Origin of the sequence: Flavobacterium pectinovorum, assembly GCF_900142715.1 — a bacterium.
In the GTDB taxonomy this organism is placed as follows: domain Bacteria; phylum Bacteroidota; class Bacteroidia; order Flavobacteriales; family Flavobacteriaceae; genus Flavobacterium; species Flavobacterium pectinovorum.
Genome location: NZ_FRBX01000004.1, coordinates 576714 through 634384, shown reverse-complemented (window position 1 = coordinate 634384; position 57671 = coordinate 576714). Strand labels below are relative to the sequence as shown.

Here is a 57671-nt window from a genome sequence, read left to right as displayed (position 1 = left end):
CCTTTTTCCTGAAATTTTTGAAATTTTTCCTGCTCAATTCTATAATCATCTGTCAGGATTTCTGAAACATATTCTTTAAAACTTTCTCGAAGCAATGATAATTGCGAAAGGTTTTTTAAGGGATTTCTATCTATTTTTAATGATTGCAGGACGTAACTTCTGTTGGCAGTCAGTATTTCGAAAAAAGTAAAGTAAAAACTCAACATTTTGTTTTTCATATCATACTCCTGGTAATCTGCATTTTTATGAAGCAAATCAACTGTATTGACAAAAAAGAGCCTGAAAATTTCTTTTTCTAAACCTTCCAATGTTCCAAAAAAAGCATAAAATTCTGTTTCTTCAAAATCATTTTCTTTTGCAAAATGGTATACAGATTTTGGCTTTTGCCCTTTCTCTAAAATCTCATTCATGTATAGCGAAACGATATCTTCTTTGTTGATTATCTTCTTTTTAGTATCCATTTTAATTAATTTAGAATTCGCCTTAAAGGTAAGCAATGTTTAATTATCTTTACTAATCGCTAAACAAGATGCACTGTTAAATATATTATAAATCATGTCCAAAAATGTCTTACTTACCGGCGGATCAGGGTTCATTGGCAAATACTTAACCGAAGTATTAATTGCTAATGGTTTTTCGGTTTCTGTACTAAGCCGCAGTGATCGAAAAAATACTCCTTTAATCACTTATTACAAATGGGATTTAGAAAATGATTTTATAGAGGAAGAAGCCGTCCTTAAGGCAGATTATATTATTCATTTAGCAGGTGAAGGAATTGTTGAAAAACGATGGACAGAAAAACGCAAAAAAGCAATTCTGGAAAGTCGGACAAAACCAATCAAACTAATTTTTAATATTTTAAAGAAGAAAAACAAATCACTGGATGCATTTATTTCGGCTTCGGCTATTGGAATTTACGGCGCATATACCAGCAAACAAATTTGTACCGAAGACCAGCCTCCGGCAAATGACTTTTTAGGGATAACCTGCCAAAAATGGGAAGATGCTGTTGATGAAATTAATTCATTAGGAATTAGAACCGTAAAAGTAAGGACTGGAATTGTTTTTGGAAAAAATGAGGGCTTTCTTAAAAAGATTAATCCATCATTCAAAGCAGGTTTTGGCACTATTTTAGGTTCCGGAAAACAGTATTTGCCCTGGATTCATATTGAAGATCTGTGCCAGATTTATTTAAAAGCTGTCATTGATCCGGAAATGCACGGTGCATATAACGCTGCGATTACAGACAATACTACCAATGGCTCATTTTCTAAAATTCTGGCTAGCCTGTACGGATATAAAATCTGGCTCCCAAAAGTACCTGCTTTTTTAATTCGCTTTGCTTTGGGCGAAATGAGTGTTGCTGTTTTGGAAGGACAAAGAGTTTCTTCTGAAAAAATACAACAAACGGGTTTTGAGTTTCAATTTACTGATATCGAAACTGCACTTTCTCATAGTTTGTCATGATTTTTTATTTTAAAGTTAAAAGAGCCAATTCCTCGTTTCTAATAACTCCGGTCAAACCTGTATTTGCAGTCGATGAGATTTTTGAACCGATTTTCATCGGGATTGAAATATCAAAATCAGATACCAAAATTGGAAAATCAGAATGAATTTGTATTCCTTCATTAACTTTTTTCAACAAGGCTTTTACTTCAATTTCTCGTGATTTTCCGTGTACGGTTAATTTTCCTTTTATCAAATATTCCTTTTCGGCGTCATCAATATCTTTAATATCAAATTTTGCAATTTTTCCTTTAAAAACGGCTTTAGGATAACGATGGCTCTCTAAATAGTTTTCATTAAAATGTTCTTGCATTAAATCTAATTTAAATCGAAAATCTCTGATTATAACTGTACAAATAAATGTACTGGTTTTAGGCTCTAAAACTATCACAGCCGATCTATTTACTGCTTTTATTTCTTCAAAAAGAGGAATGGATGCCTCAAAATTTACTGTGGCTGTATTGGTTGTAAATTTTTCCTGAGCATACAAAGAAAATGCAGTAAAAAGCAAAATAAGTAAAGTAGTTCTTTTCATAATCGTCAGCAATTAAACAATTATGTCACTCCATTTTTTAAATTAAAATAGACAACTGAAAAAATCAGTTTTGAAAAATCGAATGGCAGTTATTCCGTTAAATATAGCAACTTATATATACACTTAAAGTTACGTAATTTTCCGGAGCTTAGTCGCTGGTATTATGCTAAATATTTGTGAAATGTTTTTGCTCTTCAAATGCAGAATGAGGCAGAAATATTGGTGATGAAGTATTGTCTCTACGGGACACTTTGAAGTGGATATGTGTGTTTCAAAGTATCCCGTAGGAACTATATGATAATTAATTTGTGAATTAAATTCCTATCCTTCAACTTCGGTACAAATTTCAATTAAAAAACCATCAAGATCTCTCACATACGCTACAACTTGACCCCACGGTTTTTGTGTTGGTTCTTTTACCAATATTGCACCAAACGAAGTTGCTTTTTGTACAAGTTCGGGCACATCATCGGTTATAAAACCTATTTCTATTGCAAAAGGTTTGTTTTCTAAACTGCTTTCAATAAAACCATCTTCTAAATTTTGTGCTGCCAGTTTTTTTGATGCAAATGAAAGCGTAGTTTCGCCAGTAATCAATTCACCATAATCATTATCAGGTGTAATAAATTTTCTTGAAAAACCAAAAACGTTTTCATAAAACACAATCGACTTTTCTACATCTTCTACATATAATATTGTATATCCAAATTTGACCATTTCTCTTCTTTTTAATAATAGATTTCAATTTACAAAAATCATTTTAAATAGAATTATCCTATTTCTAACAAAACATTGTATTTATCTAAACTTGCCAAATCTTCTATAGAATTTACATTCGTAATTTTTGCATGATCTTCTAATTCTTTTTTAGCTTCTATTTGTTTGATGCATTTTCTAAATCTGCGTACTTCATCCAAACTAGATAAAATAAGCCCTGGAACCTGCACACTTTTGCCTTCTTTATCTTTTGCTACCATTGTAAAATAAGACGAAAGACAATGTTTTACGGCACCAGTCTGAATATTTTCAGCTTCAACACGTATGCCTACAATCATGGAACTGCGTCCTACGTAATTTACGGAAGCCTTCATTGTAACTAATTCTCCTACTTCGATAGGCTTTAAAAAATTCACTGTATCAACTGAAGCCGTAACACAATAATTACCGCAAAATTTTGATGCCGAAGCAAAGGCAATCTGATCTAATAATTGAAGAATATATCCTCCATGAATTTTACCACTGAAATTGGTATGCGATGGTAACATTAATTCGGAAATACTAATTTTTGATGATGAAACGGGCTTAAAATCTGTAGTCATGTTTTTATTCTGTTTGGTTAGGTTTTAATTTAGGGATTGACTTTCGTCTGTATTTGCGGCTCTTGTAATAATATTTTCCGGAAGCGATTTTTTGGCCTTCGCTCCCATTTTCTTTAATCTTTCTACACTCGAAATTAGATTACCTTTTCCATCAACGAGTTTGTTCATTGCATTCTCATATTCGGTTTTGGTATCTTTTATTTTGTTTCCAATTTTTACTAAATCGGTTACAAAACCTTCAAATTTATCATACAATGCACCGGCCTGTCTTGCAATTTCAAAAGCATTTTCCTGCTGTTTCTGATTGCTCCACATACTATCAATGGTGCGTAAAGTGGCCAATAATGTGGTTGGCGTTACAATTACAATATTGCGATCAAAAGCTCTGTTGTATAACGTAGAATCTTCGTTTAAAGCAATCGCAAAAGCGGGCTCTATTGGTATAAAAAGCAATACAAAATCCGGGCTTTCAATTTGATATAAATCATGGTAATTTTTACTCCCAAGCTGTTCTACGTGTCTTTTAATCGAAAGCACGTGTTCTCTTAAAAAATCACTTTTAAGAATCTCAGACTCTTCGTTGATCCATTTTTCATAGGCTACCAAAGAAACTTTCGAATCGACAATCATTTTCTTTCCGTCTGGTAAATTAATTACAACATCCGGCAAAACACGCGTTCCTTCTGTATTGGTAAAACTTTGCTGTACTTCGTATTCTCTTCCTTTTTCCAGTCCGGATTTTTCCAAAACACGTTCCAGAACCAATTCGCCCCAATTTCCCTGCATTTTACTATCGCCTTTTAATGCTTTTGTTAAGTTTAAGGTTTCTTTACTCATTTGAGCATTCATTTCACTTAAACCTAAAATTTGCTGACGTAAAGCTGCATGATAGTCAATACTTTCTTTGTGTGTCTGATCTACTTTTTGCTCAAAAACATGAATTTTATCCTGTAAAGGCAACAAGATACTTTTCATATTTTCATTGTTTTGTTCTGTAAATTTTGCCGATTTTTCTTCGAGAATTTTATTCGCCAAATTTTCAAATTCTTTGGTGAATTTTTCCTGAAGCTCTGTTATTTCTGCTTTTTGTTCTTTATGCCTTTCCCATAAATTTTCAAAATCTACTTCTTTCTTTGAAAGCTGTATGGCGAGACTATCCTTTTCGGTTCTGATATTTTCTTTTTCCAGATTATTTTGCTGCAAAAGTCTTTCAAAATTTTTTCTGTCATTTTCAAATTGCTCTTTCTGCAATTGATACTGATTTACATTGGCATTTAATCTTTCTTCCAAGCTAACTTTTTCAGATTGAAATTTAGCCGAAAACAATATTCTTCCAAAGTAAATACCTAGTAGCAATGCGATTATAAAAACCAATAAAAATGGAAGGAAGTCGAACATAACTAAGTTGTTTTTTAAGTAAAAGTACGCAATAATACGTAGTCCCGAATTTTAAAATTTAAATTTCACGAATTATTATCAATTCAAAATTAAACAAACATTCTGAACCATTTTTCAAAAAAATACGCTCAAAAAAAACCGTTCTACGCAACCTTTTTAAAAGATGATTATCTATTAAATATAACCTATTAAAAAAATATCATGAAAAAAATAATGCTTGGCTTATTTATAGCTTTTGGAATTAGTGCCTGCTCCCTTAACAACGATGATTTTAATACAGATTGCGGACCTGATGTAAATGTGCCTTTTACAGGATTTCCTCTTTTATGTAATTATAGTGTAAAAAATATGCCTAATAACCCTCAGGCTATTTATATAGATACTCAGGAAAGTATGGATAAGGCATTTACAAAGCATGAAAACACTTGTGCTGTTGCCAGTGATCCTAATATTGATTTTACAAAAACCCATTTAGTTGGGGTTTATGCCGGAGCAAAACCAACAAGCGGATATGAAATTAAAGTCACTTCTATGTATGAAAATAGCTGTCAAATGATTATCACCTTTTATGAAAAAAGCCCACAGGCAGGTGAACAAATTACACAAACACCAACTTATCCTTCAGACTTTATTTTAATTCCTGCAACTAAAAAACCACTTGTTTTTATCAAAACTTCAGAGTCTCCTGATAATATTATTATTGGAAACATTGGCAGTATTCGTAATTTCTATCAATTAAATGATTTTAACATTCTTAAATTTCAGGATGTTGCTTACGGAAGTTATAGTTTTGAGCAATACAAATATACCAGCACAATAAAAAGAGGCGAATATACTTTGTTCTTAAAAAATGTTCCAGCTGAAATTTTAAATATTAAAGGTCAGACCAAAACGTACGGTGCTCCGGATACTGCAGATCAGGGCGGCGTTTATTTTCAAATGCGTCAGGCAGGAACTGTTACTAAAATTTTCATTGATACTTATGATACTGCAGATCAAAGCGACGCTATAAAACTTTTCAAAAAAGCCATTCAGGATAAAATTACAAGTTTAAAATAATCCGATTATGAAAAGAATTTTATTGTTTTTTATTGCCTTTTGTCTTTTTTCAAGCTTTTGTGCTACAGAAAAGACAATAAATTCCAATGCGATAGTAAATACCTGGATTTGGGAAAAATCTATTGGAGGAACCAATAATCCTTACACGGCTACACCAAAAACAAGTGGATTTACTAAAAAAGTAGTTTTTACTTCTGATGGAAGGGTGATCACGTATAAAAATGATGTAGAGATTAGAAACAGCAGCTATGAAATTGGAAAAGGCCTTGGTGCAGCAGATAATCTGGAACATGACCTTATTTCGTTTGAAGGTAAAACTTATGTAATCGAAAAGCTTGATAATCAAAACCTAACCATTTTAAGCAATAACTCAGACGCTACCCGGACTATTTTTAAAAGATAGTTAAATGAGTTAAAAAAAGCTAATTTTGCCAAAACAAATCTAACCACTTTTTGAAAGACGATTTAGAAAAATATATTCGCCAATGCATGCAAAATGAACGAGAGGGACAACTGAAAATTTATCAGTTGTTCTCTCCGGTTTTATATGGCATTTGCTTAAAATATATGAAAAACGAAGATGATGCAAAGGATGTTTTTCAGGAAGCATTTATTGTTGTTTTTCAAAAAATAAATCAGTTTAAGTTTGAAGGAAGTTTTGAAGGCTGGATGAAGCGAATTTTTATAAACAAACTCATTGAGGCTTTAAATAAAAAGAAAAAAGAAAGTTTCTTTTTGGATGTTTTTGATCCTGATACCGATTTTATTGAAGAACAGGAACTGGATATCCCGCCAATAGAACAAGAAAAACTGTTAGAATATATTCGGGATTTACCAGATCAATACAGGACGGTTTTTAACTTGTATGTTTTTGAAAAAATGAAACATAAGGAAATAGCCGAATTACTAAAGATCTCAGAAGGAACATCAAAATCAAATTTAAACAGGGCCAAGCGCATTTTGCAAAAGAGAATTTTGAGCATAAAAAATTTTAAGACAGCATGAAAAAGCAAAATATAGAAGATATTTTTTCATCAATGGAAAACTTTTCAAGTGTTCCGCCTCCTGAATTATGGAGTCAGATTGAAGAAAAACTAGACAAACCAAAAAAGAAAAAAAGAGCGATTCTTTGGTGGTCTGCTGCCGCATGCTTGTTATTGGGTTTAATGCTTCCAACTGTTTTACATTTTAGTTCTGATGCAGGAATTAAAACTATTGATAATAGCTCTAAAAATAATAATGTTGTTCTGGACGAGAAAAATACAGACTTAAATGATTCAAAAACAAGAAGCATTGAAGAAAACAATATTCAGAAAGATACAATTATCAACGAAATAAAAAGTGCAGAAAACGCTGTTGCGCTGGGAAACTCATCTGAAAAAGAAACAAAAAACATATCCGATCCTTCTAAAATCAATCAAAATCAAAAAACGACAGTCAGTTCTATAAACACCAAAAACAAAAGCAATAAAGAAGGTGTTTTAAATGGAAAATCAAATTTAGAAGTAAATAAACCAAATCAGGCAGTAGCCGAAAAATCATTTGCCCCAAATAATGAGAATGGCTTTAATACCGCTTCTAAGGCTGAAACATTAAATTCTGAAAAAAGAAATTCAAATCAGGCTGTAGCTGGAAAATCTCTTGTTCCGAATAATGAAAATACATTTAATTCGCCTTCTAAATTTCAAATACCAAATACTGAAAAAGTAAAAGCAAATCAGGCTGTAGCCGAAAAATCAGTCGTTCCTAATAAAATAAACACCTTTAATTCTGGTTCTAAAAATCAGTTTTCTAATATTGAAAATGCAAAAGTAAATCAGGCTGTAGCCGAAAAATCAGTTGTTCCGAATAAAACAAATTCGTTTAATTCTGGTTCTAAAAATCAGTTTTCAAATATTGAAAATGCAAAAATAAATCAGGCTGTAGCCGAAAAATCAGCTGTTACTAATAAAACAAACACCTTTAATTCTGGTTCTAAAAATCAGTTTTCAAATATTGAAAATGCAAAAACAAATCAGGCTGTAGCCGAAAAATCAGCTGTTACTAATAAAACAAACACCTTTAATTCTGGTTCTAAAAATCAGTTTTCAAATATTGAAAATGCAAAAGCAAATCAGGCTGTAGCTGAAAAATCAGTTGTTCCGAATAAAACAAATTCCATTAATTCTGGTTCTGAAAACCAAACACCTTCTTCTATTTTCGAAGATAAACTGAATTTAAAAAACGAGAACAATCTGGCTTCAAATCCTTTTAATTCAGCATTAAATAAAGATCAAAAAACAAATACGGCTGCAAAAGGATTTAAAAACGAAATCATAACAAACGAAAGAGCTATTGCTGATAATCAAAAAAGCACTTCAAAATTTGGTGATGCATTAAGTAAACAAGATTCTGTTCAATTGGCTGAACTTCAAAATTTAGAAAAAGGTATTGTTACCGTAACTCCCGAAACTAAAAAAGAAAAAGAAGACAAAGCTATTGCTAAAAATGAAAAATGGGCTGTGGAAGTTTTTGCCGGAGTTGCCAATTCTGAGAATTATAAAAATGACAAAACTTTAGGCAACGTCAACGATTCTAAGCAAAGTAACAGTTACGGTGTAAAAACGAAATATAAAATCAATAAAAAGTGGGCTGTAAGTTCTGGCGTAAAATTCAATGAATTGGGTCAGAGCATTGCCAATGTTTCTTATATGAGAACTACAAATGCTTTTTTGACTTCAAGTGATTATTTCAACCAAAATGCAACGGTAGCTACTTCTCATATTACAAATAATGCCAATTATATATTTGTGCCTACTAATACAATAATGGCTTTAAAAAGTGATAATTTAGAAACGGGAAAACTGGATCAGAATTTAAGATATCTTGAGGTACCATTGGAGGTTTCGTATTCTATTTTTAATAAAAACAAAACCAATATTAGTTTGAATACCGGTGGTTTTGTAGGTAAATTAATTTCAAACGATATGGCTTTAAATGGCAGTTCTATTGGTGAAAATGTAAACGCAAACGATTATGTATATGGCTCACTATTAAGCACTACTGTACAATATCGCATTTATAAAAAAACAAATGTTTTTGTTGAGCCTGCAATGAATTATTATATAAATCCTTTAAGCGAACAGTCTTTCAACCAATTTCAATGGGGGTTAAATTTTGGTTTGAATGTTTCATTTTAAACTTGTTTTTGTTGTACTTTTCAAGAAAAATAACAACAAATCAGCATTCTTAAAATGGCAATCAAAAATAACTGGATTAACACAAAACTATTCCCTAACGATTTAATTATTGCCAAAGAATTGGTTTATGATTATTGCAATTTTGAATGCACTGAACCTCAACCAGAAGCAGAAAGTCAGGATTATAATGCATACGATTTTCAAATTGAAGGCCGTACTATTAAATTTAGAACGGCAAAAATTACGCCTACAAAAACAGGGCAGTTTGTAACTTTATGGAAACGAAATACAACCGGAATTATTGAGCCTTTTGATTTTTCTGATGCAATTGATTTTGTGATTGTAAGTGTTAGAAAAAATGATTTATCAGGTCAATTTATTTTCCCGAAATCAATTTTGTTACAAAAGGGAATTTTTTCGACTGCTGCAAAGGAAGGAATACGTGCCACGAGAGTTTATCCGCCCTGGGATGAAACTTCGAGCAAACAAGCTCAAAAAACGCAAAAATGGCAATTGGATTATTTCTGTGAAATATCCCCGAAAACAGATTTCGATAAAATCAAAAAATTACTGCTTTTATAAAATACAAAAAAGGCTGTCTGAGATTCAGACAGCCTTTTTTTAATACCGGTTATTGTGATTATTTCTTTATAATCTTATCTTTAAAAACAACTTTATTGTTTTCACTTAAGGTGTAAACATAAATTCCAGATCGTAAATTACTTACCTGAACTGCGGCAATATTACTATCCTGCGAACCTTTTATTTCAATCGGACCTCCAACTAAACGTCCTGAGATATCATAAAGCTTTAATTTTAAGTTTCTCTCGTCTGTTGTTTTTACTACAATATTTACAACATCAGTTGCAGGATTTGGATATGCTTGCGCAAAACCTTTTTTAGCATCAAAATCAATTGTTGATAAAACATCCTCTTTCAATTCAAAACGCGCAATTACAGGTCCGTGATCTGAAGTGGTGTTGGTATAGTCCTGAATATCACTTCGCGGATCATACACAGCAATTGATTTATCAATATATTCATCTGATAATTCATTAGAAATAACAATATGATCTAAAAATCCTCCGGAACTTAAAAAACTAGAAGCGCCTGCTTTGCTGATTTCTAAAGTTAAGGCGTCGAAATTAACTTTATCATTTACAAATGCTTCATAAGAAGAAGGATTTGGAGTAATAACTGATGCTTTTACGTCATCATTAAAATCGCCTAAAAGAATCAAATTAGCATCTGGATAATGCGTAACTAGGCTATCTCTTAATAATTCTGCATCATATTTACGCATGTTGTATCTCAAAATATCACTTCCGCTGTTTGCACGGGCGTGAATATCGATAAGATTTATTTCTTTCTTGATTCCGCCAATATTCGTTTCTATAGTTACCAAATAAGGCAAACGTCCTGAAGAAAAGAAACTGGCACTTGGATTTGCCGGCGGATCTTTTACCGCTACAGGATAATTAGGCAGTGTTTTTGTTCCGGCTTGTATTTCATCATACAACTCCTGAAACATAACACGAGTCTTTTTTACGGTAGTGGTTTGTGTATTATAAAGAACCACTAACTTTTGAGGTGGAAAATATGGACTAGGTGTTGTTTCAAACGAATACGACCATGTTGGCGAAATTGTTTTGTCGAATGTTTTTCCGTTGATATTTATTTTTGCAATCAACTTATCAATAGAAGGATCATCAGAAACTTCCTGAACTACATAAACATCTGCATTTAATTTGTTCATTACTTTGGCAACATTCTCAATTTGTAAATCATCATTCGTTGGACCAAATTCAACATTTTTTTCATCTCTTACATCCGTACCAAAAAATTCAAGGTTATATGTTACAACATCAAAAGTATCTGCTTTTGGTATAGAAGAACCTGTAAACAAACCAATTTGTTTGTTTAAACCTGTACCAGTAACTGTTACAGTTCCTGAAATTGCTAATGCTTTTGAAGAAGGCGTAAATCTCGCATAAATCGTTTTTGTATTTGAAGCATCTGTTGCATTCACTAAAACACTTGATTGAAATGTAACGTTATCCAAAGACAACTGAAAATCTGCAGGAGCTGTCAGTGTTATATCGTCATAACCTTTTGATTTAAAAACAAATGACAAACTTGCAGAAATTGTATTTGGGTTTGCATCGCCAAAATCTAAAACAGGGTTTGAATCTACATAAGCAGCTTCGTTTGTAATTGCAACATCATCTAAAGACCATTCGGCAGCATTATTTGTTCCTCCGGCTGTAGTTTCATAAACCCAGGCAACATAAGTATTCGGAGTTTTATAATCGCTTAAATCTATAAATTGCGACTGTGTGTAAGTTCCGGTTATAGTTGGAAATTTACCCTCAATTTCTGTCCATGTTGCCAATTCCGGATTGCTTATTCCGTCATAATTTGTAGAAACCAATAATTTTAAATTTGGTCCGGCATAAAATTTACGAGAGTAAAAAGACAGTAAAGCATATTGTGTAAAAGTATCTAAATGGAGTTTTGGTGAAATTAGCCAGTCTTTGCTTGGACCATTATCCGAAAAACCATTCATTAAAACAGCTCCTGATCCTGAGTTTACGTTTCTGGCACTATTTGTATATGACCATTTATTTGTTGTTCCAGAAGTATTATATTGTTTCCAGCCGCTATTTGCTAAAACATTTGCATCGTTAAAACCTTGTATATAAGGGTTGATTCCTGTTCCGGATAAAGCAACAATTTTGTTCATTGCGCCCGTTGATTCATGTGTTATTTGTCCCGAAAACAGACCGGTTGCATCTGGTAAAAATTTTACATAAACAGTTTGAGATGCATTCAAAGCAAAATCAGCAGCAGCAAATGTTATAGAAGATGAAAATGTATTATTATCTTTAGAAATAGTAAAATTTGATACGGTCGATGTTACCACAACATCAGCCGTTAGATTTGAAGCCGAAATTTGATAACTAAAACTATCTGAAATATAATTTGGTTCTAAGAATCCTAAATCCAGTGAAGAAACTGTTGCAACTATAGTTGGTGTTGGAACATTCGAAGTTGTAGCATCTACTTTATTTACGGCTGACTGAATATTTCCATAAGGATCTTCAGAAACAGAGAAAACAGAATATGCTGTGCTAAGATTTAAACCCGTAAAAGTTTTTACATATTCCTGAGAGGCATTTGTTATATCTAAAACTCCCGATTGTAAAGCGGCTGTTCCTGTTGCATCCTGACCTGCTTTTGTTTGAGTAATTGTAGGTTCTGAACTTCCTGCCGGCAAGAGAACATAATACGTTTTACCGATTTCATCTATTTTATTGATAAAATCAAAACCTTCTCCTCGAATATTAGATGTTTTTGGATAACCTGCAATAGTAACAGGAGCAACAATATCACTTCTAATATCAATATTATCAATTGCAAAAGAAGGTCTTGAACCACTTCCTGAATATTGTCTGGCAATCCATCTTATTTGAACTATTGATTGATTGTTACAATCAGAAGGTAATGTTACTTTAATTATTTGAGAGTTTTGACCAGATGTGTCATTTGCACCAATTTTTTGAATTGAATTATTCACATATACCGTTGAGGGTAATGTTGTAAAATCAGCCGTTGTTCCTACCCTATATTGCAAAACAAATTCATTAACACGGGTTGTCGGAGGACTTCCTATTCCTGTAGGATTACGAATTACCATAGCATCGTATTTCACTTGTACACCAAAATTATTAACTGTAGAAAAAGCAAAACCTATTGATGAATCCAGAAATGATCCAGCATTCAAAAAACCAATTTTACCATTATAATTATGTACATTTCCACTTGTTGTATTAGCTGAACTATTTGCTGTCAAATCTTTATTTCCTACCAAAGTACCTGAAACAGTAAAATTGGATGGTGTTGGTAAACTTGAAGGAGTGCTCGATGACCAGCCTTGAAAACCTGCAGGGTACAAAGTGGCATCTGCAGCTAATCCCTGAAAATCTTGGGTGTAAGGCAAAGTTTGTGGATCCGGCATCGTCTGCGCGAAAAGATTGATCGAAAAGCAACAAAAAAAACTTAAAAAAGTCATTAAATGACGTAATGAGTAAATGTTTTTCATATGATTAAAAAATAGGGTTTTAGATATCAAATTTAAGTTTTTAAAGTTAAGAGAATATTGCAATAACTTAAACAAATTGTAAGGTTATTTATAAACATAAAGCACCAAAGGTCAAACTATTCATATATTCATTGGGTATTCTGTAAGTAAACAGAACTCATTTCATTTTGCATCATTTTCTAAAACCACTTATTTTTAATAAGAAAATTAGCTTTCAATTTAAATTTTAGTCAATAAAAAAAGCTGCCCGAATTTCAGACAGCTTCCTAATATTATAAAAACTGATTTTTAAATCGCCGTATATCCACCATCGGCAATAATATAACTTCCGGTTGTGAAAGAAGATTTTTCAGAACTTAAAAAAGTAACAAGTTCTGCTATTTCTTCGGCAGTTCCTAAACGGTTCATTGGAGCTTTTGCAGCAATGGCAGTCATCGCCTCTTTATTCAGATTATCTTTCAATAAAGCTGTTTCTATATAACCCGGACCAACAGCGTTGCAGCGAATATTTTTTTGTGCATATTCCGCAGCAATATTTTTAGTTAAACCAACAACTCCATGTTTTGATGCTGTATATGCCGGACTTAATGGCGCCGCAACCTGACCGTGAATAGAAGCAATATTTACTATACTTCCACCACCATTTTTCTCCATTTGTTCTAATTGATAACGACAGGCATAAAATACACCACTTAAATTTAAAGCGATTACTTTATCCCAAGCTTCCGGTTCATATTCTCCGGTTGGTTTTGCAGGTCCGCCCATCCCTGCATTATTACACGCAATATCAAGTCGGCCGTATTTTGAAACCGCTACTTCAACCATGTGCTTATTGTCGATTGCGCTAGACGAATCGCCTTTTACAAAAAAGGCTTCTCCTCCGGCATCTTTTATAACTTTTACGGTTTCTTCCCCGTGCTCAACATTAATATCCGAAACTACTACTTTTGCTCCTTCACGAGCGTAAGATTCTGCAACAGCGCGTCCAATTCCTGAACCACCACCTGATACAAAAGCTACTTTGTTTTCTAAAAGTGACATATTCTTAAAATTTAAATTTATAGCAACAATTTACGAAGATCTTAACCGCTGACCATAACAAAACCAAGGTTTACAATAAGATTAAGACTTTATCACAATCAAATGTTATTTCACATTAAAATCATGTAAATCATCTTTTTTTTTCTTAATGTTAATCTTCACCCAATTTCATATTGCCTCGATCTTCATGGCTTTCCGGATCTGAATTAGGATAACGATTTGGCGTAATATCAGAATTTCGATCTTTGTTTTCGACTGTTTTTTTTGCTTCTTCTTCAGATGAAACTCCACGGTTTGCATTGGCATTATTTGGATCTACATCACCTTTGACTTTTTTGATGTCTTCATTTTCATTTCGCGCTCTTTCTACTACTTGTTTATTTCCGTCCTGATCTGCTACAACTTCTTTTTTCAAATTGGCATCGTCGGCTTTTCCATCGTGCGAAATATTTTTCCCTTTAGATTCGTCTATATTTTTTTGTACTCCATTTATTTTTTTAGAGCCTAAATCATTAGTTCCCATATCATTTTTTTTAAAGTTCTTATATAATATTACGAATTCTAAATTTTAAAACTAAATGGTTTAACATTGCTTTTAGTTTATTCCCGTATTATTTTTAATGAAGATGAAACAAAACTATCTTTGCAAAAAATAAAACATGCATCAACACTTCATTCTTTTTAAGCCTTACGGTTATTTGAGTCAATTTATTTATGAATTGAAAAGAAAGAAAAAACTCTTGGGCGAATTGTATGATTTTCCAGAAGGAACTATGGCAATTGGGCGCTTAGACGAAGATTCTGAAGGATTGCTTTTGCTAACTACTGACGGAAAAGTCAGCGAGCAAATAAGAAGCAAAAAAGTAGATAAAGAATACTATGTACAAGTTGATGGAATAATAACTACTGAAGCGATCGAACAATTGCAAAAAGGCGTTGAAATTGGTTTTGAAGGTGCAAAATACACCACAAAACCTTGCTCTGCATTTATCGTTACCGAAATTCCGGATTTTGGACCAAGAGCAAAAAAAATCAGAGATGAGCGTCACGGGCCAACTTCCTGGGCTTCAATTACTGTAAACGAAGGCAAATTTCGTCAGGTTCGAAAAATGACTGCGGCCGTTGGTTTTCCAACACTTAGATTAGTTCGGGTTAGAATAGGAAATGTATATTTGCAAAACTTAAAAGCCGGAGAAGTTTTAGAAGTTCCAAATTTTAAATTAGATAATGTGTCAATTTGAGAATTAGATAATTCCCAAATAAACGATTAAACAAATTAACAAATAAACGATAATGCTAAACGTTGTTCTTGTCGAACCGGAAATACCAAATAATACGGGAAATATTGGAAGATTATGTGTGGGAACCGAAAGCCGACTGCATTTAATTCACCCTTTTGGTTTTGTTATAAATGATAAAAACCTTAAACGTTCAGGTTTGGATTACTGGGTTCATCTTGATGTAACCGAATATCAAAATATAGAAGAATGGATTGCGCAGATTCCAGATCAATCACGTGTATTCTTAATGAGTTCTCATGCTGAAAAATCGTATTTGGAAACTGAATTTCAAGACGGTGACTGGTTGGTTTTCGGAAAAGAAAGCGTTGGTTTAAGCAAAGAAGTTTTGGCTAGTTTTGAAAATCATTTAACGATTCCGATGTCGAAATTAATACGCAGTTTTAATATTGCTAATTCTGTGGCTTTTGTGGTTGGAGAAGCTAAAAGACAGATTGGATTGAAGAAATAATCTACTTTCCTGCAAGGTTTTCAAAACCTTGTAGGTATTGCGTTTTTTACAACCTTAAATTTATACCTACAAGGTTTTGAAAACCTTGCAGGAAACGAATCAGGTTACAATAAATTTCCCTTTCTCAGCATCAAAAATAATATGCTCATCTTTAAACAAAGTAGCAAAACTTCCGTTGGAAATTAAATTGCAAGGCTGATCCTGAACTACAGTTTCCGGCGTCATAATAATCATTTCATCACTCAATTGAATCGCCAGATCTATATCGTGCGTAGAAAATAAAATACATTTTTGAGTTTCGTGTGTTAGCTTTTTCAATAATTTAAAAAGCGAAACTTTATGCAACAAATCAAGATGTGTTGTAGGTTCGTCAAGAATAATCAACGGAGTATCTTGTGCCAAAGCCCTCGCAATTAAAACCTTTTGCAATTGTCCGTCGCTAATTTCGTAATGCTTTTTTGTAGCTAAATGTTCGATTTGAGTCAACTGCATGGCTTCCTGAACTTTTTCAATATCAGTTGGGGTTAAAGTACCAATCCAATTCGTATAGGGCTGACGTCCTAAAGCAACTAACTCAAAAACAGAAAGATTGCTTGGCGGCAACTTTTCGGTTAAAACAACGCTTAAATTCTGAGCTAATTCTAAAGGATTATAAGTATTGATATTTTTCTCGTTCAAAAAAACATTTCCTGATAACGGTTGTTGAATTCCTGTAATTGTTCGCAATAACGTTGATTTTCCAATTCCGTTTGCACCAATCAAAGAGATTAGTTTTCCTGAGGATAAATTCAAATTTAAATTTTCAGCAATAGTCACAATCGCTTTCTTGGTTTTATAACCAATATTTAGATTTGAAGTTGATAAGATAATACTGCTCATTTTTTAAGATGCTAAGATTCTGAAATACTAATTGCTAAGTTTTTTCACATAGATTAAAATGATCTGCGTAAATCCGTTTAATCCGCGTAATCCGTGTTCCAAATAATTTACTGAAAATTTCTTTTTCGCATTAATAACCAAACTACAACCGGCGCACCAATTATTGAAGTAATTGCATTAATTGGCAAAGTGGTTTCTAATCCGGGTAATTGCGAAGCGATATCGCAGAACAACATAATTATGCCGCCATAAAAAAGCGTGCTCCAATATAAAACGGCGTGATTACTAGTTTGAAAAGTAAGCTTTGCAATATGCGGAACCGCGAGACCTATAAAAGCAATCGGACCAGCAAAAGCTGTTATGCTTCCTGCTAAAATACTAGTTGCAAATATGATGATTAGCTGGGCTTTTTTGTAATTCAAACCCATGCTTTTAGCATAATTTTCACCCAGAAGCAAAGCGTTTAATGGCTTAATACTTCCGGCACTTAAAAGCAAACCAATACCAACACAAACAGCCAAAACAGAAATTGATGTCCAGGAAAGATTTCCCAAACTTCCCAACGACCAAAATGTAAATTTCTGCAATTGTTCTGCCGAACTAAAATAGGTTAAAACACCCACAATTGCACTTGTAAAACTGCCAAACATAAGCCCGACAATTAAAATAGCCATTGTATTTCGCAATCGCTGTGCGACCAATAAAACCAAAAGCAAAACCGAAACACTGCCTAATGTTGAGGCAATAACAAGTCCGTATGGTGACAATAAAATTGCATTTAGAAATGAAGGCAGTAAACCCGCACCCAAAATAACAATCGCAACAGCCAAAATTGCTCCCGAACTCAAACCCAAAACATCTGGTCCGGCTAACGGATTTCTGAATAAGGTTTGCATTAATAAACCGCTTATAGACAATCCTACGCCAACCAAAAAGGCAGTTATGGCTTTTGGCAAACGATAATTAATAATAATATATTCCCAGGTTGATTTACTGGCCTGTCCGCCTGTTAAACTGGTATACACTTCTTTAAACGGAATTGTAATTGATCCTAAACTTATGTCCAGAAAAAACATAAATAACAGCACTAAACCAAGTACAAGAAACAGAATTATATTTCGCTTTGAATTTATCAATGAATCTTAATTTAGTTTAGAGGCAAAGGTAAATTCGTAGCTTGGTAATAAATCAGGGTGAAAAATTTTGATATAATCTTTTAAGACTAAATCTGGTCGGCTTGGTGCCAATTCATAATAAACTGTTCCGCCAGTTGCTCCAAATTTACCTTCAAAAGTATATACGTTTTTAGACGTAAAAGCATCAAATTGTGTGTAATGCGGATTGCTTTTTCCGAACTCTTCCAATGTTTTAAATGAGCCTGAAGCAATCCAGAAATTAGCAGTTTTAGCTTTGTCTAATACTTTTTCAAAAGATAAACCTTCACTTCCGCTTCCTTTTAAATCGGCCCATAAATAATTGGCATGGGCATCATTCATAAATTGTGCAACCCAGCTATTTCCTTTGGCTACATACCAAAGATCTTGATACATAGAACCATACAAAACAGTTGAAGTTGCCGGCTGATCTGCTACTAATTTTTTTGCCTGATTGTAGCTTTCAACAATTTTATCAAACAATTCTTTGGCTTTATCTTCCTTGCCAAACAATGCGCCGTAAAGTTTAACCCATTCTGCTTTTCCAAGTGGAGATTGTTCCATCCAATCTGCCTGAATAAAAACATTTAAACCGCTTTTTTTCAAATTATCCAACATTGGGTTGTTGTTATCTACTCCAAAAGTTATAATCAAATCCGGCGACAATTCTATTAGTTGCTCGATATTCAATTTTTCATTTTGTCCCACATTTTTTACTGAACCTTTATCAATTAAAACTCTTGTTTTTTCTGAAGAAATATAATCGGTATGAGGAAAACCAACTAATTTGTCTTCAACATCAAGCATTTCCAAAAACGGAATATTTGTAGTAGATGTAACAACAACAGATTCTAAAGGCACTTTTATTGTGGTATATTTTTGCAGACTATCCGGGACTTTTGCTTCTTTTTCTTTCAAAATATAAGTGAATTTTGCATTCGCATTTGGCCATGGTTCTATAACCGTAACCACAGAATACCCTTCGTACTTTACAATTGAAAGTCCGGAAGCAAACTCTATGCTATTTTGGGGAATTTCAGTTTTTACAATCTCCGGAGCTTCATTTTTTTTACATCCAACCAGAAGAAAAAATGATAAAACAAAAATAGTTTTTGGAAATAAATGTTTCATATGTAGGTTATATATTTTGAAATTATGGTATCGTTATTGCTTATTGTCATTCAAATTTGAATCACGGCGATTCACAATCGAAATTTTTCAATGAGGACAAAGGTAACGCAATTTATAAATTTTTTATTTACCTTTATTCTTACAAAAACCAAATTTATCTTTACCTACTATTATGAATACCACAAAAACCAAAATTTGCTCGAGTTGCGACTCTGCATTTAGTTGCGGAGATATTTCTGTTGAAAACAAATGTTGGTGTAACGACTACCCTCCTATTTTTAATCTTTCTGATGGAGGAGATTGCCTCTGCCCAGATTGCTTTAAAGAAGCTTGTATTGACAAAATAGACGCTTATATCGAAACTATGACTCCCCAAAAAGCACTACAAAATAAAGCCTTATCTTTACCAAAAACAGAAAAACTAATCGAGGATGTTGATTTTTATATTGAAAACGGCAATTATGTTTTTACAACGTGGTTTCATTTAAAAAGAGGAAATTGCTGTGGTAACAACTGTCGGCATTGCCCCTATTAATTATAAATTATAAATTGTTAGTTGTTAATTATGAAAAACAACATTGTAAAAGATAAAAGTTTTGATTTTGCTATCCGAATTGTCAAATTATACCAATATCTATGTAATGAAAAAAAAGAATTTACACTTTCTAAACAACTCCTAAGATCTGGAACAAGTATTGGTGCCATGATTCGAGAAGCTGAACATGCTGAAAGTAAAAATGATTTCATTCATAAATTTGCGATAGCCCAAAAAGAAGCGAACGAATCTGTTTATTGGTTAGAGCTATTAAAAGCAACAGATTATTTAAATGAAAAAGAATTCGAAAATATTAATAATGATGCAATCGCAATATTAAAATTAATAACCAGCATTCTTAAAACCACAAAAAAACAGATCATTTCTAAAGAGTCTCTTCTTAAAATTAACAACTAACAATTAATAATTAACCATTATAAATGATTTACTTAATTACCGGCGGTGAACGATCAGGAAAAAGCACTTATGCGCAAAATCTGGCTTTGCAGCTTTCCGAATCTCCAATTTATGTAGCAACAGCCAGAAAATGGGATGTTGATTTTCAAAATAGAATTGATCGTCATCAACAAGAACGCGACGAACGCTGGACTAATATTGAAAAAGAGAAATATATTAGTGAAATTGATTTTTCAGGAAAAGTAGCGCTGATTGATTGCGTTACGCTTTGGCTGACGAACTTTTTTGTCGATACTAATTATGATGTAAATTTAAGCCTTGAAGAGGCTAAAAAAGAATTCCTTTCGATTGCCAGTCAGGAAAATACAATATTTATTATTGTAACCAATGAAATTGGAATGGGCGTTCATGCAGAAACTCAAATTGGAAGAAAATTTACAGAACTGCAAGGCTGGATGAATCAGTTTTTGGCATCAAAAGCAGATGAAGTTATTTTGATGGTTTCTGGAATTCCGGTCAGGATTAAGGGGTTATAATTTCTAAAAATAAATTCCAAATTTTTAAAATTCCAAATTCCAAAGCTATAGTTTATCTTTACTTATGTACTAAATTTTCAAATTGTATTAATATTTCCTTTTTTGGAATTTGGATTTTTTTTATTGGAATTTCCCACATATTTGGAATTTAAAAATTGTAATTTTATAAATTATGAGCCATCTAGATGATATATTAAAATCCCGCCGCGATACCCGACATTTTACAACTGATGAAGTGCCTGACGAAGTAATCGAAAAAGCTTTGCAGGCCGGACATTGGGCGCCTTCGGTTGGATTGACGGATGCTACGAGATATTTTATCATTAAATCGGCTGAAGTAAAAAGCGCTATTAAAAAACTATTTTTAGATTATAATAAAAAAGCCGAAGAACTCACCGATAATCCGGAACAAAAAGAGCATTACAGATCGTTAAAACTCGAAGCGATTGAAGAAGCTCCAATCGGGCTTATTATTGCGTATGACAGATCTGTTTTAAATCAGTTTACTATTGGAACTGTTGGCAGTAATGAGGCGGTAAAGTTTAGTTCGGTTTGTGCTGCACAAAATATTTGGCTTTCGCTTACAGAACAAGGTTACGGAATGGGCTGGGTTTCGATCCTGAACTATTATCAGTTTAAAAAAATCCTTGATTTACCTGAAAACATTGAACCTTTGGGCTATTTCTGCATTGGAAAACCGGCAACGAATTACAATAACCAGCCGATGCTGCAGCAGTTGCACTGGAAGCAGAAATCGGAAGCTCCGGATTGCAAAGAAATCAAAAATGTGGTTGAAAGTCGTGTTTTAGATTTTCAATTAAAAACAAAAAAATCTGATACCAAAAATGACTTTGCTAAACTTCTACAGGAAAAAATAGATTCTAAAACCAAACCTGTTGGTTCTTTGGGAACTTTAGAAACTTTGGCTTTTCAGATGGCAACGGTTTTTGAAACCTTAAATCCTAAAATTACAAACCCAAACATTGTGGTTTTTGCCGCAGATCACGGAATCGCAAATCATGGTGTAAGTGCTTATCCGCAAGATGTCACCCGACAAATGGTTGGCAATTTTCTCGAAGGCGGTGCTGCAATCAATATTTTTTGCAATCAAAATAATATTCAGTTATCTATTGTAGATGCTGGCGTAAACTACGATTTTCCAACAAATGCTAATTTAATCAATGCTAAAATTGCAAAAGGAACACAATCGTTTCTGCACGCACCGGCAATGAGTGAAACGGAATTACAATTGTGTTTTGAAAAAGGAAAATCTATTGTTGATGATATTGCAAAAACAAATTCAAATTGCATTGGTTTTGGCGAAATGGGTATTGGCAATACCTCAACAGCTTCAATTTTAATGAGTCTTTTAACTGGTTTTTCTATTGAAGAATGTGTGGGAAAAGGAACTGGAGTTGAAGCTGAAAAATTACTTCAAAAACAAAATATACTTCAAAAAGCAATTGATAATTATTCCGGTCAAGCCGAATTAATGCAGCAATTGGCTTATTTTGGCGGTTTTGAAATCATACAAATGGCAAGTGGAATGTTAACTGCTTTTGAAAATAAAATGATAATTCTGGTTGATGGTTTTATTTGCAGCGTGGCTTTTTTAATCGCTTCGAAAATAAATGCTGATATTCATAAAAATGGTGTTTTCTGCCATTGTTCTGCCGAAAAAGCACATCAAAAATTACTTGATTATTTACATGCAAAACCTATTTTAAATCTAGATTTGCGCCTAGGTGAAGGAACAGGTTGTGCGATTGCTTTTCCTATTTTAAAATCGGCCGAAGCTTTTTTGAATGAAATGGCTAGTTTTGAAAGTGCGGGGGTTAGTAGGAAGTAATCAAGTCTTTCGTTTGTCATTTCGACGAAGGAGAAATCACATCCAGAGAGCGACGCACTGTACGTGAGTTTCTAGTGTGATTTCTCCTTCGTCGAAATGACAAGATTACCTAAAATATATTTTCTTAAAATTAACAACAAATCTCTTAAATGAAAAAAGAACTACATATCTTCTTTACCTGTTTAATGTTTTATACCCGAATTCCCTGCCCCAAAAACATCGATCATAATCCTGAATATTTAAATAAAGCTACTCGTTACTTTCCTTTTATAGGATGGATTGTTGGAAGCATTTCTTTTTTAACTTTCTATCTTTTTTCTTTTTTTCTATCAACAGAAACTGCCGTTATTTTTGCAATTATCACTTCTGTTTTAACAACGGGAGCTTTTCACGAAGATGGTTTTGCAGATGTCTGTGATGGTTTTGGTGGAGGATGGACAAAAGAAAAAATCCTGATCATTATGAAGGACAGTGCTATTGGCGCTTATGGGGCAATTGGTTTAGTTTTACTTTTTTTATTAAAATTCAAATTACTTTCAGAAGGCATTTTGCTTTTTACTACTGATAATGCTCATCTTCTTATTTTCCTTTTGTTTATTTCGGCTCATTCTTTAAGTCGTTTAGCTGCAATTTCGATCATTTTTACGCATAAATATTCGCGTGATGATGCTTCGAGCAAAAGTAAGCCAATCGCAAATAAGCATAGTTGGAAAGAAGTTTTTGGTGCTTTCTTCTTCGGATTAATTCCTTTGTTGGCACTTGCTTTTTTTCAGTATAAAATTTTATTTGCGATAATTCCAGTTTTTCTAACCCGTTATTTTTTGGCTCGTTATTTCCAAAAATGGATTGATGGATATACGGGAGATTGTCTTGGCGCAACGCAACAGGTTTGTGAAGTTATTTACTATTTAAGTATTCTTTTTCTATGGAAATTTATCTAGTTCGCCATACCGAAACTATTTGTGAAAAAGGAGTTTGTTACGGACAATCAGATGTGGCTATTGCTGAGCCTTTTGATTTGGTTTTCGAAAACATCATTTCGCAATTACCTCCTGAAGCCATTATATTTTCAAGTCCGTTGAAAAGATGTTCTATTTTAGCAAAACACATTCAAAAAAGAATAAAAACTATTTCTTATCAGGAAGACAAACGATTGATGGAAATGAATTTTGGCGATTGGGAAATGAAAAACTGGAATGATATTCTGTCCGAGCAACTGAATCCGTGGATGGAGGATTTTGTTAATATTCCGGCTTCAAACGGAGAATCTTTTGTTGAATTACATAACAGAGTTGGTCAGTTTTTGTCACATCAAATTTCAGAAGAAATAAAACAACCCGTAATTATTATTTCGCATGCCGGCGTAATTAGAAGTATTTTATGCCATCATACTTTTTTACCCCTAAAAGATGCTTTTACTAATAAAGTAGATTTTGGACAAGTAATAAAAATAGTACTTTAAAGGTCGTTTTGTTTAGAATTTGATATAAAAAGTGAAACAAATTTGAAAATTCGATGATTTTAACTTTATCTTTGCGCCAAATTAAGGTTGTGTTTATTCAAACACATTAAAAGGGAATCAAGTATAAATCTTGAGCTGTTCCCGCAACTGTAAGCTAAGTTCTAAATGAATGCTTATTGTTATCTACAAACCACTGCTCGCCCCGGCGGGTGGGAAGGTAAACAATAAGACGCAAGCCAGGAGACCTGCCTTTATAACAAATATCGAGCTCTCGGGAAAAAGAGTGTAGAAATTATGACTTTAAAAAAACGTTTTGCATTTTGTTTTCTATTGTTGTGCCAATTTATTTCGGCGCAAAATGATTCTATTACAAAACTTAAGGAAGTTATCGTTTCTGATGTCAATCTAAAAAAATACTCCAGCTCACAATCGGTTCAGGTTTTAAATGATTCTGTTATCAATAAAAATCAGCCTTCCTTAACTTCGCTTTTAAACTATAATACTGTTATTTATTTTAAGGAAAACGGTTTAGGAATGACTTCGGCTCCCTCTTTTAGAGGAACAACAGGAGCGCAAACTGCTGTTATCTGGAACGGTATAAATATAAATTCTCAGTTTTTAGGTCAGGCAGATTTTAATACTATCGGAACAAGAGATTTTAATTCTATAACTGTAAAAGCCGGAGGCGGAAGTGTTCTATACGGAAGCAGTGCCATTGGCGGAAGTATTCACCTTAATAATGATTTACGATTTAAAAAGGAATTCTCAAATCAGGTATTTTTTAGCTTAGGAAGTTATAATACTTTGAGCGCCAATTATCGTACTATCGTTGCATCAGATAAATATAGTCTTCAGATAAGTATTTCCAGAAACAGTTCTGATAATGATTTTAAATATCCGGGCAATACAAATCAGCGAAACACAAATGGCGAATACTACAATACTAGTATGAATACCACTTTTGGTTATAAAATTGATTCGAAAAATACCTTGAAGGTTTATAGCCAGTTTTACGATTCTGAACGCCATTTTTCTTTGACTTCTCCTAATGGTTCCAAAACCAAATATGGTGATTTTAATACCCGAAATTTATTAGAATGGGAAAGTCTTTTTAATCGTTTTACATCAAAATTGAAAGTTGCTCATATTGGAGAATCCTATAAATACTATCCTAGTATTACTTCAGAATTATTCACTTACGGAAAAGTTGAAACTTCTCTTATAAAATATGATTTGGCGTTTGATGTAAATGATAAAATTAAACTAAACTCGATTGTAGATTATAATCGCAATAAAGGATATGGATCGAGTATCGACAATGTAAAAAGAGAAATAGGCTCTGCGAGTATATTACTAAGTCATTCACTAAGTGACAAATGGGATTATAATGCGAGTATTCGTCAGGAAGTAACAGACAATTACGGAAATCCATTTCTTTTTTCGTTTGGAACACGTTATCAGTTTACTGACTTTTACCGCGTAAAAATAAATGCTTCAAAAAACTTCAGAATGCCTACTTATAATGATTTGTTTTGGGAAGGAAGCGGTAATCCTGATTTAAAACCCGAAACTTCTTATCAGGCTGAAATTGGTAATGAATTTTTCACCAAAGATTTTTCAGTATCAGTAACGGCTTATTACAATTCTATTAAAAATTTATTGCGTTGGGTTCCTTCACAAGGCGGCGGAGATATGTGGTCTCCGGAAAATACTGATAAAGTAAGAGCTTATGGTGCTGAAGTAATTTTAGAATGGAAACCAAAAATAGCAAACAATAATTTTACAATTAATGGAACGTACGCCTATACAGTTTCAGAAAGCGAACAATTGATTGCAGGTGAATTAATTTACAAGCAATTGATATATGTTCCTTACCATAAACTGACAGGATCTGTCTCTTACAATTGGAAAAAATTCTCTTCTTATTTTCAGTATTTATATAACGGAGATGCCTATACAACACCTTTTAATAATCCTGCAACTAAAGTTAAAGATTATAACGTTGGGAATGTTGGTGTTGACTATGATTTTGGCAAAAAGAAGAGTTATAAACTTGGATTTCAAGTACTAAATGTTTGGAACGAAAATTACCAACCTGTTACAAGCAGACAAATGCCCGGAAGAAATTATTCTATATACATAAACCTTAATTTTTAAATACCATGAAAAGATTCAATAAACTATTTTTAGCTGTTCTAGTAAGCTCGGCATTTTTTGTGTCATGTAGCAATGATGATGACAATACTCAAGAGGCACGCGGTGATTATGATGGCGGATTATTTATTGTTAACGAAGGTAATTTTGGAACCCCAAACGGTGCTATTTCATATTTATCTGATGATTTACAAATCGAAAACGATGTGTTTTCATTAGCAAACCCGGGAAAAGTAACTGGCGATACTCCTATATGTATTGTTTTTAATGGTGATTTGGCTTATATAGTGGTAAACGCATCAAACAAAATCGAGGTTGTTAACAGATATACTTTTAAAAGTATTACTACTATAACTACAAATCTAAACAATCCGAGATTTATTGCTTTTGCAAACGGAAAAGGATATATCACAAACTGGGGAGATCCGCTAGTTACTACAGATGATTATGTAGCAGTACTTGATCTTGCTACAAATACTATAAGTTCTTCATTAATTTCTGTTGTTGAAGGTCCTGAAAAAATTATTGAAAATGACGGAAAACTATATATAGCACACAAAGGTGGTTATGGCCAAGGAAATTCATTAACAGTAATTAACTCTGCTACTAATGCAGTTGTAACAAACTTTGAAGTTGGAGATGTACCAAGTGCATTGGTAAAAGACAATGGAACTTTATATGTTTTATGCAATGGAAGACCTTCTTATGCCGCACCAGAAACTGCAGGTAAAATTGTAAAAGTTAACCTGAGCAATAATACTATTGCATCAACACTTACTTTCCCAGATGTAACACATCCTGGTTTTATGGATATTAATAACAGTAAAATATATTATACTGTAGACAGTAATGTTTATACAACTTCGACAACTTCTACCACATTACCAACTGCTGAAATATTTAAAGCTGCAAAAGTTAGTACGCTATATGGTTTTGCTGTAAAAAACGATAATATCTACATCGCTGATGCAGGAAATTATCAAGATCCTGGAAATGCTTATATCTATTCTTTAACAGGAACAATTACTAGTGAACTTGGCGTTGGGATATTACCAAACGGTTTTTATTTCAATAACTAATAAAATAGCTGGAAGAATATTTTCAGAGCAATCAATTTACTTTATTTTTTTTATTTTTTTTGGAAAAAAAAGGCTTTCATTTCTGAAAGCCTTTTTTATATCATCGTATTTTAATCTCTTATCTTAATTCCTTTAGAAATTCTTTAGGAGCAGTTTCCAAATACATTTCATTTCTTACTCCGTTTATTTTTTTGGAATCACTAAAATAAGGTAAAACTAATTCTTTATCGTCCTGAATTCTTTTTGCTGTTACACCGGTAATTTTAGATATCGCTGTAGCCAGGAAAGGTTCGTTTGTTTCTCCTAAAACGCCATAACTGGTTACGAATTCCTGTTGTAAATAAGTAGGCGTTAAACCACTTGTATAATCTCCAAAATCTTCTGAATTGGCAATTTTTAAAACCAATGGCTGCATGGCATATTTATGATTTGGATTTACTTTAGTTTTGGTTAAAGTTTCCGAGTCATAAACTGTAAATGAACCAACATTTTTACCAATTGTTGTTTCACCAATCTGAATAACATTAACATAAGGTTTTAATCCATTTATAACCAATTCACTTGCAGATGCCGTATTATCAGTAGTTAAAATATAAACTTTTGAAAGGTTTAAACTGTTTAATGCAGTCCCATCAATATTATTTACAAATCTGTCGTTTAAGGTTTCTAACTCATCCGTACTCATGCTGGCCATTAATTTAATATTGTATTGCCTTTTTGAGAAAATCTTACCATCAAACTGACCTGTAATTAAACTTGCCAAACGTGTTGCGGTACGAACAGAACCTCCACCATTATATCTTAAATCTAAAACTAAATCAGTAACCCCTTGCGTTTTTAATTCTCCAAAAGCTTCATTTAACCTGGCATCATAGTCTGCATAAAAACCATTATACATTAAATAACCTATTTTATGTCCGTTTGAATTTATTACCTTATTAATTAAAATTGGGTTTTCTTCTAAAGTTGTTTTTGTTAAACTAACTGATTTTCCGTTTAAAACAAATGAAGATCCATTATAGTCAGCAAAATTCAAAGTGTAGCTGTCACTATTTAGCAATAGAGCTTCGTAGTTTGAAACTGTAAGTTTTGTTCCGTTTACAGCAGTAAAAAAATAACCTCTTTTAACATCTTTTGTTGAAGCATCAGAATTAGCAATAATATAACGCACATAACCTACTAAATCATTAGATCCTTCCGAAACTCTGGTAAGCCTGAAATCAACTCCATTGTTTTTACTGATACCGTTAAGTTCCTGTTCTAAAACAGTATAATCATCAACAATCCAGCTAAAACGGTCAATGGCATTAATTGGATATTTGCTTACCGGCTTATTTAATAAATCCTCAAACAATTCCTCTGGTTTTGAATAGCCCGCTAAAAATGAATTAAAGGCATCTTTATTTGCAAAACGATCATCAGCTAAATTAGGTACATCAGCCTGCCACAGATAAACTTGATTTAATCCTCTCCAGACAAAATCGTTTACCTGCAAATCAGCGGGTGCGGCAACATCGTCCTCATCTTCACAGGATTGCAAAGAAAAAGCTAATAAAAAAATTAGCAGGACACTTCTTAATATTGTTTTCATAAAAATATGTTTCGATATTCTATTAACGTAAAAATACTATCTTTAGTTTTAACATTTATAAGTTTGTTGCTTTTTTATTGAAAAAAATAACAATTTGGTTGTAACAAAAATAATTGTGCCTCGTCTTGACTATATAAACACTCTATAAAAGGTTTGTTTATAAAAATAAAGACTGACTAAAAATTTACTGTAAAAGATTAAATATTTAGTCCTTTCTAACCAAAAACCAAAAAAAGTAACCACAGATGAACCAAATTGTGTTTATAGAATTAATTAATCCTTTTAAAGACAAAGTTTTTCGTCTGGCAAAAAGATTACTTACCAGCACCGAGGAAGCTGAAGATGCAACTCAGGAAGTAATGGTGAAATTATGGAACAAAAAAGACAATCTCGATGCCTATAATAATATTGAAGCCGTAGCAATGACAATGACCAAAAATTATTGTCTCGATCAATTAAAATCTAAAAGAGCCGGGAACCTTAAAATTGTACATAATAATTTTACCGACAGAGAACCTCAATTAGATAAACAATTAGAAGACATTGACAGTTTAGAATGGGTAGAAAAAATAATGAGTCAGTTGCCGGAACAGCAGCAAATATTAATTCAGTTACGCGATGTTGAACAATATGAATTTGATGAAATTGCGAAAATTGTCGACATGAATGAAACGGCTATACGAGTAGCACTTTCGAGAGCGAGAAAAAAAATTAGAGAATCAATGCTTAATACACACCGTTATGGAATTAAATAAAATAGAAGATATATTAGAAAAATACTTTCAGGGAGAAACTACTATTGCCGAAGAAAAAGAATTAAAAGAATATTTTTCTTCACCGAATGTTGCGCAGCATTTGGAGCAATACAAACCAATGTTTGGTTATTTCTCTCAGGTAAAACAACAAAAATCAACGCAAAATATTCCACTAAAAACTAAAAAACGAAATGTGGCGTGGTTATCAATTGCAGCTTCTGTTGTTGTTTTACTGTCAATTGGAACCTATTTTTATGTAAGCGAAAAAAATACAGCCTCGGTTGTAGCGCAATCAGAATTAGGAACCTATGATGATCCGGAAGAAGCGCTGAAAGCAACGCAAAAAGCTTTGGCCTTATTATCAAATAATGTTAATGTAGGTATCGAAAGTGTACAATACATTAAAGAATACGAACAATCAAAAAACAAAATTTTTAAACAATAAAAAAATCAATCAAAATGAGAAATTTAATTATAACACTAGTTTTCGCATTCGTTACCACTACTTTTTATGCACAAAGTGCATTTGATAAATATGATGGTCAGGACGATGTAACCTCGGTAATTGTAAACAAAAAAATGTTTGATTTAATGAGTAAGGTAAAAGTTGATGCTTCAGACAAAGAAATGCAACAATATATTAGCCTGATCAAAAAACTAGACTATTTAAAAGTATTTACAACCAAAAACCCTAAAATTGAAGCCGACATGAAAGCTTCTGCAGATAAATATATAAAAACTGCAGGTTTAGAAGAGTTAATGCGAGTAAATGACAGCGGAAGAAATGTAAAAATATTAGTAAAATCAGGTGCCAGCGACACTCAGGTTAAAGAATTACTAATGTTTATTGACGGCGCCAAAAACGAAGAAACGGTCTTATTATCTTTAACTGGTAATTTTGACATCAACGAAATCTCTGTACTTACAGATAAAATGCAGCTTCCTGGAGGTTCTGACTTGAAAAAAGCGTCTAAAAACAAAAAATAATCATGAAACTAAACGTTTTTACCTCGGCCATTTTAGCAATTGCAACTTTAATAAGTTGCAATTCTGAACCTTCATTACAAAAGTATTTTGTAGAAAACACAGAGAACAAAGATTTTATTGCCCTTGATGTTTCGCCAAGTATTTTAAACTTAGAAAAAGCAAAATTATCAGCCGAACAAACAGAAGCTTTAAAGTCTTTTGACAAAATGAATATTCTGGCATTCAAAGCAAATGATAAAAACCAGGCGCAATTTGAAACCGAAAGAACAAAAGTTAAAGCTATTTTGACAAATCCAAAATATCAAAAATTAATGTCTTTTGGATCAGGTAAAGACGGTGCTTCAATAAGCTACGTTGGAACTGACGAAAACATAGAAGAATTTGTGATTTTTGCCAATAGAAAAGAAAACGGTTTTGCAGTAGTTCGTGTGTTAGGAAAAAACATGAACCCAAATAATATTATGACGTTAATGTCTGTTTTGAAAGAATCAAATATAGATATGGAACAATTAAAGCCTTTACAGCAGCTGGTTAAATAATACATCCTTTACTTACTTTAAAAACAAAAAAGCTCCACTATTGGGGCTTTTTTGTTTTAGATTAAATTGAAATCCAGATCAGCAAAAAACATAAGCATCATAAGGCTTAAAGGATTTTTTATAATCAAAATCACATATAATTAGTTAAAAAAATAAATATTAACTTATATAATATTATCAATTTAACTAAATGTATGAATTTATTTGTTATTTTTAATGCAATTTCTAATCCTAAAATATTCGTATTAACTTAACTTTTAAATTATGAAAAAAAAATTACTCTTCCTGCTTCTTTTCAGTATCAATTCCTACATCTATAGCCAGCATGTCTGTGGAACTTCTACAGTCGCTTCCTCTGCTGCAAAAAAAACATTTACTGTTTCAGAATTAGCTGCCGCACAAAGTGCTTCTTATTGCATTAATGTTTATTTTCATATTGTAAGGGACAATTCCGGAAATGGCGGAATTCAGGTAAATCAATTGTCAAGCATAATAAACAACCTGAACCAATTTTATAATTCACATAACATTTATTTTGTGAATGCAGGTTATGACTTTATTAATAACACAAATTATCAACAAATAGATAATAAACAAGAATCCGAAAATCTTGCCCAAACTAATAATCTGTCAAATTCAATAAATTACTATATTGTTGACAGACTATGGAACACACCGGAAGGATTCATAGCAGGAACTGCAATTAGTATACCTTCGAACAGATTAGTAATCAGAAAAGATTATGCATTATCTGAGGTTTCTTCACATGAAATGGGGCATTGCTTAAATTTATGGCATACGTTTCAAGGAACAAAACCTAATACTGATGGATGTGCTGAAGCAATTAATGGTTCTAATTGTTATTCTTGTGGTGATCAGGTTTGCGACACACCTGCAGATGCTGATAGTTATAATAACAATGGATACAATCCCGATCTTACGAATATAATGTCTTATTATCCCTTCACCGATCATTTTACACCTGATCAGGGATTAAGAATGAGAAGCGCAATCAACAGTTTTCAGCTCTTAAGAAATACGATTAGCACCAGCTGTTCTATTCCAACTCTTACAGGCAGCGCACAATTTTGCAGTAATACAGCAGGAAGCACTTATACATTACAAAACGGAGGGAATTCTGTCGCCTGGCAAGTTTCACCCAATTTACAAATTCTATCCTCAGACAATACCAGTATAACTGTAAAACCATCCGACTCCTGGGTTGTTAGTGAAGCCGGATATATCGATGCTATACTTCCATATCAAACTATAAGAGATAGTGTCTGGATAGGCGTGCCGTATATTAATTACAACAGTAATGAAGACTTTACAATGTGTCGTGATCTTAGTACTACAGAAAACAACTTTTTTAGAGCGACTATAAAAGGTCAGGATCTTTATACAACCTGGGAGATAGAAAGCATTACAGATAATCATTATGCAAGTATGCAAGGCGATGAAATTCTAATTTCTCTTAATTTTGCGCCACCATTTAATTATGTAGCTTTTAAGGTGAGAGCCAGTAATAGCTGTGGTTTTTCTGAATGGCTTCAATATTATGTTGCCGTCATCAGTTCCTGCGAAAACGGAGGATCAAGTAGTTTTGTCGTATATCCCAATCCAGTCTCCTCAGTTCTAAATATTCAAGAAAGTCAGGAATCATTATTTCAAAGAAAATCCGGTAATGACATTTTAGAATTAAAACTATATGATGATACAGGAAATTTAAAAACAGAAAGAAAAACAAATAAATTTTCTGAACTTGATATGACCAATCTGAAAAATGGATATTACTTTTTACAACTAATTAAAAACGGACAATTGGAAACCCATAAGATTATTAAAAATTAAAATTGACTTAAATTATTACTGCTAAATATCATATCTTAGGAATTAGCAAACAAAAAGCTCCAATATTGGAGCTTTTTTCTTATAATATTTGAAAGATTAAACTTAATAATATTCAGTACTCTTTTATTTAAAACTGAAATGAATTTAACTATATTTGTTACTTAACCAAAAATAATAAATATGGTACAAAAAACATCGAATGCCTTTATTGCAGCATCTTGGGTTGCACTTGGAGCCGGAATGATTGGATACATTGTTGGTCTAGCCAGAGCCGAAATGCTTTTAAACGAAAAAGGATACTATTTTACAGTTCTAATGTTTGGTCTGTTTGCTGTAGTTTCACTACAAAAAAGTGTAAGAGACAGACTTGAAAAACTTCCGGTAACAGATATGTATTATGGAATTTGCTGGTTTGGAACTCTTTTGTCAATTGTATTATTGGTAATTGGACTTTGGAATGCAACAATTCTACCAAGTGAAAAAGGTTTCTATGCATTTGCATTTTTATTAGCACTGTTTGGCGCTATTTCAGTACAAAAAAACACAAGAGATAATATGTCATTTTCTAATGAATAATCTTTTGAAATTATAATTCAAATAAAAAACCAACTTCCAAGTTAAAACGAAAAAGCTCCATAAAATTTATGGAGCTTTTTTTATATCAGAATCTGAGTTCTTATTTACTCAAATACATTTTTCTTCTAGAGTACAATTCGTAGAATTGATCGTCTTTTAAGTCATCAATAAACAAGATACTTTCTCCTGTTGATTTCATTTCTGGTCCTAATGCCTTGTTTACATTGTGGAACTTACTGAAAGAGAAAACCGGCTGTTTAATCGCATAACCTTTCAATTGCGGATTAAAGTTGAAGTCAGTTACTTTATTATGTCCTAACATTACTTTCGTAGCGTAGTTTACATAAGGCTCTCCGTAAGCTTTTGCAATAAACGGTACCGTTCTCGATGCTCTTGGGTTTGCTTCGATAATATAAACTGTATCATCTTTTATCGCAAACTGAATGTTGATTAAACCAACTGTTTTCAGCGCTCTTGCAATTTTTACAGTATGATCTTTTATTTGCTGCATTACAAATTCTCCTAAGTTAAAAGGAGGCAAAGTAGCATTACTATCTCCAGAGTGAACTCCGCAAGGTTCGATATGCTCCATAATTCCAATGATGTAAACATTTCCGTCAGCATCACAAATAGCATCAGCTTCAGCTTCGATTGCTCCGGCTAAATAATGATCCAGAAGCAATTTATTTCCTGGAATTGTTTTCAATAAATTGATAACGTGTTCTTCCAGTTCTTTTTTGTTGATTACAATTTTCATTCCCTGACCTCCTAATACATAAGAAGGGCGAATCAATAATGGAAAGTCTAAAGTGTCTGCAAGTGCAGAAGCTTCGTCAGCTGTTTCAGCGATTCCGAATTGTGGGAAAGGAATATGTAATTCTCTCAATAAATCTGAGAAACGACCTCTATCTTCGGCTAAATCAAGTGCATCAAAACTAGTTCCGATGATTTTTACTCCGTATTTAGATAATTTTTCAGCTAGTTTCAAAGCTGTTTGTCCACCTAACTGCACAATTACACCTTCTGGTTTTTCATGCTGAATAATGTCATAAATGTGTTCCCAGAAAACAGGCTCGAAGTATAATTTATCAGCCGTATCAAAATCTGTAGAAACCGTTTCAGGATTACAGTTGATCATGATGGTTTCGTAACCACATTCTTTTGCAGCCAAAACTCCGTGAACACAAGAATAATCAAACTCAATTCCTTGTCCAATTCTGTTTGGTCCTGAACCAAGAACGATAATTTTCTTTTTATCTGTTACAATACTTTCGTTATCTACATAACGCTCGCCGTTTGCTTTTTCGATTTCAGCTTCAAAAGTTGAGTAGTAATAAGGTGTCAACGCTTTAAACTCTGCCGCACAAGTATCAACCAGTTTAAACACACGGTTAATGTTTTGATCCATTCTTAAAGTGTGAACTTCACTTTCAAGACAATTCATCATGTGTGCAATTTGTCTGTCGGCAAAACCTTTTTGTTTGGCTTCAAGCAATAATTCTTTTGGAAGATTAGAAATTTTATAGTTCGAAATTTCTTTCTCTAAAGTATAAAGCTCTTCGTATTGTTTTAAGAACCACATATCAATTTTCGTGATTTCATGAATACGGCTCAACGGAATTCCCATTGCGATTGCATCATAAATTACAAAAACACGATCCCAACTTGCAAAAGTTAGTTTCTCGATAATTTGTTCGTAGTTTTTATATCCTTTTCCGTCAGCTCCTAACCCATTTCTTTTAATTTCTAAAGATTGAGTAGCTTTGTGTAAAGCTTCCTGAAATGAACGTCCAATTCCCATTACTTCACCAACAGATTTCATCTGAAGTCCTAAAGTTCTGTCAGCACCTTCGAATTTATCGAAGTTCCAACGTGGTATTTTCACGATTACATAATCCAAAGTTGGTTCAAAAAGAGCCGAAGTAGATTTTGTAATTTGGTTTTGTAATTCATCAAGATTGTATCCTAAAGCCAGTTTAGAAGCAATTTTAGCAATTGGGTAACCTGTTGCTTTAGATGCTAAAGCAGATGAACGAGATACACGAGGGTTAATCTCAATGGCTACAATATCTTCTTTTTCGTCTGGCGAAACTGCAAATTGTACGTTACAACCTCCTGCAAAATTTCCGATACTGCGCATCATTAAGATAGCATAGTCACGTAATTTTTGGAATGTTGTATCAGATAATGTCATTGCCGGCGCAACTGTAATCGAATCTCCGGTATGAATTCCCATCGGGTCCATATTTTCGATCGAACAAATGATTACAACATTATCATTTTTATCTCTTAAAAGTTCTAACTCATATTCTTTCCATCCCATCAAAGCTTTGTCAATCAAAACTTCGTGAATTGGTGAAGCTTCAAGTCCGCGTGTTAAAAGCTCATCAAAATCTTCTTTTTTGTAAACAATTGCAGCTCCAGTTCCTCCAAGCGTAAACGAAGGACGAATTACAAGCGGGAAACCAAATTCCTGAGCAATTTCTTTTCCTTCTAAGTATGAAGTAGCTGTTTTTGCAGGTGCAGTTGGTACATTAATTCTTTCTAAAAGCTGTTTAAACTGCTCTCTGTCTTCGGTAATATTAATTGCGTTTACGTCAACTCCAATTAATTTTACTCCAAAGTCCTGCCAAATTCCTTTTTCCTCAGCTTCCAAACATAAATTCAACGCTGTTTGTCCTCCCATTGTAGGCAAAACGGCATCAATTTGTGGATGTTCCTTCAGAATTTCAATAATCGATTTTGTAGTTAATGGTTTTAGATAAACATGATCGGCCATAGTTGGGTCGGTCATAATTGTCGCTGGATTTGAGTTTATCAAGATAACTTCAATTCCTTCTTCGCGAATAGAACGTGCAGATTGAGATCCGGCATAATCAAATTCGCAAGCTTGACCAATAACAATAGGTCCTGACCCTATTATTAAAACTGATTTTATTGATGTGTCTTTAGGCATTTTATTTGTATTGTGTAGTTATATATGGTATTTCAAAAATGATCTGTAGTACATTAAAAACTAGAATGTTGCAAGTTTTTTTACTGACAAGGTATAAAAAAAGGCGATACTAAAAAAGTAACGCCTTATTTATGTTTATAGAAACATTATTTTTTGTGTCTAGGTTCGCTAGAAACAGTTAATTTATGTCTTCCTTTTGCTCTTCTACGCGCTAGAACTTTTCTTCCATTCGCAGAAGCCATTCTGTCCATAAATCCGTGCTTATTTCTTCTTTTTCTTTTCGATGGTTGAAATGTTCTTTTGCTCATTGCTTTGTATCTTTAAAATGGTGTCTAATATCTCTTTTCTGTTTTTGAATATCGTTATTCGAAAACCGAGTGCAAATATACAAAGACTTTTTTTTCCCGCAAGTACTTTAATAAAAATATTTTTAATTCATTTTACTATATTTGCAATCACAAATATACATCTATTATGTTTCACAAAAATATTAAACTTATTTTGGCCGGACTTCTTGTAGTTGCTGGCATTTGGCAATTTACAGAAAGTAATATCGGAAATGGAATTTTCCTTATTTTACTTACTGCAATTCCAATTTTTCTTTACTTTAAAAACGAATTCATCCTTTTAGCCTTCCTTAAATTAAGAAAACAAGACTTTGAAGGGGCTAAAAAATGGCTGGCATACATTAAAAATCCCGAAGCGGCATTGGTTAGAAAACAACAAGGATATTTTAATTACCTTCACGGAATCATGTTATCTCAAACTAATATCAATCAGGCTGAGAAACATTTCAAAAAAGCTATCGAACTTGGACTATCAATGGATATGGATTTAGCCGTAGCAAAATTAAACCTTGCCGGAGTTGCCATGTCACGCAGAAGAAAGCTAGAAGCGACTAATTTATTGAACGAAGCTAAGAAACTGGACAAACAAGGAATGTTGAAAGAGCAAATCACAATGATGAAAGAACAAATGAAGAAAATTTAAATTTTCTTTAAACTACAATATCATTTTTAAATTACAATATTAAAAATCCCAAATTCCAATTAAATGGTGTTTGGGATTTTTTTTGTTTTAGATTTCTGAGTTTAGATTTTAGATTTTTATTCTGTATGGAAAGAGTAACGTTTAGTTTGTGATTTCTCCCTTCGGTCGAAATGACAAGATTGTGCATAATCTTTACGCGTTAACCTTTGTCAAAGTTTTAAACTTTGACAAAGGTATCAAACCGGAAACAGTTGGAATTTGGAATTTTTAAAATTGGAATTTTAAGATTCCAATATTATCGAAGGTAAATTCTCATTAAGCCATTTGTATTTATTAAGAATCATGATATGAGTTCCTCCTTTTACGATAATGCAGCTTTTGATATATTTTATAGGAAAAACTTCGTCCTGATCGCCGTGAATGTGAATTATATTTTCATCAATTTGATTCCTATCCCATAAAATCACATTTTCGACTGCCCATTGTAAATACCGAATATCGCGCATGGCAAGAAATTTTTCGTACAACTTTATTCGTTTGTTGACTTTTTCGCCAAAGGAATATTTTGCCAGATTCTCGATATTCAGAATCAATTTCATCGGAATCAATTTGTAGGCTTTTGTCGTTTTTCCAATTTTCATTCTTCTCGGAAATTCTAAATTGCTTCTAACGCTCGAAATAATTATAACCTTCAGGACATCAATATGTTTTGCCATTTCCTGAACCAGAATCCCTCCAAAAGATACTCCAATTAAAACCGGATTTTCATGTTTGATGTTTTTTGTAATTCGAAGTGCATAATCAGACAAGGATTCCTTTGGATGCGGAATTTCCCATTCCAATAAACACATTTCGAAAACAGATTCATCTAAATTGATTCTTTCAAAAATAGTCGAACTTGCAGCCAAACCAGGCATAAAATAGACAGGAATTTTACTCATTAGTTCAGAAATTGTAGCTTTTAAATTTATTCTAAAATTACTTTTTTTAGCAATATGCACAACAAATCTTACGCCATAATTACAAATTAAACTTATTTAAATTACAAAAAGTAAGTAAAGCCTGAGAAAACTGCATCTCCAAAAAAATAATTTAATATTGAGAATCAAATGATTACCTTTGTAATCTAAATAACACATGTTAAATATCTTTTTAAGGAGTTTTATATGAGTTATTTGCGCCCACCATTTCTATTATTTTTTTAACCCTACAAGAACAACTAATTATGGAAACTATTGACATTATGGAAATCAAAGACAACACTTTTGCAAGACAATTTGAAGCCATAACCCCCGAAGGATTGCTTTCTGTTGAATATTCGTTTCAGGAAAAGAAAATTTTTTTAACCAAAATCAATACTCCCGAAGGGTTTGACAACCAAGCTTTAATTGACACCGTACTTAAAAGCATCATGGAAATTGTGGTAGAAAAGAAATTTAAATTAATGCCTATTCACCCAAAAATTGTACAGTTCATCAAAAAAAATCCAAAGTATAAAGAATTACTTCCTCCGGGAATCAGAATTTAATTTTATATTTCTTCATAAAAAACAAAAAGCACAAGAATTAACTTGTGCTTTTTGTTTATAATAAAACTGAAAATTCTATTTTTCAATCTCTCTCATAGAATCCATTTTTTTATGAGCCAGGAATCCTGCCACATCTTCAAAATGTTCTTTAACTCGTTTATTTCCAAATTCAAATACCTTCGTCGCTAATCCGTCAAGGAAATCACGATCGTGGGAAACCAAAATTAAAGTTCCGTCAAAATCACGCAATGCATCTTTAATAATATCTTTTGTTTTCATATCTAAGTGATTCGAAGGCTCATCCAGAATTAACAAGTTTACTGGCTCCAACAATAATTTTATCATTGCCAAACGTGTTTTTTCTCCTCCTGAAAGCACTTTTACTTTCTTAGTAATATCATCTCCCTGAAACATAAATGCTCCAAGAATATTTTTAATCTGTGTTCTGATATCTCCAACAGCAATTGCATCGATTGTTTCAAAAATAGTAGCATTTTCATCTAATAAAGAAGCCTGATTTTGAGCAAAATATCCAATTTGAGAATTGTGTCCAATTTCAACACTTCCTTCATCTATACCTATTTCCTTCATGATCGCTTTGATCATGGTCGATTTTCCTTCACCATTTTTACCAACAAAAGCTACTTTTTCTCCTCTTTCAATAACAATATTGGCATCTTTAAAAACTACATGATCTCCGTATTTTTTAGACAATTCTTTTACTACAACAGGATATTGCCCTGAACGTGCTGCCGGCGGAAATTTTAATTTTAATGCTGAATTATCTACTTCATCAACCTGAACAATAACAAGTTTTTCAAGCATTTTAACACGAGACTGCACTGCATCTGTTTTAGAGAAAGTACCTTTAAAACGATCAATAAAAGCTCTGTTATCAGCAATCATTCTTTGCTGCTCATCATATGCTTTTTGTTGGTGAATACGACGATCTTTTCTCAATTCTAAATAATGAGAATATTTTGCTTTGTAATCGTAGATTCTTCCCATTGTTACTTCAATAGTACGATTTGTGATATTATCTACAAACGCTCTATCGTGCGAAATTACCACAACTGCCTTTGCTGAATTGATCAAAAATTCTTCAAGCCACTGAATACTTTCAATATCCATGTGATTGGTTGGCTCATCCAGTAAAATTAAATCCGGTTTTTGCAATAAAATTTTAGCCAATTCTATACGCATTCTCCATCCTCCTGAAAACTCAGAAGTCTGACGTGTAAAATCTTCACGTTCAAAACCTAAACCAACTAAAATTTTCTCTACTTCAGCTTCATAATTCACTTCTTCAATCGCATAAAATTTCTCGCTTAAGTCAGAAACTCTTTCGATCAATTTCATATAAGCATCACTTTCATAATCAGTACGAACTGTTAATTGCTCATTGATTTCATCAATTTCGGCTTTCATTTTAAAAATTTCACCAAAAGCTTTTGATGCTTCTTCCATTACAGTCGAACCATCTTTGGTCAATAAATGCTGAGGCAAATAAGCCACAACAGCATCTTTTGGAGTCGAAATACTTCCGGTTGAGGGTTTACTCTGACCTGCAATTATTTTTAAAAGTGTCGATTTTCCCGCACCATTTTTACCCATAAGGGCAATTTTATCATTTTCATTTATAGCAAAAGAAACATCGCTAAATAATGTAGTTCCACCAAACTGAACCGAAATATCGTTAACTGTAATCATTACTTTTTGTGAATTTGTTTAATCGGTTAATCGTTTATTTGATAACCCATTTTTTTCGTGGTGCAAAGATAGATTTAATTAGATAATTTGGCAATTAGATAATTAGATAATTCTCATTAAAGACAAAAAGCTTTTTAAACATAAAAAACTCCGCAAAGCATATAAACTTTGCGGAGCAAATATTTTCAATTATCTAATTGGCACATTGACTAATTAGATAATTAATCCTTTCTCCATTTTTTAGTTTCTTCAAAAATGTGCTCCAGAATTGAAGATTCAATTTCATCAAATTCTATGTTTCTTCGGCTCATTACTAATTTTGCCGTTTCAAAAGCTTTTTTAGTCACATACGTGGTAAAACCTGCGGCTCCGCCCCAGGAAAAACTCGGAACAAAATTGCGAGGAAAACCACTTCCGAAAATATTCGCGCTAACTCCTACTACCGTTCCTGTATTGAACATTGTATTGATGCCGCATTTACTGTGATCGCCCATCATTAAACCACAAAACTGAAGCCCGGTTTTAGCGAAACCTTCTGTTTCGTAGCTCCATAATTTTACCTCTTCGTAATTATTTTTTAGGTTTGAATTATTACTATCCGCTCCAATATTACACCATTCACCCAAAACAGAATCACCTAAAAATCCATCATGACCTTTATTTGAATTGGCAAAAAGAACAGAATTTTTAACTTCACCACCAATTCTTGATCCCGGACCAACAGTTGTAGCTCCGTAAACTTTTGCATTTAACTTCACTTGTGCATTTTCGCATAAAGCAAAAGGACCACGAATTACGGTTCCTTCCATAATTTCGGCGTTCTTACCTATATATATAGGTCCGGCTGAAGCATTCAGCGTTACAAACTCAAGCTTTGCTCCTTCTTCAATAAAAATATTTTCAGGCAAAATTACATTTACACTTTTCGGAATTGGTTGTGATTTTCGATCTTCTGTTAAGTAATCAAAATCGACACGAATTGCAGCGTCATTTTTAGAAAAAATATCCCACGTATGCTCTACTGTTATGCAATCCTCGTTGTATTGAATTATTTCATACGAATCAAAATCAACTTCTTCCTGATTTTCATTTGTAAAAAAAGCAATTACATCATCTCCCTTAAAAATAGCTTGATTTTCTTTTAAATCAGAAACCATTTCAGCAAGCGTATCATTTGGTAAATACGCTGCATTAATCATTACGTTCTCTTCCATTTCCACCATCGGAAATTTTGCAGACAAATACTCTTCAGTAATTGTTGTGATTGTAGACCCCAAACGCGTTTCCCATTTTTGACGAATCGTCATAATTCCGATTAAAATATCAGCAACAGGCCTTGTAAATGTAAAAGGTAATAAAGCATTCCGGACGGGACCGTCAAAAAGAATGTAGTTCATAAAATAGATTTAATATTGTTAAAATTGATTTGGTTACCGAATTCAAAGTTACAAATATTTATGAGTTTGATTAAAGACCTTTTTATAAACAAATTAAAAACAAAGCATGTTACAAACATTCCTAATTACTGAAACGGTTGGAGTTTAATCCTAAAAAAGAAAAATTCGTGAATTCGTGGCTAATAATTAACCGCATAAAAAAAGCCTTCCAAATTGGAAGGCTTTTGTATAAATAAAAACAGTTATTAGTTTTTAACGTGTTTTGCGTATTTAGTTTTAAATTTATCAATACGTCCTGCAGTATCGATAAGTTTAGATTTACCAGTATAAAAAGGGTGAGATGTTCTAGAAATCTCCATTTTTACAACTGGATACTCAACTCCGTCAACTTCAATTGTTTCTTTTGTATCTGCAGTAGATTTAGTGATAAAAACTTCGTCGTTTGACATGTCTTTAAATGCAACTAATCTGTAATTTTCTGGGTGAATTCCTTTTTTCATCTTTTCTTTTATTTATTATTTAAAGCATTTTTATTTTGAAGCTTTTTCATGGTTAGAAAAAGGTGTAAACAAATAATACTCTTTTTGTTTAAAAACTTTTAATTATTTTGAGTTTGCAAATTTACAATTCTTTTTTAATATACAAATCTTTACGCCACTTTTTTTTACTTAAATTCAAAAAGCTTTTTTCCCCGCGATTATATTCGGAATTACTATATTTGTGGATTAATTTTAAAACATATATAAATATGATTAATGAAGTTATAAAGAAGAATGGAATTACATATGGTGTAATGATCGGAATTGCATCTGCCCTAATTACTGCTACCATTTATGCAGTCGATTTGAATCTATTCGTTTCCTGGTGGTTCGGCTTGCTTGGTTTAGTAATAAACGTAACGATATCAATCATTTTGCTTTCTAAAACCAAGAAAGAATTAAATGGGATTTTTCCTTTCAAAGAGGCCTTTACCACTTACTTTATTGCAGCGGTAATTGGTATTCTAATCTCTACTTTATTCAACATTGTCCTATTTAATGTTATTGATCCGGGAGCAAAAGACACTTTAAGCGAAATTATGATTAAATATACGGTTGGTATGCTACAAAAATTTGGCACTCCGGCTTCTACAATTAATGAAACTGTTGCAAAAATGAAAATAACAAATCCTTATTCTACCTTAGAATTAGTAAAAGGATCTGTTTTCGCTATTGTAATCTGTGCTATTTTCGGATTAGTTTTCGCAGCATTTTTTAAAAGCAAATCTACACAAGAATAAAAAATAAATGAATTTATCTATACTTATACCGCTTCTAAACGAGGAGGAATCACTACAAGAACTATATTCGTGGATCATTAAAGTGATGCAATCTAACAATTACTCTTATGAAATCATTTTTGTAGATGATGGCAGTACAGATAATTCCTGGGAAATTATTGAAGGTTTCTCTAACGAAAACCCCAATGTAAAAGGGATTCGTTTCATGAAGAATTTTGGAAAATCACAAGCTCTGCATGCGGGTTTTGCAAAAGCAAAAGGCGACGTAATTATTACTATGGATGCCGATTTGCAAGATAGTCCGGATGAGATTCCCGGATTATTTGAAATGATTACCAAAGAAAAATTTGATTTGGTATCAGGTTGGAAAAAGAAACGTTATGATTCTGTTGTGGCGAAAAATTTACCTTCAAAATTATTTAATTGGGCGGCCAGAAAAACTTCCGGAGTTGAGTTAAATGATTTTAATTGCGGATTAAAAGCATACAAAAATACAGTTGTAAAAAATATCGAAGTTTCGGGCGAAATGCACCGTTATATTCCGGTTTTGGCAAAAAATGCCGGCTTTAATAAAATTGGAGAAAAAGTTGTGATTCACCAGGCCCGTAAATATGGCGAAACAAAATTTGGTATGGATCGTTTTATCAACGGTTTTCTGGATTTGATTACGATTTGGTTTTTATCAAGATTTGGAAAAAGACCAATGCACTTATTTGGTTTATTGGGATCGATAATGTTTCTGATTGGTTTTTTATTAGCTCTATACTTAGGGATCGATAAATTATTTATCCACAAAACAAGCCGATTAATTACCGAAAGACCACATTTTTATCTATCTATAACATCAATGATTATAGGAACACAATTATTTTTAGCCGGGTTTTTAGGTGAAATTATATTGCGTACCAAAAGCAATGAAGCACGTTATAAAGTAGCACGAGAAGTTAATTTTTAAAGTAAAGACGATAAAATATGATGTTCCTGAATAATTCAGGAGCATCTTTTGCGTTCTTACAGGAACATAAAAATATTTTTTTGATAATTACTGTAAAGCAGGATTATTCCTTAAAAAATATTATCTTTAATTAGAACATTAAAAACACATTTACATGAATATAGCACCTAATATTTTAAATGCTGTAAACGAATGGCTGACGCCTACATTTGACAATGAAACACAAGCGGCCGTTAAGGAATTAATGACAACGTCGCCAAAAGAACTTGAAGAAAGTTTTTATAAAAACCTGGAATTTGGTACAGGTGGAATGCGTGGTGTTATGGGTATTGGAAACAATAGAATTAACAAATATACGCTTGGTAAAAACACACAGGGTCTTTCAGATTACCTGCATGAAGTTTTTCCTAATCAACCATTAAAAGTAGTTATCGCTTATGATTGCCGTCATAACAGTAACACTTTGGCAAAGGTTGTGGCTGATGTTTTCTCTGCAAACGGAATTCAGGTTTATTTGTTTTCAGATTTACGTCCAACTCCGGAATTATCTTTCGCGCTTAAGTATTTAGGCTGTCAATGCGGAATCGTACTTACGGCCTCACATAATCCGCCGGAATACAACGGTTACAAAGTATATTGGCAAGATGGAGGACAAATTGTTCCGCCGGAAGATGCAGCAATCATCAATGTAATCGAAAATTTAGATTACGACAAAATCAAATTTAACGCAAACGAAAGCCTGATTCAATATATCGATACTGAAATCGACAAGGCTTTTATTAAATCATCTATAGAAAACGCAAGTTTTGATACTCCGGCTGAAACCAAAGATAATTTGCATATTGTTTTTACTTCACTACACGGTACTTCTATAAAATCTATTCCGGATACTTTATCACAGGCAGGTTACAAAAATGTACATATTGTCCCTGAACAAGCGATTCCTGATGGAGATTTTCCAACAGTTAAATCTCCAAATCCCGAAGAACCGGAAGCTTTAACAATGGCTTTGGCTTTGGCAGACAAAACAAACTCAGATATTGTTGTTGGTACAGATCCTGATTGCGACCGTTTGGGTGTTGCTGTTAGAAACAATGATGGTAAAATGATTTTGCTTAACGGAAATCAAACCATGATTTTGATGACTTCTTTTTTATTGAAACAATGGAAAAAAGCAGGCAAAATTAACGGAAAACAATTCGTAGGTTCTACCATTGTTTCCACTCCGATGATGATGGAACTGGCAACAAGTTATGGTGTAGAATGCAAAGTTGGTTTGACAGGCTTTAAATGGATTGCCAAAATGATCAAAGATTTTCCTGAACTTCAATTTATTGGCGGTGGAGAAGAAAGTTTTGGTTTTATGGTTGGTGATGCCGTTCGTGATAAAGATGCAGTTGCTGCTACTTTATTGATCTGCGAGGTTGCTGCTCAGGCCAAAGCTGCCGGAAGCACTGTTTACAAAGAACTTTTACAGCTTTACGTTGAAAATGGTTTCTATAAAGAATATTTGGTTTCATTGACGAAAAAAGGAATGGAAGGCTTACAGGAAATTAATCAGATGATGATTGATTTACGTGAAAATCCATTAAAAGAAATCAACGGACAACGCGTAATTATGGTTGAAGATTATCAATCCTCTATTGCCTTAAATTTATTGACTGGCGAAGAATCTGCAATGGATATTCCGAAATCGAACGTATTGATTTATTATACCGAAGACGGTTCTAAAATTTGCGCAAGACCAAGTGGTACTGAACCAAAAATTAAATTCTATATCAGCGTTAATGCTGAATTAGAATCAGTTGCCGATTTTGATGCCGCAGAAAGTTTCTTAGACCAGAAAATACAAAATATCATTGCAGGAATGCAATTGAAGTAACAATAATGAGTGACAAACCTGATATAAATAATCAGCCGGAACTATTAAATTCAATTATCGGATTAATAGATCAGACTCGTCATTTTGTTGCCAAAACGGTTAATCAGGAATTAACTTTATTATATTGGAATATTGGAAAAACGATCAACGAAGAAATTCTAAAAAATGATCGTGCAGATTATGGCAAAAAGATAATTCCAGCATTAAGCATTGCTTTAACTGACAAATACGGAATAGGCTTTAACAAACGAAACTTACAAAGCTTTGTCAAGTTAAACTCTACAATTGAGGACTTTACAATTTTGCACACAGTGTGTGCAAAATTGAGTTGGTCCCATATCAGAACTTTAATTTATATTGAAAACAATATTAAAAGAGAGTTTTACATTCAGATGAGCGTTCATGAAAGATGGAGCGTAAGAACTTTACAGGAACGAATTGACAGTATGCTTTTTGAAAGAACTGCTATTAGTAAAAAGCCTGAGGAAACCATCATCAACGACTTAGCACTTTTAAAATCAGAAAAACAAATTAGTCCGGATCTAACCTTTAGAGATCCTTATTTTTTGGACTTTTTAGGACTTCACGATAGTTATTCTGAAAAAGATCTTGAAAGTTCTATTTTGGCACAATTGCAAAATTTCATTACCGAAATGGGAAGCGAATTTGCTTTTCTTGCCCGCCAAAAAAGAATCACAATCGACGACGAAGATTTTTACATTGACTTACTTTTTTACCATCGCGGTTTGCGCCGGTTAGTTGCTATTGATTTGAAATTAGGGAAGTTTAAAGCCGGTTATAAAGGCCAAATGGAATTATATTTGCGTTGGCTTGAGAAAAATGAACAAAAAGAAGGCGAAAACAAACCAATTGGATTAATTTTGTGCAGTGAAAAATCTCCAGAACAAATAAATTATTTAATGCTGGATAATGACGAACAAATAAAAGTATCAGCATATTTAACCCAACTACCAGAAAAAAAATTATTGCTGGAAAAACTGGAAAAAGCAATTGCAATAGCCGAAAATAACATCTATAAATAAATGAGTAATTTCAAAAAAATAGTTCCTTTTATATATCCATATAAAAAATACGCTTTCTTAAACATCTTTTTCAATGTTTTATATGCGCTTTTTAGCACACTTTCTTTTGTTGCCTTAATACCGATGCTTCAGGTACTTTTTGACAAAAACAAACAAATTACGGTAAAACCTGAATATCAAGGAATTCTAGAAATTCAGAAATATGGTGAAGATTATTTAAGCTATTATATTACAACAACAAAAGGCACGCATGAGCCGGGTTACGTTTTATCTATAATGGTTGCGATTATTATTTCTATATTCTTACTAAAAAATCTGGCCGATTATCTGGCAATGTTTTTTATCACTTTTTTACGAAATGGTGTTCTGAGAGATATGCGAAATGCAATGTATAAAAAAACACTTGAATTACCGTTGGCTTTTTATTCTGAAAAAAGAAAAGGAGACGTTATTTCCAGAATTTCGGCTGACGTAAACGAGGTTCAAACTTCGTTTTTAGCGATATTAGAACTTATTGTAAAAGAACCTTTGACAATCATTTTTACAATAATTGCAATGCTAATTATTAGTGCTAAACTTACCTTGTTTGTATTTATTTTTATTCCCGTATCCGGATATATTATTTCATTAATTGGAAAACAGTTAAAAAAACAATCTACCAAAGCACAACAGGAACAAGGTACTTTTTTATCAACAATTGAAGAAACTATTGGAGGATTGAAAGTCGTAAAAGGATATAATTCTGAAAACTATTTCAATACTGTTTTTCAAAATTCTACAGAACGTTTTTTCAACTTATCAAACAACATTGGTAATCGCCAAAACCTTGCCTCCCCTGCGAGCGAATTTATGGGAATTACTGTAATTGCCATCTTGCTATGGTATGGCGGACAAATGGTTTTGATTGACAAAACACTGCAAAGTGCCTCGTTTATAGCCTACATGGGATTAGCTTATAACATCCTTACACCTGCAAAGGCAATCTCAAAGGCTTCTTACGGAGTTAAAAGAGGAAATGCAGCAGCAGATCGTGTTTTAGAAATTTTGGATCAGGAAAACCCAATTACTTCTAAACCTGATGCAATCGAAAAAACATCTTTTGATAACAATATAACGGTTCAAAACATTAATTTTAAATACGAAGAAGAAACGGTTTTAAAAGATTTTTCTCTTGAAATTAAAAAAGGACAAACCGTTGCCCTTGTTGGACAATCGGGAAGTGGAAAAAGTACAATTGCTAATTTATTAACGCGTTTTTACGATGTTAATGACGGTGTTATTTCTATTGATGGAATCAACATTAAAGACATGAATTTGCAATCACTTCGTAGTTTAATGGGATTGGTAACACAAGACAGCATTTTGTTTAATGATACTATAAAAGCAAATATTTCCCTAGGAAAATTAGATGCTACAGATGATGAAATTATTGAAGCGTTGAAAATCGCTAATGCTTTTGAATTTGTACAAGAATTACCTTTAGGAATCTATACCAATATTGGTGATAGCGGAAATAAACTTTCCGGCGGACAAAAACAACGTTTATCGATTGCGCGTGCGGTATTGAAAAATCCTCCAATTATGATTTTGGATGAAGCTACATCAGCACTGGATACTGAAAGTGAAAAATTTGTTCAGGTTGCTCTTGAAAATATGATGCAAAACAGAACTTCGATTGTTATTGCGCACCGACTTTCGACAATTCAAAAAGCGGATTTGATCGTTGTAATGCAAAAAGGAAAAATAGTAGAACAAGGAACTCATGACCAACTAATTGCCCATAACGGAACTTATAACAAATTGGTTACAATGCAGTCTTTTGAATCGTAATTAAAAGATATATTTTAGCTTAGCCACGATTACACAGATTAACACGGATTCTTTTTTATAATAATGAAATAAAATCTTTTAAAATCTGTGTAATCTGTGGCATTTTTTTTGAGTATAATCCTCTAAATATTAAAGAAATGTACCTGAATAATCCAAATATAAAGTTGCCTGAAGATCCGGATACTATTGTTTGGAAATACCTTGATTTGTCTAAATTTTTAGATTTATTATTGTCTAAAAAATTATTCATGTCTCGCTCTGATAAATTCGAAGATCAGTATGAAGGAACTTTCAGCGAACCTACTTTTGAAGAGATAAAAAAGCTAGCCATTGATAATCCTGACTTTTTAAATTACTACAAAACACATCGCGAAAAAGTAGCTGTGAGCAGCTGGCACATCAACGAATACGAATCGTTTGCGATGTGGCAGATTTTCACTCAAAACAGCGAAGGATTAGCCATTCAGTCAACAATTGGCAGATTGCAAAAAGCGGTAAAACCAGAAAATAACTTTGATCAATATATTGGTGAAGTCAATTATATCGATTACAGAAAGGAATATATTCCGTTTGATGATTTGTTCTTTCCGTTTTTATTTAAACGAAAAAGTTTTCAATACGAGCGCGAAGTCCGCATTTTAACTGATACTTCAAAAAGTACCATTAAATTAAACGACGGGTTAAAAATCAATGTAGATATCAATCAGTTAATTGAAAAAATCTACATTCATCCAAAGTCTGAAAACTGGTACAAAAAACTGGTAATTGAATTGGTAGAAAGACTTGGTTTTGATTTCGAAATAGAAAAATCAGATTTAGAAAGCGATATTTTGATTTAGATTTTTTTTTAAGTGGCTAAGGTTCTAAGATTCTAAGGTGGTGAGTTTTTTTCGTGCTTTATGTACATAGAAAAATCAAAAGAGTTCTTTTTATTTGATGATAACAAAAAACCATTTAAAAATTATTTCAGTTAATTTTTAAATGGTTTTTTTGTGTAAAGTATTTAAAAACCTTAGCCCCTTAGAATCTTAGTATCTCAGAACCTTAAATCGGTTTGTAGTTTTTAACCTCCCATTTTTTAGAAGCTAAATCAATGTAGTTATAATGCAAAACATCGTTTTTATCAAATTGTCCGTTTTGGTTGGTATCTTCGATTGTTCTAAAATACAAACGGCTTTTAGATTCAATTAAACTCCAGTCTACTAATTCCTGAAAATCTTCAGAAATTTTGGTAAAATGTTCTCCGCTAATATTGCTTAAGTATAATGTTTTAATATCTCCCGAATCAATTTTACCATCTTTATTGGTATCAGCGTCAGCAAGAGTGTAAACCATTATTTGATTCTTCGTTTTATCAGCAACAGGTTTTAAATACGTAGCTGTTAAGATCAAAACTGGTTTATCAGACAAAGGTCTTATGGAATCTGAATCTGTTTTTTGAAATTTCAGGTTTTGTAAAAATCCTGTAATTTCATATTCACCTAAATTAGAAATCGTAAAACTCAAATCGTTTACACTAGATGATCCGTAACGTGATTTTGTACCTCTTTCATAAACGCGTAAATCTCCAACCGGATGAATTAAATAATTTGTTCCTTCCATCTGAATAGGCAAATCAGCCACTTCAATTTGTGTTGAATCTGTCTTGGCTACTACTTTTGCTTTATTTGAAGCATCATAAATTACTTTTGGTTGCTTCTGCACTTCATCTCTACAACTCACTACTGTTCCGATGATTACTAAGGCGATATATTTTAAATAGTTTTTCATGTATGCTAATTATATTGGAATATCAAATATAGTATTTTTGATTGTATTATTTATTTTTATTGAGGTTTAGTGAAGTAGTATATTGTATGTATATCAAATTAGATCTTATTCCAACTTACCAGTGATTAAAGATTTTTTCAGATCGTTTATTGTCAAATCTTTTTTCTTTTCCTTATTAAACAAACTATAAATCCACAAACTAATTGTATCTATTTCAGAATTGAAATGCTCTCCAAAATTAAAAGAAGTTATATCTACATTAAACTCACTTGAAAACTTCATCAAAAAATCTTCCGCTTCATCTCCATAGATTTCTAAATCTTTTTCAATATAACAGTTGGGTGATGCATCATCAAAAAACTTTCCAGTTTCTTCTTTTAAAAACTTATAAAATTTAGAATTATCCATCTCGTTTAAATTTAATTACCACCTTCCTCTAAATAAAACGCATAAAAAAGTTAATTCTTACAATAAAGACGTGAGATAAATCTACAAAAATGCAATAATACTAGTTACAACCTCGCATTCAGCTTCACATTAAAAACGCGTGAAGTCATGTAATTTGGAATCGCATATTGATTTTTAGAATATACATCGCGAACCCAGGTGTTTGTTATGGCATTTTGATTATTGAAAAGATTGAAGATTTCTAAACCAAGAGACAATTCTTTAAAGTTTTTTATCCAGCCTGTTTTGGAACTTTGTGTATTACTATCTACAAAAACCTTTGCAAAACCAACATCGGCTCTGCGGTAGTCATTTAATCGGTTTTGATATAAATACGGATCTGAATATGATGGTGAACCGCCTGGTAAACCTGTATTATATACCAAATTCAAATATAATTTTACACTCGGAATATTTGGCATATAATCCTGAAACAACATGGCGAATTTTAAACGCTGATCTGTTGGTCGGGCGATATACCCTTTGTTTTCGTAGTTCTCTTCGGTTTTTAAATACCCAAAACTAATCCACGATTCTGTTCCGGGAACAAATTCTCCGTTTAATCTAAAATCTAAACCTTGCGCATACGCTTTTGCATTATTGTTGGCGATATAGCGAATTCGAACATTATCTATTGAATACACATTTACATCTGAAAGTGATTTATAGTAGATTTCAGTAACCCATTTAAACGGGCGACTCCACATTTTAAAATTATAATCGTTGCTCAAAACAATATGTACAGATTCCTGCGCTTTTACATTTGGATTTACAACACCATTTAAATCACGAAGTTCTCTATAAAATGGTGGTTGATGATACAATCCTCCCGAAAGTCTGAAAACCATATCCATATCCCAATCTGGTTTTAAAGCAAATTGCGCTCGCGGACTAAAAACAATTTGATTTTTTCCTACGATTGCAGCACCGGAAACATCCCAACTCTGGAAACGTGCCCCAACATTATACCAAATTTGGCTTGAACCAATCTCCGATTGATTGTTATATTGTGCGTAACCAGAATACCTGTTTATTGTATTAAAATTAGTCGCACGAACATCCTGATAAGGCAATAATGGCCCGGTGTAAGGTTCGTATGGTTGATTATTTATTGGAATAATTGGCGGATTGATTGAAAATCCTGCAGAATCAATCATCTCCCACTCTACTATTCTATCACGAATGGATTCTCTGGTATATTTCAAACCAAATTCTAACTGACTATTACTCCATTCCTTAAAACCTTTAATTTCTGCATTTGCAATTAAAGCATCAAGATCATTTCGCGCGTGATTGAGTTGAGAACCAATTCCGCGTGTGAAATCAACATTGTCGATATCGGTTTCTCCGTCGGGATTTACATTTCCTAAACGATATTGTGCCAAAATATCAAAATGTTCCTGTTCTGTTGTGTGAAATATTGAACCTATCAATTTTAAGGTAAAACCTGGCGAGACTTTATAAGTAGTTTTTAAAGCGCCAAAATAAGTATCGTATTGATCTTTTTCCTGACCTTCATAATAAACCGCTAAAGCCATAGGCTGATCTACAGTTCCAAATTTAGTTTCGCGGGTTAAAGGCTGATATAAATATTTATTTCGCGAAATATTTCCTAAAAAACTCATTTGCCATTTTTCAGAAATATCATAATTGACATTCGTCTGAACATCAACAAAAGTTGGCGTATAATTGGTTTGTGTATCCTGACTATTTACAAGTAAACTATTGTTTCGATAACGAACCCCTGTTACGGCAGACCATTTTTTATTTTTAGAGACAGCATCAACAGCAATACTACCGCCAAGGAAACTGGCTTCTAAAGCTGCGCCAAATTCGGTTGGCTTTCGATACGTAATATCTAAAACGGAAGATAATTTATCGCCAAATTTTGCCTGAAAACCACCGGCAGAAAAATCTACGTTCTGAACTAAATCTGTATTGGTAAAACTCAAACCTTCTTGCTGTCCCGAACGAATTAAAAATGGACGATAGACTTCGATCTCGTTTACATAAACTAAGTTTTCATCATAATTTCCACCTCGAACGGCATATTGCGAACTCAATTCGTTATTTGAATTTACACCCGGTAAAGTTTTTAATACATTTTCGATTCCGGCATTTGCTCCTGGAATTTTCTTGATCGTTGCGGCATCAATAACCGTAATTCCCTGAACGCGCTTTTTATTATTCGAAGAAACAAAAACTTCTCCCATTTGTTCTGCCGAATTACTCATAACCGGATTGAAAACGAAAATCTCATTCGGTTTTAAATTCACCGTAAGACTCATCATTTTTAAGGAAATATGTGTGAAAATCAGGGATGTTTTTTTATTCGAGGGAATTTCTATTTCAAAAAAACCATTGGAATCGGTTTTAGAAGAACTTCCTGAAGTGACAATATTCACATCAGAAACGGGACGTTTTTCACTATCTAAAATAATTCCTTTTACATGAGCATTTTGAGCAAATGAAACATAACCAATGCATAAAAAAAGGAAAACGAATATTAATTTACTCTGGTTCAAACGTTTTGGTTTTATTTTTGTTGACTTCTAAAAAAGTGAGTTTCAAAGATAGCAGAATTACCTACATTATCAACCACTTCAATTTTTAAATCGTTTGCACCTTCTGCAACAAGGCTATCAGCATCAAACTTATGCGTAATTTTTCTGGTCTTATTATCATATTCAAACAAAACCCAATTTCCGTTTAAATAACCGTTGTACGATTTAATTCCGGATAAACTGTCGCCAATTGTAAACTGAATCGATTTCATATCGCTAATCCATTTATCCTGAATTGGTTTTGCTATTTTAATAACAGGCGCAATGGTATCGAGTACCAAACCATATTGCCCTAAAATTTTTGCTTTAGCGGTAAAAACATTCCCTTTTCTAATTGTTCCGTTATAACTGTTATTTTTTCCTATGTACAGTTTATCTCTTAAAGTTTCAGAATAAGTGCTGTCTTTAATAGTAATAGTAAAATTTGAATGTACAGGAATTACATCTTCATGAATATAAATTTTGTTATTTTTTACATCAAAATTCATATTAAAATCATCATAGAAAGTTCCTGCCGGAAAAAATACCGACATATTATCTTTTTCGAAATTGGTATCCCTGTTATATTTTACAAAATATTTTGAAGTAACAGGTTCTGCATTGACAATTGGTGTAGCCGAATCATATTCGATGGGAACATTTACTGAATTTAAATTCCCAAAATAATCAGAAACCTCAATACGATAAGTCGACGCCACATTAGGTTCAACCGGCACTATTCCGCGAAGCGAATCTGTTTTAATAATACTCAGGGCAAAAGGTGTTTTCATGAATAACTTCTGCACTCTTTGTCCGGATTTTTTATATCTCGGATAATCAACCAACGCGTTTATATAGCGCATTTCATCAAACGAATACGTATTGAATTGATAATTATAATTTTGATTTCCGTTGAAAAAAGTCGAAACATTATAAACGCCATTTCTATTTCCCGAAACATCATCAAAATCTACAGCCGTGATTCCGAAACCAATTTTACCGTTTGCTTTTACTTTGTTAGCCAGATAAGTTCCATCTTTTTGAAGCGAAAGATTTAATAGCAAAGGCAATTTTGACTGATTTGCCGTTGTTCCGTCAAGGGGATAAACGAGCACATTTGAAATAGTAGGTTTTTTAGTGTCTTTTAGATTTTTATCAAAGCCAAAAAACATTGGATTGATTACAAATTCGGTTTTAGAATCGCGAAATTCAAAATGTAGATGCGGACCTTCTGACGATCCGGTATTTCCGGAAAGCCCAATTATTTGCCCTTTTGTAACCGGCAGTTCATCCGGTTTTAGAAACATTTCAATTTCAAAAGCTTTTTCTTTGTAATGTGTTTTTAAAACATAATCCTGAATAGCGCCAACGGGAGTTTGCAAATGTCCGTAAACAGAAGTGTACCCGTTTGGGTGTGTAATATAAATGCATTTTCCATTTCCAAAAGTCGAAATTTTGATTCTCGAAACATATCCATCAGCAACAGCATACACATTTAAACCTTCTCTTTGATTTGTTTTTAAGTCAAAACCAGCATGAAAATGATTAGGTCGCAACTCTCCAAAATTCCCCGAAAGCTGCATCGGAATATCTAAGGGAGGGCTGAAATAATCTTTTGGGTATTGGTTTTGGGCAAAAAATAAATTACAAAAAAATAAGGTAAATAGTGAAAATCTCATAAGCAACATTTTTGCTAAGATAAAAAATTAACCAGCAAAAACCGAGGATTTGGCTACAAAAATACAATTCGCTGAAATTCATTTATTTGCCTATTTTTAATGCAAAAAAATCGATAAAAAATTGCATTAATAAAAAGGAATACTAACTTTGTATGATTAAGTAATGAATAGGATTTATAATGAGTGTAATTGCCGAAATAATTGATACTCTTGAATATAAGGTCGAAAAGCTTTTTGAGAAATCAAAGGGGTTGGAGAAAAACAATCAGGAATTACGATTACAACTAGCCAAAGCTGCGCAAATCATCCAGAAACAATCTGAAGAAATGGAAGCTTTGAAGAAGCAGTATGATACACTTAAAATAGCCAATTCGTTGCTCGGCAGCGACAATAACAAGAGAGAGACAAAGCTTAAAATAAATTCATTAATTCGCGAAATAGATCACTGTATAGCACAATTATCTGACTAGAAAAACATGGACGGAAAGCTTAGAATTAAAATATCAATCGCAGACAGAGTTTACCCGTTAACGGTAGAACCCACTCAGGAAGAAGGACTTAGAAGTGCTTCTAAAAAAATTGATGCTATGATAAAGCAATTCGAAGAAAGTTACGCAGTTCGCGATAAGCAAGATGTATTGGCCATGTGTGCCCTTCAGTTTGCTTCACAAGTAGAACAAAAACAAATTGATAACGCAATCGATGGAGAAGAAACCATCGAAAGAATTAAAAGATTAAATTCGCTTTTAGATCAATATCTCGAAAATTAAACGTTCTTTACAGAAACTAAGATACTGCCTACATTAGTTCACAATTGGTAAACTCAACACTAACAAATTAGAATGAGCAAATCGTCGCTACTATAGTATGCCATGCTTCGGCTTGGAAACTTGAACAGTGAGTTAGCTCAAAACTTGTCTTTACGAGTTTATTCAAGCAATTAATGTAGGCTTTTTTTATATATAAATTTTAACAAACATGGACATCATAACGATCATTATTTCAGGTATTGTAGGGATTGCAGCAGGTTTTGCAATCGCTAAAATTATCGAAAAAAGCAATATTTCTAACTTAATCAAAAACGCTAAAAAAGAAGCAGCTTCCATTTTAAAAGATGCAAATTTAGAGGCTGAAAATATTAAAAAAGATAAAATTCTTCAGGCAAAAGAGAAATTTATCGAATTAAAATCAGAGCATGAACAAGTTATTTTGGCAAGAGACAAAAAAGTTGCCGAAGTAGAAAAAAGAGTTCGCGACAAAGAATCTCAGGTTTCAAATGAATTATCAAAAGCTAAAAAAGTAAATGATGATTTTGAAGCTAAAACGCTTGAATATACTAATAAAATTGAAGTTTTAGATAAAAAACAAGCCGAAGTAGACAAATTACACAAAAGCCAGTTACAACAGCTTGAAGTAATTTCAGGACTTTCTGCAGACGAAGCAAAAGAACAATTAGTTGAAGGTTTAAAAGCCGAAGCTAAAAGTAAAGCAATGTCTCATATTCAGGAAACTATTGAAGAGGCAAAACTTACGGCTCAGCAAGAAGCTAAAAAAATCATCATCAACACTATTCAAAGAGTTGGAACAGAAGAAGCGGTTGAAAATTGCGTTTCTGTTTTTAACATTGAATCTGATGATGTAAAAGGTAGAATTATTGGCCGTGAAGGTCGTAACATTAGAGCGCTTGAAGCTGCAACCGGAGTTGAAATCATTGTTGATGATACACCGGAAGCTATTATTCTTTCTTGTTTTGATCCGGTTCGTAGAGAAATTGCTCGTTTGTCATTACACAAATTAGTAACTGACGGACGTATTCACCCGGCACGTATTGAAGAAGTTGTTGCTAAGACAGCGAAACAAATCGACGACGAAATTATCGAAGTTGGTAAACGTACGGTTATCGATTTAGGAATTCACGGTTTACACCCGGAATTAATTAAAGTTGTGGGTAGAATGAAATACCGTTCATCTTACGGACAAAACTTATTGCAACACTCAAGAGAAGTTTCTAAACTTTGTGGTATCATGGCGGCTGAATTAGGCTTAAATGTAAAACTGGCAAAAAGAGCTGGTTTACTTCACGATATTGGTAAAGTTCCGGATACTGAAAGTGATTTACCTCACGCTTTATTAGGTATGCAATGGGCTGAGAAATACGGTGAAAAAGAAGAAGTTTGCAACGCTATTGGAGCTCACCACGACGAGATTGAAATGAAATCATTACTTTCTCCAATAGTTCAGGTTTGTGATGCTATTTCAGGTGCAAGACCAGGCGCAAG

The 57671-nt window shown here is 32.9% G+C and carries 55 protein-coding genes and 1 riboswitch (2 of these 56 cut by a window edge); of the genes, 33 read left to right on the top strand and 22 right to left on the bottom strand.

Going from position 1 to position 57671, the window contains the following annotated elements:
- Positions 1-461: the 5' portion of a TetR family transcriptional regulator C-terminal domain-containing protein gene (locus BUE22_RS16605; RefSeq protein ID WP_042567337.1), read on the bottom strand. 202 nt of this gene lie to the left of the window's left edge; the window shows 461 of its 663 coding nt (coding positions 1-461); it begins with the start codon at positions 459-461; the stop codon falls past the left edge of the window.
- Between the two features lie 94 nt (positions 462-555).
- Here BUE22_RS16605 and BUE22_RS16600 point away from each other — a divergent pair, with 94 nt between their 5' ends.
- Positions 556-1467: a TIGR01777 family oxidoreductase gene (locus BUE22_RS16600; RefSeq protein ID WP_073396603.1), complete on the top strand. Its 912-nt coding sequence runs from the start codon at positions 556-558 to the stop codon at positions 1465-1467.
- A 4-nt stretch (positions 1468-1471) separates the two neighbouring features.
- On the opposite strand, the gene BUE22_RS16595 is transcribed toward BUE22_RS16600, so the two are convergent.
- The 4 genes from BUE22_RS16595 to rmuC form a co-directional block, all read right to left on the bottom strand.
- On the bottom strand, positions 1472-2041 hold the full coding sequence (locus BUE22_RS16595) for a YceI family protein (RefSeq protein WP_042567335.1): 570 nt from the start codon (positions 2039-2041) through the stop codon (positions 1472-1474).
- Positions 2042-2362: 321 nt separating this feature from the next.
- Positions 2363-2758, bottom strand: coding sequence for a VOC family protein (locus BUE22_RS16590; RefSeq protein ID WP_073396601.1), 396 nt, complete (start codon positions 2756-2758; stop codon positions 2363-2365).
- A 53-nt stretch (positions 2759-2811) separates the two neighbouring features.
- Positions 2812-3360, bottom strand: coding sequence for an acyl-CoA thioesterase (locus BUE22_RS16585; protein WP_042567333.1), 549 nt, complete (start codon positions 3358-3360; stop codon positions 2812-2814).
- A 24-nt stretch (positions 3361-3384) separates the two neighbouring features.
- On the bottom strand, positions 3385-4758 hold the full coding sequence (rmuC, locus tag BUE22_RS16580; protein ID WP_073396598.1) for a DNA recombination protein RmuC: 1374 nt from the start codon (positions 4756-4758) through the stop codon (positions 3385-3387).
- 201 nt (positions 4759-4959) lie between these two features.
- Here rmuC and BUE22_RS16575 point away from each other — a divergent pair, with 201 nt between their 5' ends.
- The 5 genes from BUE22_RS16575 to BUE22_RS16555 all read left to right on the top strand — a co-directional run bounded on the left by BUE22_RS16575 (position 4960) and on the right by BUE22_RS16555 (position 9578).
- Positions 4960-5817 (top strand): protease complex subunit PrcB family protein, encoded by an 858-nt coding sequence (locus BUE22_RS16575; protein WP_073396595.1) that lies wholly within the window; start codon positions 4960-4962, stop codon positions 5815-5817.
- Between the two features lie 7 nt (positions 5818-5824).
- Complete coding sequence (locus BUE22_RS16570; RefSeq protein ID WP_042567330.1) at positions 5825-6220, top strand: hypothetical protein; 396 nt, start codon at positions 5825-5827, stop codon at positions 6218-6220.
- Between the two features lie 86 nt (positions 6221-6306).
- Entirely contained in the window at positions 6307-6822 is a 516-nt protein-coding gene (locus BUE22_RS16565; RefSeq protein ID WP_262489598.1) for an RNA polymerase sigma factor, read from the top strand.
- Positions 6819-8996, top strand: coding sequence for a hypothetical protein (locus tag BUE22_RS16560; protein ID WP_073396590.1), 2178 nt, complete (start codon positions 6819-6821; stop codon positions 8994-8996). Before BUE22_RS16565 ends, BUE22_RS16560 begins: the two co-directional genes overlap by 4 nt.
- Positions 8997-9050: 54 nt before the next feature.
- Complete coding sequence (locus BUE22_RS16555; protein ID WP_073396588.1) at positions 9051-9578, top strand: MepB family protein; 528 nt, start codon at positions 9051-9053, stop codon at positions 9576-9578.
- A 58-nt stretch (positions 9579-9636) separates the two neighbouring features.
- Here BUE22_RS16555 and BUE22_RS16550 read toward each other — a convergent pair whose 3' ends face one another.
- From BUE22_RS16550 to BUE22_RS16540, 3 genes are all read right to left on the bottom strand, one after another.
- Entirely contained in the window at positions 9637-13098 is a 3462-nt protein-coding gene (locus tag BUE22_RS16550; protein WP_073396586.1) for a T9SS-dependent choice-of-anchor J family protein, read from the bottom strand.
- Positions 13099-13386: 288 nt separating this feature from the next.
- The gene (locus BUE22_RS16545) at positions 13387-14139 is read right to left on the bottom strand and encodes an SDR family NAD(P)-dependent oxidoreductase (protein ID WP_073396583.1); all 753 of its coding nucleotides are present in this window, start codon (positions 14137-14139) and stop codon (positions 13387-13389) included.
- A gap of 151 nt (positions 14140-14290) precedes the next feature.
- The gene (locus BUE22_RS16540; RefSeq protein WP_073396580.1) at positions 14291-14662 is read right to left on the bottom strand and encodes a hypothetical protein; all 372 of its coding nucleotides are present in this window, start codon (positions 14660-14662) and stop codon (positions 14291-14293) included.
- 136 nt (positions 14663-14798) lie between these two features.
- Between BUE22_RS16540 and BUE22_RS16535 the strand changes: the two genes are divergently transcribed.
- Both BUE22_RS16535 and BUE22_RS16530 read left to right on the top strand, forming a co-directional pair.
- A complete protein-coding gene (locus BUE22_RS16535) occupies positions 14799-15380 on the top strand; it encodes a pseudouridine synthase (RefSeq protein WP_073396577.1) in 582 nt (193 codons plus the stop codon).
- 52 nt (positions 15381-15432) lie between these two features.
- Complete coding sequence (locus BUE22_RS16530; protein ID WP_073396575.1) at positions 15433-15888, top strand: tRNA (cytidine(34)-2'-O)-methyltransferase; 456 nt, start codon at positions 15433-15435, stop codon at positions 15886-15888.
- A gap of 99 nt (positions 15889-15987) precedes the next feature.
- Here the strand turns inward: BUE22_RS16530 and BUE22_RS16525 are convergent, their stop codons facing one another.
- From BUE22_RS16525 to BUE22_RS16515, 3 genes are all read right to left on the bottom strand, one after another.
- Positions 15988-16767 carry an ABC transporter ATP-binding protein gene (locus BUE22_RS16525; RefSeq protein ID WP_073396572.1) on the bottom strand — a complete coding sequence of 260 codons (780 nt, stop codon included), beginning with the start codon at positions 16765-16767 and terminating at the stop codon, positions 15988-15990.
- A 107-nt stretch (positions 16768-16874) separates the two neighbouring features.
- Complete coding sequence (locus tag BUE22_RS16520; RefSeq protein ID WP_165768477.1) at positions 16875-17903, bottom strand: iron ABC transporter permease; 1029 nt, start codon at positions 17901-17903, stop codon at positions 16875-16877.
- A 6-nt stretch (positions 17904-17909) separates the two neighbouring features.
- Positions 17910-19052: an ABC transporter substrate-binding protein gene (locus BUE22_RS16515; RefSeq protein WP_073396568.1), complete on the bottom strand. Its 1143-nt coding sequence runs from the start codon at positions 19050-19052 to the stop codon at positions 17910-17912.
- Between the two features lie 172 nt (positions 19053-19224).
- Between BUE22_RS16515 and BUE22_RS16510 the strand changes: the two genes are divergently transcribed.
- From BUE22_RS16510 to BUE22_RS16475, 8 genes are all read left to right on the top strand, one after another.
- Complete coding sequence (locus BUE22_RS16510; protein ID WP_073396567.1) at positions 19225-19587, top strand: C1orf53 family protein; 363 nt, start codon at positions 19225-19227, stop codon at positions 19585-19587.
- 30 nt (positions 19588-19617) lie between these two features.
- Positions 19618-20004 (top strand): four helix bundle protein, encoded by a 387-nt coding sequence (locus BUE22_RS16505; protein ID WP_084540273.1) that lies wholly within the window; start codon positions 19618-19620, stop codon positions 20002-20004.
- 23 nt (positions 20005-20027) lie between these two features.
- Complete coding sequence (gene cobU / locus BUE22_RS16500) at positions 20028-20540, top strand: bifunctional adenosylcobinamide kinase/adenosylcobinamide-phosphate guanylyltransferase (protein ID WP_073396562.1); 513 nt, start codon at positions 20028-20030, stop codon at positions 20538-20540.
- A gap of 172 nt (positions 20541-20712) precedes the next feature.
- Positions 20713-22389: a nicotinate-nucleotide--dimethylbenzimidazole phosphoribosyltransferase gene (gene cobT, locus BUE22_RS16495; protein WP_073396559.1), complete on the top strand. Its 1677-nt coding sequence runs from the start codon at positions 20713-20715 to the stop codon at positions 22387-22389.
- A gap of 149 nt (positions 22390-22538) precedes the next feature.
- The gene (locus BUE22_RS16490) at positions 22539-23330 is read left to right on the top strand and encodes an adenosylcobinamide-GDP ribazoletransferase (RefSeq protein WP_073396557.1); all 792 of its coding nucleotides are present in this window, start codon (positions 22539-22541) and stop codon (positions 23328-23330) included.
- A complete protein-coding gene (gene cobC, locus BUE22_RS16485) occupies positions 23315-23851 on the top strand; it encodes an alpha-ribazole phosphatase (RefSeq protein WP_073396554.1) in 537 nt (178 codons plus the stop codon). Before BUE22_RS16490 ends, cobC begins: the two co-directional genes overlap by 16 nt.
- 67 nt (positions 23852-23918) lie before the next feature.
- A riboswitch (cobalamin riboswitch) is annotated at positions 23919-24118 on the top strand.
- A gap of 27 nt (positions 24119-24145) precedes the next feature.
- Positions 24146-26008 (top strand): TonB-dependent receptor plug domain-containing protein, encoded by a 1863-nt coding sequence (locus BUE22_RS16480; protein ID WP_073396776.1) that lies wholly within the window; start codon positions 24146-24148, stop codon positions 26006-26008.
- 5 nt (positions 26009-26013) lie between these two features.
- Positions 26014-27084 (top strand): YncE family protein, encoded by a 1071-nt coding sequence (locus BUE22_RS16475; RefSeq protein WP_073396551.1) that lies wholly within the window; start codon positions 26014-26016, stop codon positions 27082-27084.
- A gap of 118 nt (positions 27085-27202) precedes the next feature.
- Here the strand turns inward: BUE22_RS16475 and BUE22_RS16470 are convergent, their stop codons facing one another.
- Positions 27203-28675, bottom strand: coding sequence for a S41 family peptidase (locus tag BUE22_RS16470; protein ID WP_073396548.1), 1473 nt, complete (start codon positions 28673-28675; stop codon positions 27203-27205).
- A gap of 245 nt (positions 28676-28920) precedes the next feature.
- Here BUE22_RS16470 and BUE22_RS16465 point away from each other — a divergent pair, with 245 nt between their 5' ends.
- The 6 genes from BUE22_RS16465 (at position 28921) to yiaA (ending at position 33383) form a co-directional block, all read left to right on the top strand.
- The gene (locus tag BUE22_RS16465) at positions 28921-29430 is read left to right on the top strand and encodes an RNA polymerase sigma factor (RefSeq protein ID WP_073396545.1); all 510 of its coding nucleotides are present in this window, start codon (positions 28921-28923) and stop codon (positions 29428-29430) included.
- Positions 29417-29875 (top strand): hypothetical protein, encoded by a 459-nt coding sequence (locus tag BUE22_RS16460; protein WP_073396542.1) that lies wholly within the window; start codon positions 29417-29419, stop codon positions 29873-29875. Before BUE22_RS16465 ends, BUE22_RS16460 begins: the two co-directional genes overlap by 14 nt.
- Before the next feature lie 14 nt (positions 29876-29889).
- Positions 29890-30417 (top strand): DUF4252 domain-containing protein, encoded by a 528-nt coding sequence (locus BUE22_RS16455; RefSeq protein ID WP_042567309.1) that lies wholly within the window; start codon positions 29890-29892, stop codon positions 30415-30417.
- Positions 30418-30419: 2 nt separating this feature from the next.
- Positions 30420-30956: a DUF4252 domain-containing protein gene (locus BUE22_RS16450; RefSeq protein ID WP_073396539.1), complete on the top strand. Its 537-nt coding sequence runs from the start codon at positions 30420-30422 to the stop codon at positions 30954-30956.
- A 264-nt stretch (positions 30957-31220) separates the two neighbouring features.
- Positions 31221-32807 carry a zinc-dependent metalloprotease gene (locus tag BUE22_RS16445; RefSeq protein ID WP_073396536.1) on the top strand — a complete coding sequence of 529 codons (1587 nt, stop codon included), beginning with the start codon at positions 31221-31223 and terminating at the stop codon, positions 32805-32807.
- A gap of 180 nt (positions 32808-32987) precedes the next feature.
- Entirely contained in the window at positions 32988-33383 is a 396-nt protein-coding gene (yiaA, locus tag BUE22_RS16440; RefSeq protein WP_042567307.1) for an inner membrane protein YiaA, read from the top strand.
- 100 nt (positions 33384-33483) lie between these two features.
- Here the strand turns inward: yiaA and carB are convergent, their stop codons facing one another.
- On the bottom strand, positions 33484-36339 hold the full coding sequence (carB, locus tag BUE22_RS16435) for a carbamoyl-phosphate synthase large subunit (protein ID WP_073396533.1): 2856 nt from the start codon (positions 36337-36339) through the stop codon (positions 33484-33486).
- 146 nt (positions 36340-36485) lie between these two features.
- Positions 36486-36647, bottom strand: a complete 162-nt coding sequence (gene rpmH / locus BUE22_RS16430) for a 50S ribosomal protein L34 (protein ID WP_008464848.1) — start codon at positions 36645-36647, stop codon at positions 36486-36488.
- Between the two features lie 166 nt (positions 36648-36813).
- Here rpmH and BUE22_RS16425 point away from each other — a divergent pair, with 166 nt between their 5' ends.
- Complete coding sequence (locus BUE22_RS16425) at positions 36814-37329, top strand: hypothetical protein (protein WP_042567304.1); 516 nt, start codon at positions 36814-36816, stop codon at positions 37327-37329.
- A 281-nt stretch (positions 37330-37610) separates the two neighbouring features.
- On the opposite strand, the gene BUE22_RS16420 is transcribed toward BUE22_RS16425, so the two are convergent.
- Positions 37611-38270, bottom strand: coding sequence for an alpha/beta hydrolase family protein (locus BUE22_RS16420; RefSeq protein ID WP_073396773.1), 660 nt, complete (start codon positions 38268-38270; stop codon positions 37611-37613).
- 284 nt (positions 38271-38554) lie between these two features.
- On the opposite strand from BUE22_RS16420, the gene BUE22_RS16415 reads away from it, so the two are divergent.
- Positions 38555-38857, top strand: a complete 303-nt coding sequence (locus BUE22_RS16415; RefSeq protein WP_243396761.1) for a GNAT family N-acetyltransferase — start codon at positions 38555-38557, stop codon at positions 38855-38857.
- Positions 38858-38932: 75 nt separating this feature from the next.
- Here the strand turns inward: BUE22_RS16415 and BUE22_RS16410 are convergent, their stop codons facing one another.
- The 3 genes from BUE22_RS16410 to BUE22_RS16400 form a co-directional block, all read right to left on the bottom strand.
- Complete coding sequence (locus tag BUE22_RS16410) at positions 38933-40567, bottom strand: ABC-F family ATP-binding cassette domain-containing protein (RefSeq protein WP_073396530.1); 1635 nt, start codon at positions 40565-40567, stop codon at positions 38933-38935.
- Between the two features lie 221 nt (positions 40568-40788).
- Positions 40789-41964, bottom strand: a complete 1176-nt coding sequence (locus tag BUE22_RS16405) for a GlmU family protein (RefSeq protein WP_073396527.1) — start codon at positions 41962-41964, stop codon at positions 40789-40791.
- 245 nt (positions 41965-42209) lie between these two features.
- Positions 42210-42464 (bottom strand): type B 50S ribosomal protein L31, encoded by a 255-nt coding sequence (locus tag BUE22_RS16400; protein WP_029272307.1) that lies wholly within the window; start codon positions 42462-42464, stop codon positions 42210-42212.
- Between the two features lie 248 nt (positions 42465-42712).
- Between BUE22_RS16400 and BUE22_RS16395 the strand changes: the two genes are divergently transcribed.
- The 6 genes from BUE22_RS16395 to BUE22_RS16370 all read left to right on the top strand — a co-directional run bounded on the left by BUE22_RS16395 (position 42713) and on the right by BUE22_RS16370 (position 49792).
- Complete coding sequence (locus tag BUE22_RS16395) at positions 42713-43243, top strand: DUF4199 domain-containing protein (RefSeq protein ID WP_073396525.1); 531 nt, start codon at positions 42713-42715, stop codon at positions 43241-43243.
- 7 nt (positions 43244-43250) lie between these two features.
- Positions 43251-44198 (top strand): glycosyltransferase family 2 protein, encoded by a 948-nt coding sequence (locus BUE22_RS16390; RefSeq protein ID WP_073396524.1) that lies wholly within the window; start codon positions 43251-43253, stop codon positions 44196-44198.
- Positions 44199-44352: 154 nt separating this feature from the next.
- Complete coding sequence (locus tag BUE22_RS16385) at positions 44353-46080, top strand: phospho-sugar mutase (RefSeq protein ID WP_073396523.1); 1728 nt, start codon at positions 44353-44355, stop codon at positions 46078-46080.
- Between the two features lie 5 nt (positions 46081-46085).
- The gene (locus BUE22_RS16380; protein WP_073396520.1) at positions 46086-47123 is read left to right on the top strand and encodes a PDDEXK nuclease domain-containing protein; all 1038 of its coding nucleotides are present in this window, start codon (positions 46086-46088) and stop codon (positions 47121-47123) included.
- Positions 47124-48953, top strand: a complete 1830-nt coding sequence (locus BUE22_RS16375) for an ABC transporter ATP-binding protein (protein ID WP_042567296.1) — start codon at positions 47124-47126, stop codon at positions 48951-48953.
- Positions 48954-49090: 137 nt separating this feature from the next.
- Positions 49091-49792 (top strand): hypothetical protein, encoded by a 702-nt coding sequence (locus tag BUE22_RS16370; protein WP_042567295.1) that lies wholly within the window; start codon positions 49091-49093, stop codon positions 49790-49792.
- Positions 49793-49997: 205 nt separating this feature from the next.
- Here the strand turns inward: BUE22_RS16370 and BUE22_RS16365 are convergent, their stop codons facing one another.
- The 4 genes from BUE22_RS16365 to BUE22_RS16350 all read right to left on the bottom strand — a co-directional run bounded on the left by BUE22_RS16365 (position 49998) and on the right by BUE22_RS16350 (position 55392).
- On the bottom strand, positions 49998-50723 hold the full coding sequence (locus tag BUE22_RS16365) for a hypothetical protein (RefSeq protein WP_073396517.1): 726 nt from the start codon (positions 50721-50723) through the stop codon (positions 49998-50000).
- Between the two features lie 105 nt (positions 50724-50828).
- A complete protein-coding gene (locus BUE22_RS16360; RefSeq protein ID WP_073396514.1) occupies positions 50829-51131 on the bottom strand; it encodes a DUF1493 family protein in 303 nt (100 codons plus the stop codon).
- 104 nt (positions 51132-51235) lie between these two features.
- Positions 51236-53695 (bottom strand): TonB-dependent receptor, encoded by a 2460-nt coding sequence (locus BUE22_RS16355; RefSeq protein WP_073396504.1) that lies wholly within the window; start codon positions 53693-53695, stop codon positions 51236-51238.
- 11 nt (positions 53696-53706) lie between these two features.
- Positions 53707-55392 carry a M23 family metallopeptidase gene (locus tag BUE22_RS16350; RefSeq protein ID WP_073396765.1) on the bottom strand — a complete coding sequence of 562 codons (1686 nt, stop codon included), beginning with the start codon at positions 55390-55392 and terminating at the stop codon, positions 53707-53709.
- A gap of 179 nt (positions 55393-55571) precedes the next feature.
- Between BUE22_RS16350 and BUE22_RS16345 the strand changes: the two genes are divergently transcribed.
- The 3 genes from BUE22_RS16345 to rny all read left to right on the top strand — a co-directional run.
- Positions 55572-55862, top strand: coding sequence for a hypothetical protein (locus tag BUE22_RS16345; protein WP_042567290.1), 291 nt, complete (start codon positions 55572-55574; stop codon positions 55860-55862).
- A 6-nt stretch (positions 55863-55868) separates the two neighbouring features.
- Positions 55869-56162: a cell division protein ZapA gene (locus tag BUE22_RS16340; RefSeq protein WP_041516860.1), complete on the top strand. Its 294-nt coding sequence runs from the start codon at positions 55869-55871 to the stop codon at positions 56160-56162.
- 208 nt (positions 56163-56370) lie between these two features.
- Positions 56371-57671, top strand: the 5' portion of a protein-coding gene (rny, locus tag BUE22_RS16335; protein WP_042567289.1) for a ribonuclease Y. Its footprint extends 262 nt past the window's final position; 1301 of the gene's 1563 nt are visible here — the first part of the coding sequence; the start codon lies at positions 56371-56373; its stop codon lies off the right edge, out of view.

What these genes read in the sequence shown, in the direction of transcription:
- BUE22_RS16545 (WP_073396583.1), bottom strand. Translation starts at nt 14,139, where the DNA reads ATGTCACTTTTAGAAAACAAAGTAGCTTTTGTATCAGGTGGTGGTTCA.
- BUE22_RS16590 (WP_073396601.1), bottom strand. Translation starts at nt 2,758, where the DNA reads ATGGTCAAATTTGGATATACAATATTATATGTAGAAGATGTAGAAAAG.
- BUE22_RS16540 (WP_073396580.1), bottom strand. Translation starts at nt 14,662, where the DNA reads ATGGGAACTAATGATTTAGGCTCTAAAAAAATAAATGGAGTACAAAAA.
- BUE22_RS16345 (WP_042567290.1), top strand. Translation starts at nt 55,572, where the DNA reads ATGAGTGTAATTGCCGAAATAATTGATACTCTTGAATATAAGGTCGAA.
- BUE22_RS16550 (WP_073396586.1), bottom strand. Translation starts at nt 13,098, where the DNA reads ATGAAAAACATTTACTCATTACGTCATTTAATGACTTTTTTAAGTTTT.
- BUE22_RS16585 (WP_042567333.1), bottom strand. Translation starts at nt 3,360, where the DNA reads ATGACTACAGATTTTAAGCCCGTTTCATCATCAAAAATTAGTATTTCC.
- yiaA (WP_042567307.1), top strand. Translation starts at nt 32,988, where the DNA reads ATGGTACAAAAAACATCGAATGCCTTTATTGCAGCATCTTGGGTTGCA.
- BUE22_RS16565 (WP_262489598.1), top strand. Translation starts at nt 6,307, where the DNA reads ATGCAAAATGAACGAGAGGGACAACTGAAAATTTATCAGTTGTTCTCT.
- BUE22_RS16460 (WP_073396542.1), top strand. Translation starts at nt 29,417, where the DNA reads ATGGAATTAAATAAAATAGAAGATATATTAGAAAAATACTTTCAGGGA.
- BUE22_RS16385 (WP_073396523.1), top strand. Translation starts at nt 44,353, where the DNA reads ATGAATATAGCACCTAATATTTTAAATGCTGTAAACGAATGGCTGACG.
- carB (WP_073396533.1), bottom strand. Translation starts at nt 36,339, where the DNA reads ATGCCTAAAGACACATCAATAAAATCAGTTTTAATAATAGGGTCAGGA.
- BUE22_RS16570 (WP_042567330.1), top strand. Translation starts at nt 5,825, where the DNA reads ATGAAAAGAATTTTATTGTTTTTTATTGCCTTTTGTCTTTTTTCAAGC.
- BUE22_RS16450 (WP_073396539.1), top strand. Translation starts at nt 30,420, where the DNA reads ATGAAACTAAACGTTTTTACCTCGGCCATTTTAGCAATTGCAACTTTA.
- BUE22_RS16530 (WP_073396575.1), top strand. Translation starts at nt 15,433, where the DNA reads ATGCTAAACGTTGTTCTTGTCGAACCGGAAATACCAAATAATACGGGA.
- cobC (WP_073396554.1), top strand. Translation starts at nt 23,315, where the DNA reads ATGGAAATTTATCTAGTTCGCCATACCGAAACTATTTGTGAAAAAGGA.
- BUE22_RS16490 (WP_073396557.1), top strand. Translation starts at nt 22,539, where the DNA reads ATGAAAAAAGAACTACATATCTTCTTTACCTGTTTAATGTTTTATACC.
- BUE22_RS16395 (WP_073396525.1), top strand. Translation starts at nt 42,713, where the DNA reads ATGATTAATGAAGTTATAAAGAAGAATGGAATTACATATGGTGTAATG.
- BUE22_RS16515 (WP_073396568.1), bottom strand. Translation starts at nt 19,052, where the DNA reads ATGAAACATTTATTTCCAAAAACTATTTTTGTTTTATCATTTTTTCTT.
- BUE22_RS16600 (WP_073396603.1), top strand. Translation starts at nt 556, where the DNA reads ATGTCCAAAAATGTCTTACTTACCGGCGGATCAGGGTTCATTGGCAAA.
- BUE22_RS16400 (WP_029272307.1), bottom strand. Translation starts at nt 42,464, where the DNA reads ATGAAAAAAGGAATTCACCCAGAAAATTACAGATTAGTTGCATTTAAA.
- BUE22_RS16380 (WP_073396520.1), top strand. Translation starts at nt 46,086, where the DNA reads ATGAGTGACAAACCTGATATAAATAATCAGCCGGAACTATTAAATTCA.
- BUE22_RS16410 (WP_073396530.1), bottom strand. Translation starts at nt 40,567, where the DNA reads ATGATTACAGTTAACGATATTTCGGTTCAGTTTGGTGGAACTACATTA.
- BUE22_RS16525 (WP_073396572.1), bottom strand. Translation starts at nt 16,767, where the DNA reads ATGAGCAGTATTATCTTATCAACTTCAAATCTAAATATTGGTTATAAA.
- BUE22_RS16350 (WP_073396765.1), bottom strand. Translation starts at nt 55,392, where the DNA reads ATGAGATTTTCACTATTTACCTTATTTTTTTGTAATTTATTTTTTGCC.
- BUE22_RS16575 (WP_073396595.1), top strand. Translation starts at nt 4,960, where the DNA reads ATGAAAAAAATAATGCTTGGCTTATTTATAGCTTTTGGAATTAGTGCC.
- BUE22_RS16340 (WP_041516860.1), top strand. Translation starts at nt 55,869, where the DNA reads ATGGACGGAAAGCTTAGAATTAAAATATCAATCGCAGACAGAGTTTAC.
- BUE22_RS16470 (WP_073396548.1), bottom strand. Translation starts at nt 28,675, where the DNA reads ATGAAAACAATATTAAGAAGTGTCCTGCTAATTTTTTTATTAGCTTTT.
- BUE22_RS16555 (WP_073396588.1), top strand. Translation starts at nt 9,051, where the DNA reads ATGGCAATCAAAAATAACTGGATTAACACAAAACTATTCCCTAACGAT.
- BUE22_RS16560 (WP_073396590.1), top strand. Translation starts at nt 6,819, where the DNA reads ATGAAAAAGCAAAATATAGAAGATATTTTTTCATCAATGGAAAACTTT.
- BUE22_RS16425 (WP_042567304.1), top strand. Translation starts at nt 36,814, where the DNA reads ATGTTTCACAAAAATATTAAACTTATTTTGGCCGGACTTCTTGTAGTT.
- BUE22_RS16505 (WP_084540273.1), top strand. Translation starts at nt 19,618, where the DNA reads ATGAAAAACAACATTGTAAAAGATAAAAGTTTTGATTTTGCTATCCGA.
- rpmH (WP_008464848.1), bottom strand. Translation starts at nt 36,647, where the DNA reads ATGAGCAAAAGAACATTTCAACCATCGAAAAGAAAAAGAAGAAATAAG.
- BUE22_RS16465 (WP_073396545.1), top strand. Translation starts at nt 28,921, where the DNA reads ATGAACCAAATTGTGTTTATAGAATTAATTAATCCTTTTAAAGACAAA.
- BUE22_RS16535 (WP_073396577.1), top strand. Translation starts at nt 14,799, where the DNA reads ATGCATCAACACTTCATTCTTTTTAAGCCTTACGGTTATTTGAGTCAA.
- BUE22_RS16405 (WP_073396527.1), bottom strand. Translation starts at nt 41,964, where the DNA reads ATGAACTACATTCTTTTTGACGGTCCCGTCCGGAATGCTTTATTACCT.
- BUE22_RS16375 (WP_042567296.1), top strand. Translation starts at nt 47,124, where the DNA reads ATGAGTAATTTCAAAAAAATAGTTCCTTTTATATATCCATATAAAAAA.
- rmuC (WP_073396598.1), bottom strand. Translation starts at nt 4,758, where the DNA reads ATGTTCGACTTCCTTCCATTTTTATTGGTTTTTATAATCGCATTGCTA.
- BUE22_RS16510 (WP_073396567.1), top strand. Translation starts at nt 19,225, where the DNA reads ATGAATACCACAAAAACCAAAATTTGCTCGAGTTGCGACTCTGCATTT.
- cobU (WP_073396562.1), top strand. Translation starts at nt 20,028, where the DNA reads ATGATTTACTTAATTACCGGCGGTGAACGATCAGGAAAAAGCACTTAT.
- BUE22_RS16365 (WP_073396517.1), bottom strand. Translation starts at nt 50,723, where the DNA reads ATGAAAAACTATTTAAAATATATCGCCTTAGTAATCATCGGAACAGTA.
- BUE22_RS16370 (WP_042567295.1), top strand. Translation starts at nt 49,091, where the DNA reads ATGTACCTGAATAATCCAAATATAAAGTTGCCTGAAGATCCGGATACT.
- BUE22_RS16445 (WP_073396536.1), top strand. Translation starts at nt 31,221, where the DNA reads ATGAAAAAAAAATTACTCTTCCTGCTTCTTTTCAGTATCAATTCCTAC.
- cobT (WP_073396559.1), top strand. Translation starts at nt 20,713, where the DNA reads ATGAGCCATCTAGATGATATATTAAAATCCCGCCGCGATACCCGACAT.
- BUE22_RS16390 (WP_073396524.1), top strand. Translation starts at nt 43,251, where the DNA reads ATGAATTTATCTATACTTATACCGCTTCTAAACGAGGAGGAATCACTA.
- BUE22_RS16480 (WP_073396776.1), top strand. Translation starts at nt 24,146, where the DNA reads ATGACTTTAAAAAAACGTTTTGCATTTTGTTTTCTATTGTTGTGCCAA.
- BUE22_RS16415 (WP_243396761.1), top strand. Translation starts at nt 38,555, where the DNA reads ATGGAAACTATTGACATTATGGAAATCAAAGACAACACTTTTGCAAGA.
- BUE22_RS16360 (WP_073396514.1), bottom strand. Translation starts at nt 51,131, where the DNA reads ATGGATAATTCTAAATTTTATAAGTTTTTAAAAGAAGAAACTGGAAAG.
- BUE22_RS16475 (WP_073396551.1), top strand. Translation starts at nt 26,014, where the DNA reads ATGAAAAGATTCAATAAACTATTTTTAGCTGTTCTAGTAAGCTCGGCA.
- BUE22_RS16455 (WP_042567309.1), top strand. Translation starts at nt 29,890, where the DNA reads ATGAGAAATTTAATTATAACACTAGTTTTCGCATTCGTTACCACTACT.
- BUE22_RS16420 (WP_073396773.1), bottom strand. Translation starts at nt 38,270, where the DNA reads ATGAGTAAAATTCCTGTCTATTTTATGCCTGGTTTGGCTGCAAGTTCG.
- BUE22_RS16595 (WP_042567335.1), bottom strand. Translation starts at nt 2,041, where the DNA reads ATGAAAAGAACTACTTTACTTATTTTGCTTTTTACTGCATTTTCTTTG.